At 72.1% G+C, this 42,840-nt stretch carries 44 protein-coding genes and 2 pseudogenes; 15 read left to right on the top strand and 31 right to left on the bottom strand.

Annotated elements, in window-relative coordinates:
- The 3 genes and pseudogenes from ACFV4G_RS12130 to ACFV4G_RS12120 form a co-directional block, all read left to right on the top strand.
- Positions 1-267, top strand: a pseudogene (locus ACFV4G_RS12130) (IMP dehydrogenase); the annotation flags it as partial.
- 175 nt (positions 268-442) lie between these two features.
- The gene (locus ACFV4G_RS12125; RefSeq protein WP_380439201.1) at positions 443-1,624 is read left to right on the top strand and encodes a CapA family protein; all 1,182 of its coding nucleotides are present in this window, start codon (positions 443-445) and stop codon (positions 1,622-1,624) included.
- Positions 1,625-1,758: 134 nt separating this feature from the next.
- Positions 1,759-3,582: a serine/threonine protein kinase gene (locus ACFV4G_RS12120; RefSeq protein ID WP_380439200.1), complete on the top strand. Its 1,824-nt coding sequence runs from the start codon at positions 1,759-1,761 to the stop codon at positions 3,580-3,582.
- Between the two features lie 31 nt (positions 3,583-3,613).
- Here the strand turns inward: ACFV4G_RS12120 and ACFV4G_RS12115 are convergent, their stop codons facing one another.
- Positions 3,614-4,798 carry a hypothetical protein gene (locus ACFV4G_RS12115; protein WP_380439198.1) on the bottom strand — a complete coding sequence of 395 codons (1,185 nt, stop codon included), beginning with the start codon at positions 4,796-4,798 and terminating at the stop codon, positions 3,614-3,616.
- 244 nt (positions 4,799-5,042) lie between these two features.
- On the opposite strand from ACFV4G_RS12115, the gene ACFV4G_RS12110 reads away from it, so the two are divergent.
- Positions 5,043-6,857, top strand: a complete 1,815-nt coding sequence (locus tag ACFV4G_RS12110) for an alkaline phosphatase family protein (RefSeq protein WP_380439196.1) — start codon at positions 5,043-5,045, stop codon at positions 6,855-6,857.
- 111 nt (positions 6,858-6,968) lie between these two features.
- Here ACFV4G_RS12110 and ACFV4G_RS12105 read toward each other — a convergent pair whose 3' ends face one another.
- From ACFV4G_RS12105 to ACFV4G_RS12085, 5 genes are all read right to left on the bottom strand, one after another.
- Positions 6,969-8,843, bottom strand: coding sequence for an SMI1/KNR4 family protein (locus ACFV4G_RS12105; protein ID WP_380439194.1), 1,875 nt, complete (start codon positions 8,841-8,843; stop codon positions 6,969-6,971).
- Between the two features lie 137 nt (positions 8,844-8,980).
- The gene (locus ACFV4G_RS12100) at positions 8,981-10,993 is read right to left on the bottom strand and encodes a trypsin-like serine protease (RefSeq protein WP_380439192.1); all 2,013 of its coding nucleotides are present in this window, start codon (positions 10,991-10,993) and stop codon (positions 8,981-8,983) included.
- Between the two features lie 215 nt (positions 10,994-11,208).
- Positions 11,209-12,231, bottom strand: coding sequence for a methyltransferase (locus tag ACFV4G_RS12095; protein WP_380439190.1), 1,023 nt, complete (start codon positions 12,229-12,231; stop codon positions 11,209-11,211).
- 79 nt (positions 12,232-12,310) lie between these two features.
- Positions 12,311-12,724, bottom strand: a complete 414-nt coding sequence (locus ACFV4G_RS12090; RefSeq protein WP_380439188.1) for a nuclear transport factor 2 family protein — start codon at positions 12,722-12,724, stop codon at positions 12,311-12,313.
- A gap of 78 nt (positions 12,725-12,802) precedes the next feature.
- On the bottom strand, positions 12,803-13,501 hold the full coding sequence (locus tag ACFV4G_RS12085; protein ID WP_380439186.1) for a hypothetical protein: 699 nt from the start codon (positions 13,499-13,501) through the stop codon (positions 12,803-12,805).
- Between the two features lie 225 nt (positions 13,502-13,726).
- On the opposite strand from ACFV4G_RS12085, the gene ACFV4G_RS12080 reads away from it, so the two are divergent.
- Positions 13,727-15,061, top strand: a complete 1,335-nt coding sequence (locus tag ACFV4G_RS12080) for an MFS transporter (RefSeq protein ID WP_380439184.1) — start codon at positions 13,727-13,729, stop codon at positions 15,059-15,061.
- On the opposite strand, the gene ACFV4G_RS12075 is transcribed toward ACFV4G_RS12080, so the two are convergent.
- Entirely contained in the window at positions 15,040-15,111 is a 72-nt protein-coding gene (locus tag ACFV4G_RS12075; protein WP_380439272.1) for a multicopper oxidase domain-containing protein, read from the bottom strand. The genes ACFV4G_RS12080 and ACFV4G_RS12075 overlap by 22 nt on opposite strands.
- 590 nt (positions 15,112-15,701) lie before the next feature.
- Here ACFV4G_RS12075 and tcmP point away from each other — a divergent pair.
- On the top strand, positions 15,702-16,853 hold the full coding sequence (gene tcmP / locus ACFV4G_RS12070) for a three-Cys-motif partner protein TcmP (RefSeq protein WP_380439182.1): 1,152 nt from the start codon (positions 15,702-15,704) through the stop codon (positions 16,851-16,853).
- On the opposite strand, the gene ACFV4G_RS12065 is transcribed toward tcmP, so the two are convergent.
- The 20 genes from ACFV4G_RS12065 to ACFV4G_RS11970 all read right to left on the bottom strand — a co-directional run bounded on the left by ACFV4G_RS12065 (position 16,843) and on the right by ACFV4G_RS11970 (position 31,240).
- Positions 16,843-17,589 (bottom strand): DUF5131 family protein, encoded by a 747-nt coding sequence (locus tag ACFV4G_RS12065; RefSeq protein WP_380439180.1) that lies wholly within the window; start codon positions 17,587-17,589, stop codon positions 16,843-16,845. The genes tcmP and ACFV4G_RS12065 overlap by 11 nt on opposite strands.
- A 211-nt stretch (positions 17,590-17,800) precedes the next feature.
- Complete coding sequence (locus ACFV4G_RS12060) at positions 17,801-18,682, bottom strand: FAD-binding protein (protein WP_380439178.1); 882 nt, start codon at positions 18,680-18,682, stop codon at positions 17,801-17,803.
- Positions 18,679-18,840 carry a hypothetical protein gene (locus tag ACFV4G_RS12055; protein WP_380439176.1) on the bottom strand — a complete coding sequence of 54 codons (162 nt, stop codon included), beginning with the start codon at positions 18,838-18,840 and terminating at the stop codon, positions 18,679-18,681. Before ACFV4G_RS12055 ends, ACFV4G_RS12060 begins: the two co-directional genes overlap by 4 nt.
- 14 nt (positions 18,841-18,854) lie before the next feature.
- The gene (locus ACFV4G_RS12050) at positions 18,855-19,088 is read right to left on the bottom strand and encodes a hypothetical protein (protein WP_380439174.1); all 234 of its coding nucleotides are present in this window, start codon (positions 19,086-19,088) and stop codon (positions 18,855-18,857) included.
- On the bottom strand, positions 19,085-19,870 hold the full coding sequence (locus ACFV4G_RS12045) for a serine hydrolase domain-containing protein (RefSeq protein WP_380439172.1): 786 nt from the start codon (positions 19,868-19,870) through the stop codon (positions 19,085-19,087). The genes ACFV4G_RS12050 and ACFV4G_RS12045 overlap by 4 nt, the downstream gene beginning before the upstream one ends.
- Positions 19,867-21,087 carry a UDP-N-acetylglucosamine 1-carboxyvinyltransferase gene (locus tag ACFV4G_RS12040; protein ID WP_380439170.1) on the bottom strand — a complete coding sequence of 407 codons (1,221 nt, stop codon included), beginning with the start codon at positions 21,085-21,087 and terminating at the stop codon, positions 19,867-19,869. The genes ACFV4G_RS12045 and ACFV4G_RS12040 overlap by 4 nt, the downstream gene beginning before the upstream one ends.
- Before the next feature lie 177 nt (positions 21,088-21,264).
- Positions 21,265-21,858 carry a GTP cyclohydrolase I gene (gene folE, locus ACFV4G_RS12035; RefSeq protein ID WP_380439169.1) on the bottom strand — a complete coding sequence of 198 codons (594 nt, stop codon included), beginning with the start codon at positions 21,856-21,858 and terminating at the stop codon, positions 21,265-21,267.
- A 48-nt stretch (positions 21,859-21,906) separates the two neighbouring features.
- Positions 21,907-22,524 (bottom strand): PIG-L deacetylase family protein, encoded by a 618-nt coding sequence (locus tag ACFV4G_RS12030; RefSeq protein ID WP_380439168.1) that lies wholly within the window; start codon positions 22,522-22,524, stop codon positions 21,907-21,909.
- Entirely contained in the window at positions 22,521-23,384 is an 864-nt protein-coding gene (locus ACFV4G_RS12025; RefSeq protein ID WP_380439166.1) for a 5'-3' exonuclease H3TH domain-containing protein, read from the bottom strand. The genes ACFV4G_RS12030 and ACFV4G_RS12025 overlap by 4 nt, the downstream gene beginning before the upstream one ends.
- Positions 23,384-24,517, bottom strand: coding sequence for a glycosyltransferase family 4 protein (locus ACFV4G_RS12020; protein ID WP_380439164.1), 1,134 nt, complete (start codon positions 24,515-24,517; stop codon positions 23,384-23,386). The genes ACFV4G_RS12025 and ACFV4G_RS12020 overlap by 1 nt, the downstream gene beginning before the upstream one ends.
- Positions 24,514-25,071, bottom strand: coding sequence for a phosphoribosyltransferase (locus ACFV4G_RS12015; protein WP_380439162.1), 558 nt, complete (start codon positions 25,069-25,071; stop codon positions 24,514-24,516). The genes ACFV4G_RS12020 and ACFV4G_RS12015 overlap by 4 nt, the downstream gene beginning before the upstream one ends.
- The gene (locus tag ACFV4G_RS12010) at positions 25,068-26,015 is read right to left on the bottom strand and encodes a radical SAM protein (protein WP_380439160.1); all 948 of its coding nucleotides are present in this window, start codon (positions 26,013-26,015) and stop codon (positions 25,068-25,070) included. Before ACFV4G_RS12010 ends, ACFV4G_RS12015 begins: the two co-directional genes overlap by 4 nt.
- Entirely contained in the window at positions 26,012-27,049 is a 1,038-nt protein-coding gene (locus ACFV4G_RS12005) for a glycosyltransferase family 2 protein (protein ID WP_380439270.1), read from the bottom strand. The genes ACFV4G_RS12010 and ACFV4G_RS12005 overlap by 4 nt, the downstream gene beginning before the upstream one ends.
- On the bottom strand, positions 27,049-27,492 hold the full coding sequence (locus ACFV4G_RS12000) for a hypothetical protein (protein ID WP_380439158.1): 444 nt from the start codon (positions 27,490-27,492) through the stop codon (positions 27,049-27,051). Before ACFV4G_RS12000 ends, ACFV4G_RS12005 begins: the two co-directional genes overlap by 1 nt.
- On the bottom strand, positions 27,489-28,052 hold the full coding sequence (locus tag ACFV4G_RS11995) for a formylglycine-generating enzyme family protein (RefSeq protein ID WP_380439156.1): 564 nt from the start codon (positions 28,050-28,052) through the stop codon (positions 27,489-27,491). The genes ACFV4G_RS12000 and ACFV4G_RS11995 overlap by 4 nt, the downstream gene beginning before the upstream one ends.
- Before the next feature lie 11 nt (positions 28,053-28,063).
- Positions 28,064-28,846 (bottom strand): reverse transcriptase domain-containing protein, encoded by a 783-nt coding sequence (locus ACFV4G_RS11990; RefSeq protein ID WP_380439154.1) that lies wholly within the window; start codon positions 28,844-28,846, stop codon positions 28,064-28,066.
- Between the two features lie 160 nt (positions 28,847-29,006).
- On the bottom strand, positions 29,007-29,720 hold the full coding sequence (locus ACFV4G_RS11985; RefSeq protein ID WP_380439152.1) for a 7-carboxy-7-deazaguanine synthase QueE: 714 nt from the start codon (positions 29,718-29,720) through the stop codon (positions 29,007-29,009).
- Positions 29,717-30,118, bottom strand: coding sequence for a 6-pyruvoyl tetrahydropterin synthase family protein (locus tag ACFV4G_RS11980; RefSeq protein ID WP_380439150.1), 402 nt, complete (start codon positions 30,116-30,118; stop codon positions 29,717-29,719). Before ACFV4G_RS11980 ends, ACFV4G_RS11985 begins: the two co-directional genes overlap by 4 nt.
- Positions 30,115-30,831 carry a 7-cyano-7-deazaguanine synthase QueC gene (gene queC, locus ACFV4G_RS11975; protein WP_380439148.1) on the bottom strand — a complete coding sequence of 239 codons (717 nt, stop codon included), beginning with the start codon at positions 30,829-30,831 and terminating at the stop codon, positions 30,115-30,117. Before queC ends, ACFV4G_RS11980 begins: the two co-directional genes overlap by 4 nt.
- A gap of 133 nt (positions 30,832-30,964) precedes the next feature.
- Positions 30,965-31,240, bottom strand: coding sequence for a hypothetical protein (locus ACFV4G_RS11970; protein WP_380439146.1), 276 nt, complete (start codon positions 31,238-31,240; stop codon positions 30,965-30,967).
- A gap of 256 nt (positions 31,241-31,496) precedes the next feature.
- Here ACFV4G_RS11970 and ACFV4G_RS11965 point away from each other — a divergent pair, with 256 nt between their 5' ends.
- Both ACFV4G_RS11965 and ACFV4G_RS11960 read left to right on the top strand, forming a co-directional pair.
- Positions 31,497-32,171: an XRE family transcriptional regulator gene (locus ACFV4G_RS11965; RefSeq protein ID WP_380439144.1), complete on the top strand. Its 675-nt coding sequence runs from the start codon at positions 31,497-31,499 to the stop codon at positions 32,169-32,171.
- Positions 32,168-32,638 (top strand): NUDIX domain-containing protein, encoded by a 471-nt coding sequence (locus ACFV4G_RS11960; RefSeq protein WP_380439142.1) that lies wholly within the window; start codon positions 32,168-32,170, stop codon positions 32,636-32,638. Before ACFV4G_RS11965 ends, ACFV4G_RS11960 begins: the two co-directional genes overlap by 4 nt.
- Here the strand turns inward: ACFV4G_RS11960 and ACFV4G_RS11955 are convergent, their stop codons facing one another.
- Together ACFV4G_RS11955 and ACFV4G_RS11950 are read right to left on the bottom strand one after the other, a co-directional pair.
- The gene (locus tag ACFV4G_RS11955; protein ID WP_380439276.1) at positions 32,639-32,776 is read right to left on the bottom strand and encodes a hypothetical protein; all 138 of its coding nucleotides are present in this window, start codon (positions 32,774-32,776) and stop codon (positions 32,639-32,641) included. It abuts the gene before it with no gap.
- A 182-nt stretch (positions 32,777-32,958) separates the two neighbouring features.
- Positions 32,959-33,183: pseudogene (locus ACFV4G_RS11950) on the bottom strand (HD domain-containing protein); the annotation flags it as partial.
- A gap of 433 nt (positions 33,184-33,616) precedes the next feature.
- Here ACFV4G_RS11950 and ACFV4G_RS11945 point away from each other — a divergent pair.
- Together ACFV4G_RS11945 and ACFV4G_RS11940 are read left to right on the top strand one after the other, a co-directional pair.
- Positions 33,617-34,696: a UDP-N-acetylmuramate dehydrogenase gene (locus tag ACFV4G_RS11945; protein WP_380439140.1), complete on the top strand. Its 1,080-nt coding sequence runs from the start codon at positions 33,617-33,619 to the stop codon at positions 34,694-34,696.
- Between the two features lie 281 nt (positions 34,697-34,977).
- Positions 34,978-36,174 carry a hypothetical protein gene (locus ACFV4G_RS11940; protein ID WP_380439138.1) on the top strand — a complete coding sequence of 399 codons (1,197 nt, stop codon included), beginning with the start codon at positions 34,978-34,980 and terminating at the stop codon, positions 36,172-36,174.
- Positions 36,175-36,344: 170 nt separating this feature from the next.
- Here ACFV4G_RS11940 and ACFV4G_RS11935 read toward each other — a convergent pair whose 3' ends face one another.
- Positions 36,345-37,199: an IclR family transcriptional regulator C-terminal domain-containing protein gene (locus tag ACFV4G_RS11935; protein ID WP_380439136.1), complete on the bottom strand. Its 855-nt coding sequence runs from the start codon at positions 37,197-37,199 to the stop codon at positions 36,345-36,347.
- A gap of 103 nt (positions 37,200-37,302) precedes the next feature.
- Positions 37,303-38,250: a zinc-binding alcohol dehydrogenase family protein gene (locus ACFV4G_RS11930; RefSeq protein ID WP_380439134.1), complete on the bottom strand. Its 948-nt coding sequence runs from the start codon at positions 38,248-38,250 to the stop codon at positions 37,303-37,305.
- A gap of 759 nt (positions 38,251-39,009) precedes the next feature.
- Here ACFV4G_RS11930 and ACFV4G_RS11925 point away from each other — a divergent pair.
- From ACFV4G_RS11925 to ACFV4G_RS11905, 5 genes are all read left to right on the top strand, one after another.
- Entirely contained in the window at positions 39,010-39,333 is a 324-nt protein-coding gene (locus ACFV4G_RS11925; RefSeq protein WP_380439132.1) for a transcriptional regulator, read from the top strand.
- Position 39,334: 1 nt separating this feature from the next.
- The gene (locus ACFV4G_RS11920) at positions 39,335-40,384 is read left to right on the top strand and encodes a hypothetical protein (RefSeq protein WP_380439130.1); all 1,050 of its coding nucleotides are present in this window, start codon (positions 39,335-39,337) and stop codon (positions 40,382-40,384) included.
- Positions 40,384-41,091 (top strand): ATP-binding protein, encoded by a 708-nt coding sequence (locus ACFV4G_RS11915; RefSeq protein ID WP_380439128.1) that lies wholly within the window; start codon positions 40,384-40,386, stop codon positions 41,089-41,091. The genes ACFV4G_RS11920 and ACFV4G_RS11915 overlap by 1 nt, the downstream gene beginning before the upstream one ends.
- A 108-nt stretch (positions 41,092-41,199) precedes the next feature.
- A complete protein-coding gene (locus ACFV4G_RS11910; protein WP_380439126.1) occupies positions 41,200-41,757 on the top strand; it encodes a WhiB family transcriptional regulator in 558 nt (185 codons plus the stop codon).
- Entirely contained in the window at positions 41,754-42,707 is a 954-nt protein-coding gene (locus ACFV4G_RS11905) for a DUF2637 domain-containing protein (protein ID WP_380439124.1), read from the top strand. The genes ACFV4G_RS11910 and ACFV4G_RS11905 overlap by 4 nt, the downstream gene beginning before the upstream one ends.
- Positions 42,708-42,840 lie beyond the last annotated feature (133 nt).

The following is a 42,840-nucleotide window of genomic DNA, read 5'->3' as shown; positions in this document are numbered from 1 at the left end:
GGCGCCGGCCGCGCGCTCGGCCAGGCCGGCGGCCCCCTCGGCGCCAGCGCGGGGGTCGACAGCGGCCCTCGTTTCGCCCGCAACGTGGCGGTCCTCGGCGGCGTCGCCCCCGCCCGCGCCTACATCCCCGAGCTGCTGCCCGACGTCCTCTCCGGCGCGATCGACCCGGGCCTCGTCTTCGACCGCACCGTCACCCTCGACGGCGTGTCGGACGGCTACCGCGCGATGGACGACCGCTCGGCGCTGAAGGTCCGGATCGCCTTCTGACGTCCCGCCGCTGCCGGGCCGCAGGCTCCCGCCGGGGCCGCACGGTCCCCGCGGCCCGGGCTCGCCTCGTCGGGTGAGGTCGGGGCGCGGTGGGGCGTGGGGGACGGGAGGGGCGGGGGTGGGCTCCCATAGTCGGAGGACGGGGGGTCATATCCGCCGACTGTGGGACGACACGATGATGAGATCACCGCGCCGTGAGGTGCTCCTGGCCGCTGCACTGCTCGCCCTCGCGGGGTGCGGCGGGCCGCCGGCGCCGGAGGCCGTTCCGTCGGCGGCCACGAGCCCGACGGCCGTGCCGACGCCCTCGGGGCCGCGGGCGTTCACGCTGGTGGCGACGGGGGACGTCCTGCCGCACACCGAGATCATCCAGCAGGCCAAGGAGGACGCCGGGGGCGCCGGGTACGACTTCACGCGGATGCTCGCCGGGGTCAAGCCCGTCATCGGGGCCGCCGACCTGGCCATCTGTCACATGGAGACGGTGTACGGCGCCGACGGCGGGCCGTTCACCGGGTACCCGTCGTTCAAGTCGCCCCCGCAGGTGGCCCGGGCGCTCAAGGACGCCGGGTACGCGTCCTGCGACACCGCCTCCAACCACACGCTCGACGACGGGCCGGCCGGGATCCGGCGCACGCTCGACGCCATGGACGCCGTCGGGCTGAAGCACACCGGGTCCGCGCGCGGCGAGGAGGAGGCGGGCGGGCCCGCGCTGCTCACGGCGGGCGGGGCGACGGTGGCCCAACTCGCCTACACGTACGGCACCAACGGCATCCCGTTGCCGAAGGGGCAGCCCTGGGCCGTCAACCTCATCGACCGCGACCGGATCCTCGCCGACGCGCGGGCCGCCCGGGAGGCGGGGGCGGACGTCGTCGTGGTCAGCGTCCACTGGGGCACCGAGTGGCAGGACGCCCCGAACGAGCAGCAGCTCGCGCTGGCCCGCGACCTCGCCGCCGAGCCGGAGCCCGGGCGGCCGGTGGTCGACCTGGTCCTCGGGACGCACGCCCACATCCCGCAGGCCTACGAGAAGATCAACGACACCTGGACGGTCTACGGCATGGGCGACCAGCTCGCGGGCCACATGTTCAACCCCACGGGCGCCGAGGACCCGCGCGGCAACTGGTCCTCGATCGCCCGGTTCACCTTCTCGCCGCCGGCCGCGCCCGGGCAGCGGTGGACCGTGACGAAGGCGGAGTTCGTCCCGCAGGTCACCGACCTCGGGCCGCCCTACCGCGTCCTCGACCTGCGGGAGGCCGCCCGCGCCGACCCCGGCCGGGCCGACTACGCCACGGCCCTCGACCACATCCGCTCCGTCGTGCTCAGCCGGGGTGCCGGACCGGCGGGGCTGACCATGGCGCCATGACGCGCCGAATCCCCGCACAGCGGGCGGTGTTCATCCGACGACAAGTCAGCTCTTATCGAGCGGCGCCATGATCTCCGGGGGCGCCCCGGTCGACGGCGTGCGCGCAACCGATGCGACTTGACTCAGGGAGAACCATGCGTGGCACCGTGCTCGCCGACCGCTACCGGCTGGTGGACTGGCTGGGCGGTGGGTCGATGGGCGACGTGTGGCTCGCCGAGGACGAGGTCCTCGGCCGCCGGGTGGCCGTCAAGGTCGTCAAGCCCGTCCTGCTGGACGAGCCGGGATTCGCCGAGCGCTTCCACGCCGAGGCGCGCGTCATGGCGCAGCTGCGGCACCCGGGCATCGTCGGGGTCTACGACTTCGGGCACGGCGAGGCCCCCGTGATCGGGAGGCAGGTCGCCTACCTGGTCATGGAGCTGATCGAGGGGGAGCCGCTGAGCGCCGTGCTGGCGCGCCGGGGCAGCCTGCCGGCCGAGGAGGCGCTGCGGATGGCGCTCCAGGTGCTGGAGGCGCTGGTGGCGGCGCACGGGACCGGGGTGGTCCACCGGGACGTCAAGCCGGCCAACCTGATGGTGTGCGGCGACCGGACGGTGATCGCGGACTTCGGGATCGCCCGCCCCGGCAGCGACGCCCGGCTGACCGTCCCCGGGATGGTCCTCGGCACCGCCGCGTACCAGGCGCCGGAGCAGGCCTCGACCGGGCCGGTCACCGGCTCGGCGGACCTCTACGCGCTCGGCGTCGTCCTCTACGAATGCCTGGCTGGGCGGCTGCCCTTCGACGGGGAGACCGCGCTGGAGGTGATCCTCCAGCACCTGACGGAGCCCGTGCCGCCGCTGCCGGACCCGATACCCGGGCCGGTGCGGGCGATCGTCGAGCGGGCGATGGCGAAGGACCCGGGCGAGCGCTGGCCGGACGCGGCGGCGATGGCGGAGGCCGTCCGGGAGGCGCTGGCGGCGGGTGCCGCGGAGGGCGTGCCCGCGGTTGCGGTCCACACCGGCCAACGACCCGTCGCCGGGCGCCGGTCGTGGACCGGCCTGCGGCGGCGGGCGGTGGTGTCGGTCGTGGCGATGGCCGTGCTGGGCGCGGTGGGCGCCACCGGGGCGGTGGTGAGCCGGCCGGGCGCGGGCGGCGTGCCGCACGGCGACGCCGTCGCCGCGGGGCCGACGGCCGGCGCCGGGCGGTCCGGGGACCCGGGCGGTGCGGTGCCGCCGGACCCGAACGTCCCGTCCGGCGGCCTTCCGACGCCCGACGCGCCGACGCCGACGCCCTCCGCCGGCCCGGGCGCGGGGGACGGGGGCGGCCCGGTGCCCGTGTCCGCCGCGACGTCGGGCCCCAGCGCCGGGCCCGTGCCGGCGGGCGCGCTCGCCCCGCCGGCCACGCTGCCCGTCACCGGCCAGGCCCCCACCGGGAAGGCCCAGCCGCCCTCCGCCGCGCCGACCACCGGGGCGCCGGCGCCGGCCCCCGCCCAGCCGACCGCCACCGTGCCGCCCGCGGTGCCGACGGCGGCCCCGCAGCCGCAGCCACAGCCGCAGCCCACGCAAGCGCCGAAGCCGGCGCCGCAACTGCCCCCGCTGGCGCAGCTCTCCCTCGGGAGCAACGCGTTGGACAACGCCTACTCCGTCGACAAGGACGGCAACCGCGTCGGCACCTATCCGGCCAACCGCTCCCCGGCTCAGCAGTGGCGCCTGGACTACTTCTCCGACGGGCGCTACCTCCTGCGCAACGGCTCGACGAACTACACCAAGGTCCTCGACCTCGAACTGACCACCGGCCGGATCCAGGTCTGGACGAACCCGCCGGGCGCGGAGAACCAGCTCTGGTCCTTCGTCCCGGTCCCCGGCGGCTACCAGGTCGTCAACTCCTCCACCAAGCAGTGCCTGACCTCCGACGGCATGGCCCAGTGGGTCAGGGTGCAGGCCTGCTCGGAGGCGGACAACCAGGTGTGGACGCTGTCCTGACGCGGACGCGGCCCTGCCGGTACGACCGCGCTCAGCGCCCGGGCAGCAGGGACGTCCACACGTCCTGCTCGGCGGTGGCCGACCACACGACGTCGCCGTGGCCGTAGCCGGGGACGACACGGTAGTCCACCCGGGCGCCGCCCGCGCGGATCAGGCGGGCGCCCGAGTCGTGGTCGCCACGCCCGAGTTCGGCGTTGATCCAGACCACGTCGGCCCGGATCGCGGCCCAGTCGATCCGGTGGACGTCCGTCCGCCCGGCCCACACGGCGGCCAGGTCGCGCAGCAGGGCGGTGGGCTGGAGGCCGCTGCCGAGGCGCTCGATCGCCTCCGCCCAGACGGCCAGCGGGGTGTGGGTCAGGGTGAAGCGGTCCTCGGCGGGGGTGGGGCCGAAGGCGTGGGTACCGCCGCTGTGGCCCCGGTGGTAGATCCAGTTGGCGGGGCCGGGCAGGTCACGGGTGTGGGTGAGCGCGTAGTGGAGCAGGCCGAGGTTGCTGAACCGCCCCGGCTCGCCCGCCTGTTGGGGCACCGGCCGGGGCATGCCGCTCGGCGCGTCCGGGGCGGTGGCCGCGCGGGCGAAGAGTCCCTTGAGGCCGGGGTCGAGGGTCCTGGCACCCGCGTCCAGCTGCTGCTGGAGGAGGTCGGTGAGCGCCTCCGCCTTCGCGACCAGCTCGGGCTCCGTCGCGGGATCGTACGGGCCGGTGGTGTCGAGGACGAGGACGCGCCGGGGACCGGCGCTGCCGGTGGTGCGTGCGGCGGTGGCGCGTGCGGCGGTGGTGCGTGCGGCGGTGTCCAGGGCGAGTGCGGCTCCGGCCGAGTGGCCGAGGAGCTCGTACGGCAGGGCGGTGACGGCCTCGGCGGCCGTGATGACGCGTTCGAGGTCCGCCCGGTGCGAGTCCAGGCCCCAGGCCGTGCAGTCGTCAGGGGCCTCCGGCGTGAGGGCGTCCTCGCGGGGCGTCGTCCCGATGACCAGGTAGCCGTGGTCGGCGAGGAAGCGGGCGAGGCTCCGGCCCCGCGCGGTGCAGTAGTTGGCGGCGACGTTGAGTCCGCCGCCGGGGAGGAGGTGGACCACCCGCCGCGCCGTGGCGTCGCCGATCACGTCGACCGCGAGCTCGCCGCCCGCGACGGGAACGGTCAGGCGGTGGTGGTCCGCCCCGAGGCGGACCGTGCCGGTGCGACCGAGTGCCGCCCCCAGCTCCTTGACGATGTCGCTGACCACTGCCGTTCCTCCCCGTGTCCTGCTGCGTCCTGCCGTCCCGCTACGCCGGACAGTCTGGCGTACGGAGCCGGCCAGGGGGACCGACGGCTCCGATCGTGCCCGTGCCACCTCGCCGCTCACGCAAAGTTGTCTGACCAAGTTCGGTCGCCGTTCTTCCCTCGGACAGCACCGGCCGGTACTTCTATGTCCGCTCATGGCGCGAAGCCATGGCGACCACCCTCACCAACGGGACGAGGTACCCCTGATGAGACTGCGCTGGAGCTCCCTCGGCGGGCTGCTCGCCGCACTCCCCCTCCTCGGCGCGACGGCCGTCGCCGCCCCCGCCACCGCCCACGCGGCGGCGGGCAGCGGCAACCTGATCGTCAACGGCGACGCGGAGGCCGGCGGCTACTGCACCAACGACTGGAGCGCCGCCACCACCGTCCCCGGCTGGACCGTCCAGGCCGGCGGCGTCAACGTGATGTGCCAGGGCGTCGGCTCCTTCGGCCTGCCGAACGACGGCAGGACGCCCGGCAAGGCCTTCTTCGGCCCGGGCAACTTCGGCGACGGCTCGATGTCGCAGACCGTCGACGTCTCCTCCGCCGCCACGGCCATCGACGGCGGCGGGGTGCACTACGACCTCGCCGGCTGGCTGGGCGGCTGGACCACGTACGGCGGCTACGTCGCCGTCAGCCTGCACTTCAAGGACGCCGGCGGCAACCCGGTCGGCACGACCGCCAAGCTGCCGACCGTCTCCGCGACCGACCGCGGCCTCGCCACCAAGTTCCTCTCCCGCACCGCCACCGGGGCCGTCCCGGCCGGCGCCCGGTCGATCCAGGTCGAGGTGCAGTTCCTCTCCACCACGAACGAGACCGGCTACCTGGACAACCTCTCGCTCACCCTCGACACCCCCGTCGCCGCCCCCGCCCCGGTCAGCCCGCCCGCGTCCGCCGTGCCCGGCTACGACCACGTGTTCACCGTCATGATGGAGAACACCGACTACGCCCAGATCATGAACGACCCGGCGGACACCCCGTTCATCCACGGCCTGATGGCCCAGGGCGCCACCCTCACCGACGCGCACGGCGTCTACCACCCGAGCGACGAGAACTACATGGCGATCGCCGGCGGCGACGCGTACACCAAGGGCGCCACCTACTGGCCCAACATCAACTCCCCGCAGCGCAACCTCGGCGACACCATCGAGGACGCCGGCAAGACCTGGAAGGCCTACGAGCAGGGCATGGGCACACCCTGCAACACCACCACCCAGTACGACGCCAAGTACATGCCCGACGACGCGCCGTTCATCAACTACACCGACATCAGCGGCAACCCGGCCCGCTGCGCCGCCCACCTCTTCGACACCACACAGCTGACCACCGACCTCCAGTCGGCCGCCACCACCCCGAACTTCTCCTGGATCGCGGCCGACGACTACTACGACGGCGAGGCCTCCGGCAACGGCAGCGCCACCAGCCTGCAGGTCCAGGACGGCTGGCTGAAGCAGACCCTCGCCCCGGTCCTTTCCTCGCCCGCGTGGACCCAGCAGCGCTCCCTGCTGCTCCTCACCTGGGACGAGAGCTCGGGCGAGGCCTACAACCACGTCGCCACCGTCGCGGTGGGCTCGCAGGGCACCGTCCCGGCCGGCACCAGCAGCCCGCTGCACTACGACCACTACTCCATCGGCCGCACCATCGAGTCCGCCCTCGGCCTGCCCGGGCTGACCGCGAACGACACCTACGCGACCCCGCTCAACGCCGCGTTCGCCCCGTCCGCGGCCACCGGCCCGACGCTCACCGGCGACCTGAACGAGGTCGCGGGCGGCGGCAACGTCACCCTCCGGTACGCGCTGCCGAACACCTCCCAGGTCGCGGTCAAGAACTGGGTCGGCGTCTACCCGGCGGGCGTCACCCCGGGCTCCCGCTCCTCGCTGACCTGGGCCTACACGCCCAACCAGAGCGGTGCGGTCACGCTGTCGACCGGCAAGATCGGCGGCGCGGGCGCGTACGACGCCTACTACCTCGCCAACGACGGCTACTCGGTGCTCGCCGGACCGTTCCGGCTGACCATCGGCTGACGCCGGCGGCACCCCCGCCGCGGCCCGGACGTCCGACCGGCGTCCGGGCCGCGGTCGTTCCGGCTTCCTCCGGGTGCTGCGCCGATCACCGGCCGCGATCACCGGCCGCGATCACCGGCCGCCGGAGCCGCCCAGGGAAATCCGGGCGTACGTCTCGCCGGGGCCCGGGGGACTGGTCCAGGAACGGGTGGTGACGTGGTGGAGGCGGCCTTCGGTGAGGGCGAAGCGCGGGAGGCCCACACCGAAGTGGACGGCGATCGCCGCCAGGGCCCGGCGCTCCGCTCGGCCCTCGCCCCCGGGCGCGAACAGGACGTCCGGGTCGAGGGCGGGCGGTATGTCCGTGCCGGTGCGGTGGATCTCGGAGCCCCGGACGGTGAAGGCGTAGAGCTCGGTGCCCTGTTCGGCGACGGAGAGGTGGAAGAAGCCCTGATCCGGTGCGGACCACACCACCACGGCGCGCGTGCCGTGCGAGGAGGCCGCTGCGGGGGAGACGTAGCGCTGTTCGTCGTGGCGGGCGGGGTGGGCGTCGAAGGCGAAGCTCCAGCCGGACTCGCCCGCGTGGCCGACGGCGGCGCGGGCTCGGTCGTCGTAGGTGTCGTAGGAGTTGTAGGAAACGAAGGAGTTGTAGGAGTTGTACGAGGAGCCGCCGCCCGCGCGGACGAGTGCGAGGTGGGTCTCGTCGGGCGTCGCCGGTGCGCCGAGGGCGGCGTCCTCGGCACCGAGGCGCGCGGGAAGGTCTGCCGGGTGCACTCCCTCCACGAGGACGAACCGGTAGGCCTCGCGGTGGTCGGCGAGCCAGGCGAGCTCGTCCGCGTCCCGCGGGCCGCCGGTCGGCGGCGGGGCCGGGCGGCCGTCCCTGGGGGTGGCGAGCAGGGCGAGGGCGCGCTCCGGGGTGACCAGGGGCCCGAGGACGGGGTCGGCGAGCAGGCCGACCGGGGCCAGGTGGTCGGGGCCGACCGGCGTCCACTGCGGGAGCGCGGCGAGCAGCGTGTGCCAGGCGGCGTCCGTGCGCCCCCAGCGGGCCTGCTCGCGGGCCTGCTCGACCGCCGCGCCGAAGGGGCCCTCCGCGGTGTACCGGAACGTCCGCTCCTCGACCTCGCGCAGCACCTCGTCGGCCAGCTCCCGGTGCCGGCCGGAGGAGATGCCCACCCGGTAGCCCCAGACCGTCGCGTCGTGGCGGTTCGCCACCTGCTCGACCGCGAGCAGCGGCACCACCTCGCGCAGGTAGCGCGGATCGGCGGGCAGCGAGCCGTAGTCCACCAGGTACGTCCGCCCCAGCAGGCGGCGCAGCTGGTGCAGCATGCCCTTGGCCCGGGGCCGGCCGTACCCGGCCGCGTCGGCGAGCGCGGCGGCCGCCCGCTCGTGGTCGCCGCGCAGCGCGTCGAGCCGGGCCGCCTCGACCTGGGCGTCCAGGCGGCGGGTGGTGTTGTTGGCGAACGGCCGCTCCGCGTGGTGGTCGGCGGCGAGGCGGTGGAACTCCCGGTACTGCGCGAGCATGAACTCGCGGAAGGAGTCGTGCCGGGTGGGCGGGGAGTGCGACCACACCTGATGGCAGTAGACGGCCCACTCGCCGTGTTCGTCGGCGGCCTGCGGATCCAGCAGGACGTACGTCATGTCGGATTCGACGTCCAGTTGGAGCGCGCGCGCCCACATGCCGTCGAGCTCGCCCTCGTCGAAGTGCTCGCCGAGGCCGTCGGCGTCCTCGTGCCAGCGGGCCTCCCCGGCGCCGGCCAGGTGGTCGATGAACCCGCCCGCGTGCCGCCACCCGTCGGAGACCGCGAGGAACTCCCGGTAGGACGGCGGCAGTCGGCGCCCCAGCCGCTCCTCCGCCGCCGCTATCCGCTCCTCGGCGGCGGGCCCGAAGCCCAGCCCGCGCGCCCGCGCGGCCTCGTCGGCGGGCTCGTCGGCGGGCTCGGTGCAGGTGTCGGCCCACTCCTCGCTCCAGCGGGTGAGGAAGGAACCCCAGTCGAACGTCTCCTCGGTCATGGCGGCGATCCTTGCACGCACCACTGACAATTCCGGGGCCCGACGGCCGCGGCCGCCCCGCCCGGTGGGGCGAGGCGGCGGCGGGAGCGATCGTCACGTGGCGCCGGCCGTCCGTGGGGACGGTCGGGTGACGGTCGTCAGAGGGTGCCGGTGATGGCGGTGCCGGTGTGGTTGCCGGGAACGGCCGTCAGGTCGGGGGTCTGGACGGGGGCCCAGGTGCCGTCGGCGTGGCGGGCGGTGGTCAGGACGCGGTTGTCCGTGGTGGTGACGGCGAACTGGGCGTCGCCGTCGACGGGGGCGGCGCTGACGGAGGCGGCGGTGATGTTGCCGAGGACGCCGGTCAGCGGCCGGAAGGGCTGCCAGGTGCGGTCCGCGAAGCGGATGGTGTGGAACTGGGCGCCGGTCGAGGTGACGGCGACGAGGTCCATGTCACCGCCCTGACGGGCCATGGCGACGGAGGCGACGGTGCCGATGGGGCCCGCGGCGTCGGCGACCGAGCCCCAGCCGCTCCAGGTCCCGTCCGCGGCACGGACGGTGTGCTGGACGGTGCCGCCCGCGACGGCCGCGACCTGCAGCTCGCTGCCGGTGCCGGCGGCGGCCACGGAGGTGACGCCGTTCAGCGGTCCGGCGGCGCCGAAGACGGCGCCGAAGCCGGTCCAGGTGCCGTCGGCGTGGCGCACGGTGTGGAAGACCTGGCCGCCGGCGAGGACCACGACGTGCAGGTCGGCGCCGATCGAGGAGGCCGAGACCTGGGTGATGTTCCCGAGCTCCCCGGCGGCCTGGTTGACGTCGCCGAAGGCGGACCAGGTGCCGTCGGGCTTGCGCAGGGAGTGGTGGAGGCGGCCGTCGCCGCCGAGGGCGAGGACGTGGGTGTCGCCGTTGATCCCGGCGGCGGCAACGGACTTGACGCCGCCGATGCTGCCCGCGGTGGCCTGGACGTCCTGGAACGCGGTCCAGCTGCCGTCGTAGAGGCGGGTGGCCTGGAACAGGCCGTTGTCGCCCTTGACCAGGGCCTGGGTCTTCCAGCCGGTCGCGGTCGCCCGCACCTGCTGCACCCACGCGCCGAGGTCGTCCACGCGCGAGGACGTCGCCCCGGTACGGGTCTCGGTGGCCGGGGTGCCCAGGCAGCCGCCCTGCCAGGAGCGGACGGCCACGGCGGCGATCTCGGGGGTGCCGTTGCGGTCGCGCAGCAGCGGGGCCCCGGCGTCGCCCTGGCACAGGGCGGCCGCGCCGGCGGCGGGCGCCGTGTCGATGCCGGTGGCGGCGACGGCGCCGACGGTGTGGGTGGTGGTGTGGACCTGGAACGGCGCCCACTCGGTGGCGGTCCGGCCGTGGCCGGGTACGCGCAGGCTGTCGCCGGCCGCGGGCGCGGTGGCGGAGACGGCGAGCGGGGTGAGGCCGTCCACCGGCGTGGCGAGGCGGGCCATGACGAGGTCGCGGTCGCCGCGGGTGGCGAGCTCGGCGATGCCGACGGTGTGGCCGGCGATCGTGGCGGTGCTCGCGGTCGCGGGCGCACCGGCGGCGGGGTTGTCGCCGAAGCAGGAGGCGGCGGTCAGGACCCAGTTGCGGTCGACCAGGGCGGCGGTGCACGCGCGCGAGCCCGGGTGGCCGGGCTGTCCGAAGGCGACGGTGCCGACGGCCTGGTAGTCGGTGCCCGCGGCCGGGGCGGCCGGCCCGTCGGTGGCGTTGAGCTCCAGCAGCGTGGTCGAGCTGGTGGCGTCGCCCTCGCCGACCGGGGTCCAGGCGTTCTTGTTGACGTCGAGGCTGCTGACGGTGCCCGCGGTGTTCAGCGTGGCCTTGATGGTGTGGTCGTCGCCCTTGATGTTGTAGACCTGCGGGATCTGCAGGGCGAGGTACCCGGTGGGCCCGGTGATCCGGAAGCACACCAGGCTCGGGTTGGCCGTGCGGCTGTACAGCTGCACCAGGCCGGGCCCCGAGGCGCAGTCGGCGAGCACGATGTGCCCGTCCCCGGCCGTGAGGGTGATGTTCCGGTCCGCGAGGACCTTGGCCGCATCGGGGTAGCCGAACCCTTCCGCCGCGACCGGCGCCGGCGCGGCCTCGGCGGCGGTCGCCGCCGGCACCGAACCGGCCATCACGGGTATCGCGAGGGCTGCGCCGAGGGGCCAGGCCAGTCTTCGAGCTGTACGCACCAGAATCTCCCGTAAGAGGACGTGCCCGGGAGGCACCAGCACCCCCCGAGCCGGCAAAGAAACGATCAATCGGACGCTATCGCCCGCATTCCTCGCCCGTCAAAGTCGCCGGCCGCCCCGGCGGATCCCTGGTGGGTCGTCATGTTCCGGGAGGTTTTGCGGCGGTATTCCTTCGGAATGGGGATTTCGCTCTTCGGGGGAATCCGGTCGAATTGTCAGGGGAGGCGGGTCGCCTCGATCACGCACATCGGGCCCTGGGTCGTGCGGATCCGGTCGAGGCGGAAGCCGGACGCGGCGAGGAGGTCGCGCCAGTCGGTGGCGGAGCGTTCGCGGCCGGTGAGCATGCCGAGCATGGTGAGGTCGAGGAGGGAGGCCACCTCGGGGGCGGCGCCCTGGTCGAGGACGGTCTCGACCAGGGTCAGGCGGGCGTCGGGCGCGGTGGCGGCGCGGTGGACGTTGGCGAGGATGTGCCCGGCCTTCTCGTCGGACCAGTCGTGCAGGATGAAGCAGGCCAAGTACTCCTCCGCGGGCGGTACTTCGACGAAGAAGTCGCCGCCCGCCGTCGTGATCCGGTCGTCGACCCCGTGGGCGCGCAGGACGTCCGGGGCGGCCGCCACCACGTGGGGCAGGTCGAAGACGGTGCCCCGCAGGTGCGGGTCGCGCTGGGCGAGGGCGGCCAGGACGGCGCCGTCCGCCCCGCCGATGTCGACGACGGTCCGTGCGCCGTCCAGCTCGACCGCGTCCAGGGCGTGGTGGCGGATGGCGCGGGCGAAGTCGGTCATCGCGGCGGTGAACGCGCCCACCCGGGCCGGGTCCTCGCCGACCCAGTCGAAGAAGGGTTCCCCGTAGGCGAGTTCGGCGGCGGGACGGCCGGTCTCGGCGGTGCCCCACAGCTCGCCGAAGGCGCGGTAGTGCGAGTCCATCCACATCAGGGCGATGTTGCGGACGGATTCGGGGACGCCGGAGGCGAGGGTGCGCCCGAGTGGGCCGAGCCGGACCAGCCCGGTGTCGGCGTCGAGCGCGAAGACGTCCTCGCCGGCGAGCGCGTGGACGATCCGGGCCAGCGGGTCGGGGCGCAGGCCGGTGGCGGCGGCGAGCTCGGCCAACGGGCGTGGTCCGTCGAGGAGTTGGTCGGAGAGGCCGGCTCTGGCGGCGACGAAGAGGGCCTGGGCGATCTGGTACCCGCCGAGCAGGCGCAGCATCGCGATGGCGGGCGTGGGGGAGGCGGGGGCGTTCATGCCGGTCAAGCTAGCGAGCCGGACCCGCCGGCGCGCCTGGGCGCGCGGGCGGGCCCACCCGGGCGGAGCAACGGCGTGCTCAGTCCACCAAGTCCGGTGCGAAGTAGTCGCGCAGACGGGCGATCCGGTCGTCGCGGATCCGGAAGATCTGGACGAGCGAGGCCGTGGTGTCGCCCTCGTCCCCCTCCCCGTCGAAGACCGTGTCGATCTCGGCGATGAACACGTCCGGATCGGTGGTGGTGTGCAGCACGTAGCTCGACTTGGCGAAGTTCGGCGTGCGGCCGACCTTCCCGCCGCGCCGGTACTGCTCGGCCATCGCGCTGCGGATCTGCTCGCGGCCGACCAGGCGCCGCGGGAAGTCGGCGTCGGCGGGCACGAACGGTGCCTCGAAGACGCCGTCCTCGGTGAAGGTCTCGGCGAGGGCGTCGGCGTCGCGGGACAGGGGTCCGGCGTGGACGTAGCTCTCGAAGATCTGCTGCGGCGTTCGGGGCATGTCGGCCTCCCTGGACGTGGGCACGGGAGGCCACATAATCACAGGGACGCTCCACTGGCGAAGGGGGATGACGGTGAGTCAGGAGGGCTTCCGCAGCGTCCGGCGCGCGGCGGCCAGGGTCAGCAGGCCCCAGAGCGCGCCCGCGCCCGCGACCGCGTAGATGCCGAGGCCGACGAAGGACAGGTCGTAGTCGGTGGCGACCGGCGGGACGTAACCGTCCGGGTCGGCCAGGACGACGGTGCTCCGGCCCGCGTCGGACGGGCCGCCGCAACCCGACCCGCTGTACTCGCCGTGCGGCAGCGGCGTCCCGTCCGCGTGGCGGATCCCGCACGTCCAACTGATGACGCCGCGCTTGTCCTTGGCCGAGTGGGCCCACGTGACCACGACGTCGGTCCGCACCCCGCGGTGCGCGATCACCTCGGCCTGGAAGGCCCTCATGGGCAGGACGAGCAGCGCGATCCCGAGCACGACGCCCGGCCACAGCACCCACCCGGTGGTCCGGAGGGCCATCAGGCCGCCGAGCCCCGCGATGAACACGATCACGGCGGCGACGGCGCAGGGCAGGCTGTAGTCCGGGTTCGCGCCGAGCACCATCAGGCCGACGACCAGCAGCGGCACGAGCAGCCCGGTCAGCAGCGCCGTGATGCGGACGGTCCGCGGCTTGAGCGGCCGGTCCTTGCGGGGCCGCCGCTTTCGGGCCTTCCCGGCGGCGGAATTCGGGCGGAACGTTCCGTCGCTCAGCGGTCTCTTCTGCTTCTTGTTCCTGCGGCGTGCCATGCCCGGGCCCCCGTCCGTTCGTGCGCTCCTGCGTTCCTGCGCTCCCGCGCTTCCGCTCTCCTGTGCTCTCGCGCCTCTGCTCTCCTGCGCTCGCGACAGTGTGGCGGCAGCACCGGTGCGAGCGGAACCCGGGCCCCCGGATCTCGCCAGAACTCTTGATGTGAAGTATCTTGATGTCGAGATTGATCCGGGGGTGAGCCCCGGGGAACGGGACGGGGGAGCACCATGGGGCGGAGCGCCAACGGAAGCGGCGGTGGGCTGATCGGACAGCTGCGGCGGCCACCGGGCGGACCGGACGCCCGCACGATGCTGCTCGCCCAGTTCGTCGACCGCACCGGCACCGGCGTCTGGGCCGCCGCCTCCGTCCTGTACTTCACCTTCGTCCGCGGACTCGACGCCGGCCGGCTCGGCCTCCTGCTCGGCGTCGCCGCCGTCGCCGGGATCGCCGGCTCGCCGCTGGCCGGGCGGGCGGCCGAGCGCTTCACCGTCCGCGGCCTCCTGACCGCGTGCCACCTGCTGCGCCTCGGGACGATGGCCCTGCTGCTCGTCGTCGACCAGTACGTCCTGATGCTGCTCCTCGTCGCGCTCACCTGCCTCGGCGAGCGCGGCGCCAAAACGCTGGAGATGCTCTTCGCGACCCGGGTCGCGGGCGAGCGGCGCGGCGAGTACCAGGCACTCTTCCGCAGCGTCGCCAACGCGGGCTACGCACTCGGCGCGGGCATCGCGGCGGCCGGGCTCGCGGTGGGCACGGTGACCGCCTACCGCGCGCTGATCCTGGCCAACGCGCTCTCCTTCGTCCTGGCCGCGGCCCTCGTCCGGCGGACGGTCGAACCGGCCGGGCACGGGCTCGTGGTGACGCGGAGCACCGCGCCGAGCAGGCCCGAGCCGGCCGCCGGCAGCCCCTGGCGGGACCGCGGCTACCTGCTCTTCGTCCTCCTCGACATGCCGCTCAACCTCGACGACTCCGTGCTCAACGTCGGCCTCCCGCTCTGGCTCGTCCACCACACCACCGCTCCGCACGCCCTCGTGCCCGCCTTCCTGGTGCTCAACACCGTGCTCGTGGTGGTGCTCCAACTGCGCGTCTCCGCCTGGGCGCAGGGGCCGAGCGGGGCGGTCAAGTCGCTGGCCTGGTACGGCGTGACGCTGCTCGCGAGCTGCCTGCTGCTGGCGGCCTCGACCGGGCGCGGGGCGTGGGCGGCCTCGGCGGCGCTGCTCGCGGCCGGGGCGCTGGTGACGTTCGCCGAACTGCTGCGCTCGGTCAGCTCCTGGGAGTTGGCGGTGAGCCTGGCCCCGCCGCAGGCGCGGGCGTCCTACCTGGGCGTCGCCGGGATGTCCCAGTCGGTGCAGAAGTCTGCCGGCCCGCTGCTGCTGACCGGCGTGGTGATGACGGCCGGCCCGGTCGGCTGGATCGGGCTCGGCGCGGTGGTGACGGCCCTGGGCGCGGTCCAGCGCCGAGCGGCCGCCCGCCGGCTGGCCGCCCTGGCGCGGCCCGAGGAGTCCGAGGCGCGCCAGGACGGTCGGCAGGTGGCCCGCGAGGTTCAGCGGACGACGTCGATGTAGCTCATCATGCCGTTGTCCTCGTGGGCCGCGATGTGGCAGTGGAACTTCATCGGCCGATCCGGTTTGGAGATCGTACAGGCACGAACCGACGGGGAGAAGAGCTCTCGCTGCGGAGAAGTTCAAGGCCGCGACGGTGCCCGACTGTGGGTGCCGAAGCCCCTCGTCGATCCCGTTGAATGCGCTGGAATGTGTGCGCTGACCTGGTGAAATGTGTCAGGGAGGCGTACGGGCGAGACTCTCCTCAGAGGATGGATCCGGACAGCGCAGCGTGTCGGGTTGAGGGGGAACGGGGCGCGCGGGTCGAGCGGAAAGGGGTCCTGTTTCGGCGCTCTGCCGAATCGCATGTTTGGGCTGGTGCGACAGCCTCTAATCGGATCGATGCTGACCTTTTGCTGACTTTTCTGACAGATAGTCAGACAACGTGCCGGGTCTTCCGTTAGTCCCGCCGTGCACACCGCCGGCTCTCGCCCGTTGCCACTTCCACTGCGTTGTGGTCTGTAACCCCTGCCAACGATGCCATCGACGTACGGGGGAATTGGGGAGATCAGTGTGGCCTGCATGCGCTCTTTACGTGTGGGCTGGTCCTCGCCACTCTGGAACGGTCGATGACTGGTGCGGGTGTCGGGCCGGGAGGGGACGGATGTCGAAGGGCACCTCGGGGGAGTACTGGGACGAGCCGGCGCTGCCGAGCGTCTTCAAGCACGACCTGCTGAGTCGGTACATACCGAAGTTCGGTGGCATGACCGGCTCGCAGGGCGGCGAGGTGGTCTATCTGGACGGGTACGCGGGGGAGGGGCGCTACCTCAACGGCGAGTCGGGTTCGGCCGACCGGGTGCTCAAGGTGGCGGCCGACCATCAAGTGAAGGGGCTGGTCCGCTGGACGTGCTTCTTCGCCGAGAAGTCCGCCGAGTCGTTCACCCAACTCGAAGCGCTGGTCGCGGAATATCGGTCCCGCGGCGTAGATGCCCGCGCCTTCCGCGGCGACGTGCTCGGCTTGTTCGATGAGGTGCTCGCCGCTGCGGTAGGCCGTCCGCTGTTCCTGTTCCTCGACCCGTGCGGTCTCGCGCTGCCCTTCGACCGTCTGGTGGACGTCCTCGCCTGCCGACGGACCACCGCAGCATGGCCGCCCACCGAACTGCTGCTCAACTTCAGCATGATGGCGGTGCGCCGGATCGGCGGCAACTCGCACTCCCCGAAGGGCAACGAACGCACCAACGAACGTCTGGATGCGGTCTGCGGCGGAACCTGGTGGCGGCGGTACTTCGCCGACGGATACACGCACGACGCCGACGAGAAGGTCGCCGCCGAGTACAGCTTGCGCTTGGGCAAGGAGACCGGCATGCGCATGGTGTCGGTTCCGGTCACCAAGGGGCCCGGGCAGAAGGCCGTCTACAACCTGGTGTTCGGGACCCGGAGCAACCACGGCCTGTGGGTTTTTGGCGACGCGCACGCTCGCGCCCGCGACACCTGGTGGAAGGAGGTCGAACTGAAGGAAGAGGCCAACGACAACGCCTTGTTCACCGTGACGACGATGCAACGGCCGGACCCGGCGAAGGTGCAGCAGGAGGCAGTCCCGGCCATCGCCGAGAACATTCGGACGCTCCTGCAACGCGGACGACCGTTCAAGCTGGTCGACCACGCCGTCCAGGTGTTCGGCGACTACTACGGCCAGGTGCCGGAAACTGTGGTGGGCAAGGCGATCCGGCAGTTGTATGAGGCCGGACTCCTCGCGAACGACGGCAAGGTGTCGAGGATCAAGAACCTGGAGGTGCGCCCGTCGGTCAGACGCTGACGGGCAGGGGCAGCTGGTCCCAGGTTCGGCCGTCGAGAAGACGGCCGCCAGCCTTGGGAGTGTGCCCGCCCCACTGCTTGAAGAAGAACGCCACCTCCTCCCGGAGGCAGGCGTCGCGGACGTCCCGGGCCCAGGCCGCCTCCATGGGGCGGAAGCCGGGCCCGGACTCGCCGCCCGCGATGACCCAGTGGATGCCGTCCAGCTCCAGTCCGTCCAGCGGGCCCAACAACGGCTCGCAGGACAGGAACCGGACAGCGGCCGGAACCGTACGGAGGTCGTCCACCCGGCCGAGTTCCTCCGCGCTCTCCACGGACACGCCCATCCACACATTGGGCGGCCACTCCAGCCGGTCCGCCGCGCGCCGCAGCCTGCGGGCCCGCTTGGTGAGCACCTGGTATGTGTGCTGCGGGGTATCGGCCATCACTGCGAAGACGCGGCGTACGAAGTCGAGCGGAACACGGGCGTGGAAGAGGTCGGACATCGAGTCGACGAAGACCGTCCGCGGGCTGCGCCAGCTGTACGGCGCTCGCAGCACGTCCGGATGGAGCGTGAGGCCGAAACCGGGTCCCGACGTCCGTGGCTCACCGTCGTTCTGGTACTTCGCGGCGCCCATCGCCTTCAACCGCTTGGCCAGGGTGAGTGCGTAGCAGTTGTCGCACCCGGCCGACACGCGGTCACACCCCGTTGTGGGGTTCCATGTCGCCTCCGTCCACTCGATCCCGCTGCGCTCGCCCACTGCCGCTCCCGATCTCCGTCGTGCCCTGCGGCCCCCGGCCCCGCAGCCGCCCGCGTCCCATGTTCGGGACCACATTCCTCCGTTGAGCTGTGACCTGTCGAACCCGGCAGGTCACAGCACCACCCTCGCCACCGATGCAGACCTTCGACAGGCGGCCCGAGTCGGCGGCACTGGGCTGTCCCGCCGTTCGGCGGGTGCCGGTGCCACCCGATCAGGGGCTGCCAGCCCACCGCCCGACCCGCGTCGGCTCGGGCTGGAGGGAGATCCCAGTCGCGCTCCTCACCTGGGTGGAGAGGCTGGCGAGTGCCCGGTCGAACCCTGCGGCTGTGGCCTCCCCGTGGGCGGTGATCGTGAGGGCTCGGCGGTCGGAACAGCGCACGCCGTCGGCGATCGTCCGGCCGGCGCGGCAGCCGACGAGCTCAAGGAGCCACCCTGCGCTGGCCCGGAGTTCGCCGTCGCTATCGCGGCGGACCGGGCAGCCGAGGTCTGACCAGCGCCTGGCCTGGGCGGTGTTGACCCGTGGGTTGAGGAAGACCGATCCGACCTGCCGAGCGTCCGGGCCGGTCCGGTCGAGGAGGAGTCCGCGACGGTTCCGGTTGGCGAGTACGGCTTCGGTGACCTCCGACACGGTCGGTCGGGCGCCGACGGGGATGCCGAGTTCGTCGGCGAGTGGGTGGTAGGTGATCGCCGCCGGGGTGCGGGTCAGGTGGAGCGTGGCGGTGAGGATGGTCCAGCGGCCAGCGGTCTCCTTGAAGCGGCTGTCGCGGTAGCGCAGGCGGCAGGCTTGGGCCAGGAGGGTCTTTCGGCAGCCCGTGCTCCAGTCCCAGGCCGTGACGCTGTGAAGCGTGTCGGAAGTCTGCTGGCCGTACGCGCCGGCGTTTTGGACCGGTGCGGCGCCTACGGTGCCGGGGATGTTGGCCAGGCACTCGATTCCGGCGAGCCGTTCGGTGGCTGCCCACTGGACGAGGTCGGCGAGCGGGTGGCCGGTCTGGACGGTGACGGCCACCGTGGTGTCGTCGATCTTCTTCGTGGTGATGCCGCGGGTGTTCATGACTACGACGGTGCCGGGGTGGCCGGCGTCCGCCGCGATCACGTTTCTGCCGTGCCCCAGGACGACGGGGTCGTTCTCCTCGCTGTGGCTGATCGTGCGGGGGCGTCGTGCCAGTGGGCGGGGTCGGAGATGGTCAGGACGGTCCCGGCGGGCCCGCCGAGCCGGAGGGTGGTCAGCGACGCGAGCGTGTCCTGGGGCACGGCAGGTGGTCCTCTCAGTCGGCGGTGATGGCCTTGAGTGCGAGGGTGCGGAGCGGGGCGAGGCGGGTGCGGTTGTCCTGGTGGTGGTAGACGGCGTTGGTGCAGATGGCCAGGTAGCGGCCGGTGTGCGGGGTGAGGTAGAGGCTGGTGCCGGTGAAGCCGTGGTGGTAGGCGATCCGGCCGTCGTCGGCGAGGATCCAGGCCAGGCCGCGGTGGAGGCCGGGTTCGATCTCGGCCTTCGGCGTCATGCTGGTGCGCAGCCACGTGCCGAGGCCCGTGTCGAGGGCGTGCGCGGTGAGGATCCGGGCCCGAACGTGGCCAGGTCGGCCGGGGTGGTGAAGACCCCGGCGTGGCCGGCGACGCCGCCGAGCAGGGTGGCGTTGTCGTCGTGCGGGATGCCCCACAGACGCGGGCCACCGGCAAGGCGCTGCTCGGTCGGGGCGACCTCGGGGGAGCGGCCGACGGGCCCGTAGGTGGTGCGGGTCATGCCGAGGGACTGCCAGAGGTCGGTGGCGAGTTCGTCCAGGCGGCGGCCGTGGACGTGGGCGAGGGCGAGTCCGAGGAGGATGAAGCCGCGGTTGATGTACCGGTGCCCGGCTCCGGGTTCGGAGATGAGGGGTTCGCCGCAGATCAGGGCGGCGAGCGGTTCGGTGCGGCCCCGGTACTGGTCGAGGCGGGTGTCGGCTCGCAGGCCGGAGGTGTGGGCGAGGATTTGCCCGACGGTGACCCGTCCGCCGGGCGCCCCGTTCGGGACGTCGGGCAGCAGCTCGCGCACCGGGGTGTCCACGGTGAGGCCGTCGGCGAGGCCGATCAGCGGCCAGGTGGCGAGCACCTTGGTCAGCGACGCGGCGTCGTAGAGCGTGTCCGGGCCGGGGCGGGCGCCCCCGCACTCGGGGGCGACGACACCGGAGGCGGCGAACTCGGGCCGGCTGTCCCGGGTGCCGTAGGCGATGACGCCGCCGGGCAGGGCGCCGTCGTCGACCAGCATGTCGAGGCACTGGTGCAGTGCGGCGATGGAGTCGGGGTTCACGGTGCCTCCTGGTTGATCGTCAGCTCGGCACCGAGCGAGGCGAGTTTGGGCAGCAGGTCGCCGTAGCCGCGCTGGAGGTGGTAGATGCCACGGATCGTAGAGGTGCCCTCGGCCGTCAGGGCGGCGAGCACGAGCGTGGTCACGGCGCGGATGTCCTCGCCGGCCACCTCGGCGGCGACGAGCCGGGACGGGCCCTCGACGGTGATCACCGAGCCTTCCGCGTTGACGACGGCGCCGAACTTGCGCAGGGCGCCGAGGTGGCTGTCGCGTCGGGTGTAGACGCGGTCGTCGATCCGGGACGTTCCGGCGGCCTGGGTGAGGGCGGCGGTGAGCTGGGGTTGGACGTCGGTCGGGTAGCCGGGGTGCGGGCCGGTGGCCGTTTCCACCGCGCGCAGCCCGTCGGGCGCGGCGACCGTGGTCCCGCCGCGCTCGGCGGTGAGGAGGATCCCGGCGTCGGCGAAGACCGACACCAAGCCCGCCGGGAAGCCGCTGGGCGGGAAGGTGCCGCCGGTGATGTGGTCGGTGCCGGTGACGTTCAGGGCTTCGGTGCCCTGCCAGATTACGCCGACTCCGGAGCGGGCGAGCAGGTCGGCGGTGGCCGTGACCTCGGGCTCGATGCTCGGGGAGAGGATCGAGGAGGTGCCGGGGGTGCGGGCGGCCAGCAGCACCGCGGTGACTGTCGCGCCCAGGCTCGGGCCCCACTTCCTGGAGCTGGCGGTGGTGATGAACGGCCGCCGCTTCGCGCCGGTGAAGCGGGCACGGACGCGAGCCCGGTCGACGCGCACCTTGGCGCCGGGGGCTTCCATGGCGGCCAGGTGCAGGTCGATGTATCGGGCGCAGAACGCGTCGCCGCCGGGCAGCGGGAGGGCGACCTTGCCGGTGCGGGTCAGCAGGGCGGCGGCCATGACCGCGGTGGTGCGGATGCGCCGGCCGAGGTCGTCCGGGATGACGGGGAAGTAGGAGTCGGCGGGCCGGGTCTCGAACTCGTCCCCGGTGATTGTGGCTCGGGTGCCGGTGCGGTGGAGGATCTCGGCGCACACGCCGGTGTCGAGGATCGCGGGGGAGCCGGTGAGGGTGAGCGGCTGGTCGGCGAGGATCGTGGCGGCGTACAGGTGCAGCGCGATGTTCTTACTGCCCTGGATGGTCGTGCTGCCGTGCAGCGGGTGCCCGCCGGTGATCCGCAGGGCGAGCCGGCCGGTGGTCGTGGTGGTGGTCATGGTCACCTTCCCTGGCTTCCGGCGGGGAAGAACCCGCCGATCTGCGTTGGGGGGAGAGGAGCGGCTTCCAATTGCTGCCAGAGTTCGGCCGTCGCCGCGTCGGTGCCCAGCGAGCTCGTGATGGTGAAGTGGTGGACGGACAAGGCCGGTTCCTGGTGTGTCGAGGGCCGGAGGTAGCTACCGGCGAGCGGGGAGCGCGAGGCGTTCGATGCGGGCAGCCAGGGCGAGGTCGGTTTCGGTGCGGCCGAGGCGGCACATGGTGGTGGTGCGCACCGTGGTGGCCTTGACGCCGCGCATGCTCATGCACAGGTGCTCGCCGACGGTGAAGACGGCGACGTCGTCGGTGCCGGCGGCCTTGGCGAGGTCGTGGGCGACGTCGTGGGTGATGCGTTCCTGGAGCTGGAGGGCGTGGGTGTGGGCCTCCAAGTGCCGCACGAGCTTGGACAGGCCGAGGACGGCAGCGTCGGGGACGTAGGCGATGGAGACGTCGAGGCGGAAGGGGAGCAGGTGGTGCTCGCAGACGCTCCATGCCTCGATGCCGGTCAGCAGGACGAAGTCGCCGTACTGGCCTTCCTGGGCGAAGGCGGTGTCGAGCCTGCCGGGGTCGTGGTCGAGGAACTCGCCCCACCAGTCGGCGACTCGGCGGGGTGTGTCCTTGAGGCCGCTGCGGTCGGGGTCCTCGCCGAGGGCGAGCAGCAGTTCGCGGGTCAGCTCCGCGACACGCGCGCGGTCGACAGGGCGGCGCTGGGCTTGGGTGGGTATGGACGTCACTGATCGTCCCCCTTGGGGTGGGTTGACGGGGTCGCGAAGTGCGGTGTGTCAGAGGTGGGTGGCGCCGGGCAGGCAGCCGAGGATCGGCACGGCGGTGAACGCCTCCGCGTACCGGGTGCCGATGCGGGCGCCCCAGAGCCGGCCGAGGGTCTCGGCCATCGGGCCGAAGTGCTGCTCGATCGGCTGGCTCGCGTGCTCGTGCAGCGCGGCCAGCTTGGTGTCGAACGTCGCGGTCGCATCCACGATCACGTCGGCGCGCACCGGGCCGTCGAGGGTCAGCGAGTTGTAGGTGTCGCAGGTGTAAAAGCGGCTCGGGTACCCGGTGGAGATCCGGGGCTCGGGGACGGCCGCGAGCACGGCGGAGGCGACCGCCCGGTGCTCGGGGTGGACGTCGTCGACCGGGTGGGTGATGACGATCTCCGGCCGCATGTCCAGCAGTAGTTGCTGCACGGTGGCGTGGTCGAGGCGGGGGACCTGGTGCAGGTCGGCGCCGAGGACGGCGGCGCCCTTTCGGGCCTCGGCGTCGCGGACGTCGTCGTGGTGCGGGACGGTGATGGTGACGCCGGCGTGCCTGGCGTGGTGGGCGAGGGTGGCGCCGGCCCACAGTTCGGCGTCGTCGGGGTGGGCGAAGACGGCCAGCACCGATCCGGGAAGGGAGGCGGTCACCAGAGTCCCAGCTTTTCGACGACGTCGGCGGGCTTGGGGAGCTGAGGGCTCGCCTGGCCGCTGAGGACGATGGGAACGTCCAGATCGCGGCACACCGTGATCATTGCTTCCCAGCGGAGGACGTTCGCCCAGGCGGTGGTGATCGCGGCGCCCTTGGTGCCGGTCAGGCGTCCGGAGCCGGGAAGGTCGCGCAGCGGAAGACCGTCGCGCAGGAGGGCGGCGGCGAGCTTCGGGCCGATTCCCCGGACGCCGGGGATGTTGTCGGACTTGTCACCGGTCAGGGCACGGAACGCCGGCCACTGAACCGGCGTGACGCCGTAGCGGGCGAGCACCTCTTCGGCGGTGATGATGCGCTGGGACGACTTCCGGGAGCGGTTGAGGATCCGCACGTGGTTGGTCAGGAGCTGGTAGAAGTCCATGTCCCGCGACATGACCAGGACCGGCCGGGACGCGGCGGCCCGGGTGGCGAGGGTGGCGATGACGTCGTCGGCTTCGGCGTCGTCGACCTCGACCCACCGGATCCCGTACGCGTCCAGGCCGTCCTTCACCGGGGCGAGGAACTGCAGCGGCTTGAGTGCCTCCGGCGTCGCCTCCCGGTTGGCCTTGTAGTCCTGGTCGGTGGCGACGCGGTCGGCGGCGCCGTGTTCGCCGTCGAAGACGACCAGGACCTCGGGCGGTGCAACGTCGAGGTCGTCGCGGATCGTGGCGCGCAGCAGGGCGAAGAAGGCGAACAGGCCGGTCAGTTCACGGGATTTGTCGCGGGAGAAGATCGGTGCGGGAAAGCCGAAGGTGCCCGCCCATAGAAGGTTGAAGCCGTCGACGAGCAGCAACGGCGCAGGGGTGACAGGGGTTTTGGGCATCACGACACCGCCTCTAGGAAGAGTTCAGCGATTCGGCGCGGCTGGAATGCTGCCGCTCTCCGATACACGGTCTGTGTAGTCGCGGCGTACAGTATGTCATCTTCCAAGAGGGTCTGTGCCGTCTTGTGGAGGGCGGCGGGGCCGTCGACGCGGTCGACGAGCAGGTGGTCGCCGTGGCCGGCCGGCTCGATCAGGGCGGGCAGGTTCCCGATCCGGTAGGCGACCACTGGGGTGCCGACGCTCATTGCTTCCAGGGCCACCAGGCCGAAGGTCTCCTTCAGGCTGGGGACGATCACCACCGCTGCCCCGGCGAGCCAGGGCAGCACCTCGTCCCAGGCCAGCCCGCCGCGCAGCCGGATGCCCCGAGTACGGGCCGCCGCTCGGCGGCAGCGTTCGAGGAGCTCGGATTGGGAGCCCGTGCTGTCCTCGAACCCGGCTTCGGCGAGGGCCACCTCGACCGGCCGGTTCCAGCCGGAGGCGGCCTCCAGGAGGTCGAGTACGCCTTTTTCCGGTCCGAGCCGTGCGAGGACGCGCACTGGGCCTCGGCGTCGCAGCTGCTCGCGGCGGGACGGCGTGGGTGGGGCTGCCGAGGCGTCGGTCATGAGTGCGTTAGGGACGACGCGCAGGTTCCGCGGGCCCCAGCCGGCCAGTTCGTTGCGGACGACGGCGGAGGGCACGAGAACACGGGTCGCGCGGGCGAGCGCGGGCCCGGCGTCGAGGACGTGCGGCTTGACGTGGGCGGCGAGCGCACGGCGGACGTGACCGGGGATGTCGCTGCGCAGGCGGCCGAGCCCCCACAGCGCGTCGCAGAACAGGACGGTGTCGATGCGGTACTCGGTGATCAGGTCCCGGATCTGCCGGGTCAGCCTGCTGTCCTGGTAGGTGATGGCGCGCCGCAGAACGTCGTCGTCGCAGGGGAAGCGCACGTCGTCGAGGCGCAGGTGCGCGATGGCGACGCCGGGAAGGCCGGGGCTCTCGGGCTGGGGCGCGGCGGTGGCGATGACGGGCCGGTGGCCGCCTTGGGCGAGGCCGAGGGCCAGGGCGGCCGTCGCGCGTTCGATGCCGGCCGGGGAGTCTGGGGTCCAGGAGGCGAGGACCAGCAGGACGCCCTTGGAGGAGGTGGCGGTGGTCACCTGGAGTTCACCCGCCGCAGGGCCGGGACGGGCTGGGTCTGGCCCTGCGGAGGGTTCTCCCAGGGGAAGACGACCCAGTCGTTGACGGTCCAGGCCCACCGGTCGGGGTTCTGCGGGCAGCCGCGGTTGCGGAACAGCGCCGCCGTCATGATCGCGGCGGCGGCGTCGAGCCGGCTGGCCAACGCGTTGGTGACGGCGGCGAACGTCGCTCCGGTGCCGGCGATGTCGTCGACGAGGAGCACCGTCCCGCTGAAGCGGGCGGGCAACGTGTCCGAGAGGAGGACCCGGACGTCGCCGGTGGCCTGCTGGAACAAGGCGTCGCTCATGTTGTGCCGGGCGGTGACGGCGTGAAAGGGCACCTTCAGGTAGTCGGCCATGAGGCGGGCCGGCTCGATACCGCCGGAGGCGATGCCGATCACGCAGCCGACCGCAGGGTCGGTGCCGACGACGGACTCGGCGAGCAACCGGGCAGCGTCGAAGCACTGGTAGCGCGTCGGCGTGAACGGAATCCGCTGGGCGAAGACCCGGCTTGCGGCGTAAGGGGTGCTGGTCATGAACTGCTCCCGGAGGTGGGCAGGCGAAGGTCGGCCGGGCCGGTGACGGGGATGAACGTGGAGATGCCGGTGGCGCCCCGGGTGTTGCGCCAGGCGAAGCCGTCGGCGCGCAGGACCGTGAAGCCGCCCGCACTCTGCCGTGTGCGCAGCCGGGCCCGGACACCGGCTGGGACGGTGAGCGGGCCGACGGTCTCCTGGGCCTGGTCGTCCGTGAGCATCTGCTCGGCGGCGAGGGCGGCGCCGTCGCCGATGGGGAGCATCTGCAGGAAGGTCACCCCGCCGGCGCCGAGCTGAGCGGCGAGGTCCAGCAGCTCTTGGGCCTCGTGCATGTTGGACTGCATGAGGACCATCTGGAGCTGGACGAACAGGCCTTCGGCCACGGCGGCGCGGATGCCCGTGATGGCGCGCCGGTAGCTGTCTGGGCCGCGCCAGGTGTCGTGGGTAGCCGCGGTGGCGCCGTCGAGGGAGACCCGGATCGCGTCGAGGGCGCCGGCGAGTGCCCGGGCTCGGCGGGCGAGGTGCCAGCCGTTGGTGGTGCAGCTGACCACGCTGGTTCCCCGGCTGCGGATCGCCCGTGCGAGGTCGGGCAGTTCGCGCAGCAGCAGCGGTTCGCCGCCGGAGATGTCGACGCCCAGAACGCCCGAGGCGGCGATGTGGCGCACGAGGGTGCGTCGTTCGGCCGGGGTGGACTCGCGCACGGTCTTATCGTCGAGGCACTGGGGGCACGCCAGGTTGCAGCGCACGATCGGGGACCAGCACATGCTCAGCGGGTAGTCGAGTGTGAGGGCGGCCGGGTCGGCCATGGGCCAGGCGGTGACCTGCTGGTCGTCCAGGGCGACGCAGCCGGCCGGGAGCGGCTGGGGCGGAAGGTGGTTGGTGCCGACCGCCGGGTCATGCACGACGGTGGTGGCGCCGAACGTGGCGGCGGCGAAGGTACGGATCATCGGGTGATCACCTCAGCGTCGGTCAGGTGCTTGTCGGCAGTGGCGGCGAAGGCGCGGACCTGTCCGGCGGGTGCGGGCAGAGTCAGCAGGTGGCGGTAGCGGGCGAGCGTCGCGGGCCAGGTGGCGAGCTTGGCCTGCCACTGGGCGGCGGCGTCCGGCGGGTCGAGATGGAAGCCGACGGCCTGGCGCAGCGGGATGACGAGGCAGCCGGCGGCGATGAGGGCCGCGCCGAGGTGGGTGTCCTCCATGCCCCAGCCCAGCACACCGAACCCCTCGTCGAAACCGCCGACGTACACGAGCTGCTCGCGCGGCACGGCCAGCAGCGCGGTGACGGCCATCCTCGGCAGGTCCCAGTCGAAGTAGAACCGCCCGTAGCCGAGGGCCTGGAAGTCGTCGGTGGCGTCCAGCGGTCGCCCGTCCAGCTCCTCGGTGAGCGTGATGCCGGAGTACGGCAGGACCTTGCCCACGGGAGGCGTCCAGACGACGCGGTGGTCGGCCGCCAGGAGCGGAGGCCCATCGGGCAGCCGCACCCCGTTGCACGGCGCCGCCTGGCAGGGGACGTTGTGCCGGAACCCCGTCAGCACGGTGTCGTCCGCGGCCCGTGCGGCCACGTCGGCGATCACGTGCGAGGGCAGCACCATGTCCGCGTCGACGAACAGCACGGTCCGCGCCTGGGCGAGGCGGGCCCCGGTGTTGCGCGCCGCGGCCGAGCCGCGTCGCTCGGCCAGGCGCACCGCGGTGGTGACCGCCGGGTGCCGGCGGGCGATGTCGAACGTCTCGTCCGTGGACGCGTCGTCGACCAGGATCACCTCCACCTCGGCCGCGTGCTGCTGGGCACCGAGGGCGTCCAGGACCGTGGGGAGGGCGTAGGCGGTGTTGCGGGCGGGGATCACGACCGACAGGTACCGGCCGGCGCTGGCGCCCGCGGGGGTGGGCTGGTGCCAGCCCACCCCGGTTCGCGCGGTGAAGTCCGTCGTGAAGTACCGGTGGCTGTTGGCCTGGGTCCTGAGCGTGTCCGCGAGGCTGGCGTGCATCACGGCCACCTCCATTCGTCGAGCACGGCGGCGGCCTGCGGCCAGCCGCGAGGGTCGGAGATCCAGTGCAGTGCCGGGCGCTGCGGCAGGGCCAAGAGGTCGGCGAGCAGGATCAGGTAGTCGGGTTCGAGGACCAGCAGCACCCGCCGCGGGACGCCGTTGGCCGTGAAGTCGCGCCGGATCTGCTCGGCCACCACCGGGCGCAGCTGCCGGGCCAGACCGGCGTCGAGCCGCTGGTCATAGCGGGCGAGAAGGTCGTCCGCCCGGACCAGGCCGTAGGCGGCGGACAGGAAGCGGATCCGGCCGCGGGCCTCCCGGTGCCCGGCGAATCGGGCGCACAGTTGCGGGGCGATGCCGCCGGTGTACCGCTCCAAGGCGGGCAGCGGCCGGGAATCCGGCGCCTTGCGGTGCGAACAGCCCGCGATCACGAGGTCGCCGATCACGCAGCCCTCACCACCCGGAAGCCGATACCGGGTGAGGCGAGCTCGGCGGGCGCGGCGTTCAGGAACGTGCACCGGGCGTACAGCGGCAGCGAGTTGAAGGAGCCGCCGCGGATCACGAAGCCGTCGCCGATCGTGGCCGACGACGTCCACTCCCAGCAGTTGCCCGCCATGTCCCACAGCCCGTCCGGGGTCCGACCGCGCGGGTGGGATGTGACGGGGGTGAGCCGTCCGCAGGTGCCGCGCAGGTTCGCCCGCGTCTCGTTTGGCTCATCGTCGCCCCACGGGAACAGACGGCGCTCAGCCGCGGAGGCCGCCCACTCCCACTCCTTCGACAGCGGCAGCCGGCCACCCAGGTCGGCCGCGATCCGGGCCGCCTGCGCATGGGCCACCCCGACCAGCGGCCGGTGGTCCGACCCGAGCCCGAGCTGGAAGGGTGTCAGCGGTGTCGCCGTCCACTCCAGGTCGGCCACCTTCACCGGCTTCCGCCGGTCACCGAACAGGCACGTCCCGCCCGTCACCGGCACCCAGGCGAGCGCTTGCCCGGCCAGGTTCGTCGTCATCGCTCCCGCCTTCATCCGGCGATCAGAAACAGGTCTTCGGCGTTCGCCCCGGCCCAGACCTTTGACTTGGCGAGGTTGGGCCGCAGTCCGCAGCAGACCAGCGCCTTGGTGACGGCTTCGAGGGCCTCGCCGGCCTGCTCGGCACCGTCGCAGAAGACGCAGTAGTTGTCCGCGAACCGCACGACGCGGTGCCCGGCCAGCCGGGCGTCGGCCCGGGACAGACGCAGGTTGATCAGCAGCGGCGCCAACGCCGTCCCCGGCACGATCGGGCACGGAAGCGGCTCCAGCACCCGCTCGAACAGGCGCAGGAACGAGCCGTCCGTGACGTGCTCGGCCAGCCAGTCGGTGACCTCGGCGGCGCTCGACCCCTCCGACACCCTGCGCACGTCCACGTCCGCGACCCACCGGCAGCCCTCACGGAGGTGCCGGTCGGCGTCGCGTAGCGCGGAGATCCGGTTGCGCCCGGCCCGATAGCCCGAGACCCAGTCGGCGAACGCCCGCTGCTCCAGCACCGGCTCGATCGCGTTGCGCATCGCCCGCTGCACGACCCGGTCCGCCACCGTCGGGATCACGGACAGGAACGTCTTGCCGGTGTACGAGGTGATCTCCACCTCGCGCACCGGCCCCGGCGTCCACGAGCCTGTCCGCAGTTCCTCGGCCAGAACCTTCAGCCGGCCGCCGAGGCCCTGCCGGAACTGGGCCCAGCTCATCCCGTCGGCCCCAGGGGCGCCGGCCCGGCGCATGCAGGAGCGTGCCGCGGTCTTCAGGTGCGGGACGTCAACGAGGAACGGCATCAGCGAATGGGCGCGTGGTGCACGGGAGTTGTCTATAGTGGGTCGTGCCTGAGCGGCCTGCAGGATCCCGCTCCCCTCCGCACCGAAAGCCTGGCCGCTACCCAACACGCGCGGCCTAGGGGAGCCGGAACGACCGCGCCGCTCAGGCGTCTTGCTGCCCTCAGCGACCACGCTCGCCCTCCCAGATCAGCGTGTGCAGCCGCGGCGTGAGGTTCCAGCCCCGGGCCAGGGCCTCGTCCGCCAGCGCCCGCATCCCGCCGAGAACCGCCCCGCTGCTCGTGCCCTCCGGCATGATCCACACCTCGGGGAGCGAGAACTCATCCACCAGGGAGGCGACTTCATCAAGCTGACCGGCTTCGCGCACGACGAACTTGAACCGGGCCCGGTCGCAGGCGGCGAACGCCCGCAGCGCCTGCGGGTTGATCCGCCGGTCGCCGGGCGCGGCGAAGGCCGCCAGCTTCGGCGAGACGTTGAACCCGGCCACCGTCTCGACCAGTTCGGGTCGCGGGACGACGGCCCCGTTGGTCTCCACCTCCACTCGCCGCCCGGGCAACAGTCGCACCAGGTCGATGACCGCGTCCTGCTGGAGCAGTGGCTCGCCCCCGGTGACCACCACCAGCCGCGACGACCAGGACATCACCCAGGCTGCGAGGTCCTCGACACCGATGCGGGTGGAAACCTCGCGCGGGTCGAACCGGGACCAGTCCCACGTCTCCGGGGTGTCGCACCCCGGACAGCGCAGGTTGCACCGCGACAGCCGTACGAACAGAGCCTGCTGCCCGCAGCTCGGGCCCTCACCCTGGAGCGTCGGCCCGAAGCACTCCGCCACCAGCAGCCCCCTGCCGCCGGCGAGCTTGCCTTCGGACAGGCTCACCGCTCCTCCAACACGAACTCGGCCCAACTGGTCCGTGTCTCCGACACCCGAACCGACACCAGCCGACCCGGCAGCCCCGGTTCCAGCTGCTCCACGAACCAGCCGGCCAGCCACGCGGCGAGGTTCTCCGACGTCGGCGCGATCGGCAGGACGTCGTTCAGCACCCGGTGATCGAGCGTGCCGTCGATCATCTTCTTCACCAGGCCGAGGTCGCCGAAGTCCGTGACGAAGCCCGGCTCCGTCAACCGGTCGGCTGCGAGCACGAACGCGGCCTCGTAGGAATGGCCGTGCATCCGGGCGCACTGGTGCCCTTCTGGCAGGCCGGGCAGGAAGTGCGCGGCCTCGAACCGGAACGTCTTCGCGATCCGGTACCGGCCGGGCAGGACGAGCCCGCTCATCGGGCCACTCCCGACGACGCGGCGCCGTACACGGTCGGATCATCGACGCCGGCCAGCTCGAACGCCTCAATCCGCTCGGTGCACGTCCCACACGTCCCGCAGTGCAGCGCGCCGCCGCGGTAGCAGGACCACGTCTCCGCGAACGGCACACCGACCTGCTCGCCTACCCTCACGATGTCGGCCTTCGACTGATTGATGAACGGAGCAAGCAACCGGAAGTCCTCAGTGACGAACCCCTCGTTCCCGACCCGAGCCAACACGGCGAACAGGTCGAAGAACTCGCTGCGGCAGTCGGGATAGACGGCGTGATCGCCCGCATGGGCACCGAACGCCACGGCATCCGCACCCGAGGCGACCGCCACACCCACCGCTACCGACAACATGATCGTGTTCCGGTTCGGCACCACCGTGCTGCGCATGCTCTTGGCGGTGTAGTGGCCGTCCGGCACCGCGACGGCGGAGTCGGTCAGCGCCGAGCCCGACAACAGGCGGCCGAGCCCGCCCAGGTCCACCACCTCGTGGCGAGCGCCGAGACGGTCGGCGATCAGCACCGCGAAGTCGAGCTCCTTCCGGTGTCGCTGCCCGTAGTCGAAGGAGAGCATCGTGAGCCTGCTGCCGTTTCCGGCGAGCCAGTAGGCGACGGTGGTGCTGTCCAGCCCACCAGAGGCGATCACCACCGCGTGACGCGGGGACACGTGTTCAGTCATCTCCATACATCTTTCTCGTAGTCCTCCAGCACGGAGGGCGGAGTGAGTCCGGGCGGCTTGCCCAGGGGGTCAGCCGGACTTCTCGAACGGCCGGCGGATCTGACAAGGCGCGAGGATGTGTACGGGCGTGGTCGCTCGGCTACGTGGTCGTTCCGGTGAACGAGGTGTCGGGGGCGCTCGGAGCGAGGACCACGGTGGGTTCCTCGGACCTGTTCAGCTGGTGGTCGACGAGCAGGCCCAGCAGCGTCAGGCCCAGGAGATTCCCGGCGAGCCACCCAGCTTCGAGAGCGGCCTCCAGACGCTTGGAGGCGCGCGCTCCGAGACGCTGCGAACCACTTCCCGACTGCCGGTAGCCGACCCCCGCACGCGCTTTGCGCCGCGCGGCGGCGGTGCCATTGAGAGAGAGCGAATTCATGGTCAGTCTCCGCAGATGAGCAGCTGAATTCCGCTCGCCCGATAGAGCCAGGCGACTGGACGGACGCTCAGAATGCCTTGCAGGAAAGGGACATGATCAGATCTGAGCTGGACGTCTCGGGACGTCCTCGGTATCGTCGTGAGGCCTCAGTACGTCCCAAGACGTCCCACTCGGGAGCGCAATGGCGAACGAACGTCTCCGATCGGCTCTCGTTATCCGAGGCGTTACGGAGGGGGAGCTGGCGAAGCACTGCGGCGTGGATGCCAAGACGGTGGAGCGCTGGATCCTCAAGAGCCGCGAACCGTATCGGCGTCATCGACAGGCGGCAGCGGCCAGACTGCAGATCGACGAGGACTATCTCTGGCCGGACGCGAAGTCCGACACGCAACGCCTGGACGAGGCCGACGCCGAGATCGTCCACCTCTACCCGCACCGCTCCTCCGTGCCACCAGAGCTGTGGCTCCAGTTCGCCCAACGGGCAACTACCGAGATCGGCGTCCTTGTGCATGCCGGCGTCCATCTCGCGGAGAACCCACGGTGGCACCGAACGCTCGTTGAACGGGCGCGAGCGGGGGTTCGCGTTCGTCTGCTGCTGGGCGACCCGGACAGTGCTGAGATCGCCCGCCGAGGCGAGGAAGAGGAGATCGGCGAGGGCGTCGCGTACAAGGTACGCGAGGTCATCAAGCTCTACCGTCCGCTCTACGGTACGCCCGGCATCGAGTTCCGATCCCACTGCTCCACGCTGCACAACTCCCTGTACAGGTTCGACGACGAGATGCTCGTCAACACCCAGATCTACGGCGTGAGCGCCCCGTTGACCCCGGTGCTTCACCTGAGGCGTGTCGCCGGCGCCCAGCTGGTCTTGACCTACCAGCACAGCTTCGAAAAGGTCTGGGCGAGTGCTGTTCCCCTACCGAGGCAGGCATCGTGAGCCGTACCGACTACTTCGACGACCCCGGTGCCCCGAAGGCCCAGCGCATCGTCCCCGCCGTTACCGCCTTCGTGGTGAACGAGCGCGGCGAACTGCTTCTTGAACGGCGCTCCGACAATGGCCGGTGGGGGATGCCGGGCGGGGTCCTAGAGATCGGTGAGAACCTCCCGGGTGCCGTCGTCCGCGAGGTACTTGAGGAGACGGGCATCGAGGTCGAGGTCACCGGCCTCGTCGGCACCTACAGCGACCCCGGGCACGTGATCGAGTTCTCGGACGGGGAAGTCCGCCAGGAGTTCTCCCTGTGCTTCCGGGCAAGGCCGGTTGGCGGCGAACTGCGCGCCAGCTCCGAGTCCTTCGAGGTCCGGTGGGTGCCGCTTGAGGAGCTGGACACGCTGGACATCGCCCCGACAACCAGGCTCCGCCTCACCCACGGTTTCCGGGAGGAAGCGGCCCCCTACCTCGGCTGATCAGATGCGGCCGGCTTCGGCCAGCCGCTTTGTCACGCGGTCGACCATGGCCAGGAGCGCCGGCCGGGCCGCTGACACCGCGCGGTGGACGACGTGGTCCGCGTCATACCGCCGAAGCACTTCGTCGAGCCTGGACACGGGTTCGACGACGGTGCCGTCGGGGCCGCTGGTGAGATCGGAGTAGGTGATCGCGTCCAGGAGCTCCGACGGCGGTCGACGGAAGACCGCCAGCTCGGCCGAAAAGCCCAGTTCGGCCGCTTCCCATTCCGACGAGGAGTGGTAGGCGACGAGCGAGTAGACCGTCGGATCGATCCGAGGCGGCTCAGATAGCGTGCGCCGTCGATCATGTGCTGGCCGGTGTCGACGACGGAGGCGGCATAGCCGACGTCGTGGAGGATCGCGGCGCCGGCGACCAGCTCGGCGTCTGTGCCGAGCACCGGAGCGAGAAGCCGGGCCTGCTCAAGGACCCGGCAGGAGTGCGCCCAACGCGACGGAATGCTGGAGAGCAGCGACTCGGCGGTCCGGTACGCGAGGCTCGGATGCATCGCGCCAGGCTAGGCCACGTTGAGATTCGGTGGCAGCGCCCTCTTCGAAGTCACGGCCTCCCGGGTCGTAGGGTTCGTGCCGGGGCGATCGCCAAGAGCATCCTGCTGACGGTAGCGCCGTGTACGAACACAGCGCTCACCGGGCACGCCAGTTCCCGCACAGCGCGACCGGAAGGCGTCCCAATGGGAGTCGGCGTTCGCGGCTGCTGAGGAGTCCATCGGATGGTGACCGTCCGTGACGCGAGCCTGGCCAGGGAGAGGCCGGCTCGAAGGCGCAGCCGACGCCGCTCACCAGGCCCTCGACCTCGGCGCCTACCTCGACTCGGACCGGGCGCGCCGACAGCCCCGTCGCCCGATAGGTCAACGACCGGATCCACGTGTTCCTGACCGCATAGCCTGAGCCTGAGCCCCAGCCCCCACCCCGAGGAACGGCATGCACGTCCGCACCAATGCTCCCCTGGCCCCGCTCACCACACTCGGCATCGGCGGCAACGCCGCCCACCTCGCCGAGTTGACCGACCTCGACGACTTCGGCGATGTCGTCGAGCTCGCCAGACGCGAGCAGGTCCCGCTGATCCTCGGGAGCGGCAGCAACGTGCTCGTCGCCGACGCGGGGTGTGCGGTGCCCGTCGTCCGGATGGCCACTCACGGAGCCGTCTTCGAACGTGCGCCGGACGGAAGCGTCGTCGTCACGGTCCAGGCCGGACACCCGCTACAGGAGCTCGTCGAGGAGACCATCGGCAACGGACTCACCGGGATGGAGACACTGATCGGCATCCCGGGGACCGTTGGCGCCACCCCGGTCCAGAACGTCGGCGCCTACGGGCAGGAAGTCGCGGACATCCTCGTTGACGTCACCGCCTGGGACTGGACGGCAGGACGCGAGGTGACGCTCTCGGCCGCGGACTGCCGGCTCGGCCACCGCACCAGCATCTTCAAGCGCTCCAACCGCTGGACCCTGCTCACCGTCACCTTCCGACTTCGTCCCGCCCAGCTGAGCACTCCCATCACCTACGGGATGGTCGCCAAGCTCCTGGGCATCGCCAAGGGCGAGTCCGTCCCGCTCGACGAGGCCGCCGCCGCGGTTCTAGCGGTCCGACGCAGCAAGGGCATGGTGCTCGACGCCAGCGACCCCGACAACCGCAACGTCGGCAGCGTCTTTCTCAGCCCCGTGGTCAACGGCGGACAGGCCGAGGAACTTCGAGCCGAAGAGGCGCCCGTGAACGACTTCCCCGACGGCCTGACCAGGGTCAGTGCCAGCTGGCTGATCAAGGCGGCCGGGTTCACCCTCGGCCAGACGATCGCCCCGGGCGTCCGCATGTCGACCAAGCACTTCACGCTCGTCGCCGGCGGTCAGGCCACAGCCGCCGCGTTCGCCGAGGCAGCCCGGACCGTCGCCGATGCCGTGCAGAAGGCCACGGGGATCCGGTTGACCCCCGAGCCCGACCTCTTCGGCGACGAGCCGGCTTACCTCCGCCTCAAGCAGGATGCGCTCGCCTCTGCAGCCCCCTGACGGACAAGGCGCCGAACGTCAGGTGGCGGTCTCGTTGGCAGGGCCATGGGGCTCGGAGGCGAAGGCGTACTCGGAGAACGCCGCACTTGCAGCCGTCGAAGAGCCTTGCCAGCGGTGATCCTCCCGCAGTGCGGAGCATGATCACTTTGGCAACCGCGTGGAGGGGTGCCTTCGGGGGTGCCTTGCTGCCTGGCGGGGAGCCGGTGGGGTGCCTAGGCTCTTATGGCGTGGCGGGATCAGATCTTCCCGACTGTGATTCCGATAGTTCCGAGGCAGTGCCCATGGTCCATCCGCTGATGTTGTTGCGTACGGGGATGGGCCTCTCGCACCCCGAGTACGCCCGCCTTGTGGCCGAACGGCATGCCGGGCTCGGGTTCGGGCGGATGGCGGCCCGGCGGGAGAAGGTGTCGCGGTGGGAGTCGGGGCGCATCGTGCCGGAGTACACCGCGCAGCTGGCGATGGCGGAGATCCATGACGTGCCGGCCGTCGAGGTCGACCGGTTGGGCTGGCCGCACTGGCTGTATCTGGCCGTCGGTGATGCGCTTCTGCACGACGGGCAGCACACTCCCGAGAGCGCGGTCGCGGCTCTGCGGGGCTCCAGCCACCTCGCGGAGGCTCCGTGCCCGCCGTCGCTGGTCCTGCGGGGACACGCGCTCGCGGACCAGCTGACGGCCGTGAGCGCACGGGTCGCCGACCCGGTGGGCGGGCATTCCCGGGACGGACCGCCGCCGGCGGTGGAGCAACTGGACTGGCTTGAGCTCCGCGTCGCGTCCCTTGAGCAGCAGTTCAACCGTTCGCATGTCACGCCGGATGCCCTGTACGTAGCCGCTCTGGCCGAACACCGGCTGGCGGTGCGGCTGCTGACCACTGCGGGCTACGACCGGCGAACGGGCCGGCGGCTGCTCGTGCTCGCGGCGAGCAGCGGGCTGCAGCTGGGCTGGATCTGCAACACGCTGGGTGAGTACGCCCGGGGTGAGCGCCAGACCCTGGCCGCGATGCGGGCGGCTGCCGTGGCGGGGGACGCGGGGCTGGTGTCCGCGGCGATGATGCTGTTGGCTCTCCGCTACCTGGACGCCGACGATCCCGCTGATGCCCGCCTGCTCGTCCGTGCCGCCCGTGTCGTTTTCCCGCATTACTCGCCGGACTTCGCGATCGTGCTGCACGAGGAGGACGCCCTGGCCCTTGCCCGCCAAGGCGAAGCCGGCGGTGCCGCCCGCTCGTTGGACAGGGCGGCGCAGACCCTCGCCGCCCACAGCGGTACCACGGACGACGCCGCGCACCACCTCGTGCTCACGCTTGCCAGGGCTCGGGTCGCTCTCAACCTCGGTGACGTCCGAGAGGCTGACCGGTACATCGACACCGTGACGCCGTACTTGACCACGCCGCGTGACGGCGCGAGGTCTCCGCACGCCAGCGGCTGGCTGCTCCAGGTCCTGGAGACCCGGATCGCTGCTGGTGAGCTGGACCGTGCGGCGTAGGTCGTCCGTCACGCCGTCGCGGCCGCCGGGATCCTGCCACCGGCGCTCTCCACCCGCTATCGCGAGCACCTCGTGCCATACCGGCACGAGCCGCTCGTGCAACGTGCCCTCGACGAATTGAGCGAGGCACGCCCTCCTGAGCCTTGCTGTCGGCCGTCTCGCGATTAGGGTCAGGCGGGCGTTGCCAGCGGGCTCGTGGTCAGATCGCTGATGCTCTCGGCCGCCTTGAGGGTGTGGTAGATCAACGGGCGCAGGTCGCTGGGCATTTCGGCGGAGCGCTTGAGCAGGAGGACGGCGCCCATGACGGAGTCGTGCCACAGGACCGGAGCCGCGACGGAGTCCCATCCGGCCATGCACTCCTGGCGGCCGACGCCGAACCCGAGGCGGCGGACCTCGTCGAGTGACGCGGCGAGGTCGTCGTTGTCGCGGATGACGCCGGGGCCGGCGGTGGGCGGGACTTCCTCGGCGAGGACGAGTTCGCGAATGGGCTGGGGCAGGTAGGCGAGGATGACGCGTCCTGAGGCCCCGGTGCGCAGGGAGCGGGAGACGGAGACGACGTCTTCGGCGGTCATGCCGACTTCGGCCGGGTCCATGTCGCCGATGACGTAGTCGGTGCAGAGCCGTTTCGCGCCGCCGAAGGGGGAGAGGACGTAGAGCAGGGCGAGGCCGCCGGTGGCGTGGTGGAGGCGTTCGAGGATTCCGTGGGTCGAGGCGGCGCCGGGGGAGTGGGCCATGGCCTGGACGCCGGCGCGGGCGGTGCCCGTGCCGAGACGGTAGCGGCCGCGGCCGACCTGTTCGAAGATGCCGTCGGTGACGCCGGTCTGCAGGATGCGGTGGGTGGTGGCGTCGTCGAGGCCGGCGGCGGTGGCGATGGCGCGCAGCGCGTGCACTTTGCCGGGGAGCTTGGTGAAGGCCTGCTGGACGGCGAAGGCGCGGGCCGCGAGCGAAGTGGGTGGCTTGCGCGGTGCGTCGCTCCGGAGTTGCCCTGGGACGGTGTCGACCGCGGACGCGCTGGTGATCTTCATGTGGGTTCCGAGTGGATGGTTCGCGCCGGCCGGCGGCGCGATGAGGGTGTACCGCGAATGCACGTGAGGGACGAGCGATCGTGGAAGTCGGATGCGACGTTCGTCAGCGGTCGAGGTCGAGGACGATCTTGCCGGTGGTGAGGCGGGCGGCGAGGTCGTGGTGGGCCTGACGGGCTTGGCCGAGCTTGTAGACCGGCCCGTTGAGGGGCTTGAGCCAGCCCTCGGCGACCGCGGTGAACAGCGCGGACATCGAGTCGTTGAGGTGTGTGCGCGACGGGTAGAGGTTCGGGAGCCAGAAGCCGCTGACGGCCTTCGACCCGGCGAGCAGGCTGGTGATCGGCACGAGGCCGTCGACACCGGTGACAGCACCGAAGACGGCCATCCTGCCGCGGGGGGTGAGGGCGGCGAGGGTGGCGTGGAAGACATCGCCACCCGTCATCTCCAGCGCAGCCGAGACGGGGCCGCCTGCCGCGTCGAGGATCCGCTCAGTGAGGCTTTCGGCCATGGAGGAATCGACGACGGCGTCTGCCCCCAACTCGCGGGCGGTGATGCGCTTTTCCTCGCTGGAGGCCATGGCGACGACGCTCGCCCCGGCGTGCTTGGCGAGCTGGACGGCGAGGGAGCCGACGCCGCCGGCGGCGGCCGGGATCAGGACGGTGTCGTCGGCCGTAACCCGCAGGTCGGTGAAGAGCAGGTGCCACGCGGTGTTGCCCTGGAGCATCAGCGAGATCGCGTCGTGGTCGGCGATGCCCTCCGGCACCTCGAAGGCGAGCTTGCGGTGGACGACGGTGGTCTCGGCATAGCCGCCTCCCCGGCTGAGCGCGACGAAGCGCCGGCCGTCCTCGCTGCTCCCGAGCACCTCGTTGCCCGGGATGAACGGGCAGGGCATCGGTGCCGGGTAGGTGCCTTCCCGAAGGTGGATGTCCGCGTAGTTGACGCCGGCCAGGCGGGTGCGGAGCTTCAGGTGGCCGGGACGAACCGAGGGCTCGGGGAGCTCGCAGGGTTCCAGCACTTCGGGGCCGCCGAACTGTCTTACGGCAATAGCTCGCATGTTGTTCAGTCCTGAATCTTGAATGTTGGCTTCAATGTTCGTAGTGGCATGTGGCGCCACTCGGGGAAATATACCTGCCGAGCGGGTGATCAATTCCGAGCTTTGCATATAGGGGAAGGCGTCCCGAAGTTCCAGGGCTGTCGCCCGAGTGGCATTGATCACGTTGCCGATTCAAGTGCCGACTTGACCTCCCGTCAAACAATCAAGGGGGTGCCTGTGGGGGTGCTTCTGTCCTTGGGGGTGGCCGGAGCGGTGGTATGGAGATCGTTTCTCAGTCTCTGAGAAACGGGCAGAGCTACGCGCGTAGATATCGGGCATTTTTTGACCCGCTCCTTTTAGGAAACCTAATGTCGTCCCGAGGGTTTCGCGTGGAGGTTCTTCAAGGGGGATTCTGCGGGAGACCGTCCGGCCGCACGCGGACTCACTCCGGGCGACCGGTGGGGCGGAACAGTGGCGCCGGGCTCGTCGGTCGGCTTGCGTCATCGCTGCTCGGCCGAGGGGGAGTCAATGAGCTGGATCTGTGCAGCCGGTCGCCCTATGGTCGTGCTCCCGCCGCCGCAGAAGGCGGGGCCAACGACCGATGGCCAGCGCTCCGTTCCGTCCCACGTGGGTCGGAAAAAGCGAACGGCGCCCGGGAGTTACCAGCTCCTGGACGCCGGGCCCGACGCCGTGGAAGGCGTCGATTTCACTACCACGCGCGCAGCGGGACTTCTTCGCACGAGACCGCCGCGCGCGCTCCTACGAAGCACGGAGTATCGCATGCACACCCTGCCCGGTGAAACCCCGGCATGCCCGGACACCGGCCGCCGACGCCGACTCGCCCTCCAGCTCGCCCACATGATCCCCGGGGCCGTAGCCGTGGCCGTCAGCTTCAAGGACCCGGCGACGCAGTGGCCCCGCGCGTATGCCCGCGCGACCGATGCCGCCGGCCGCCCGCTCCGGTTGAGCCTTGTCGTCAGAAGGGTCGCCGCGCAGTGGATCGTCCGGGCTCACCCGAACGCCGACTGGTCGCGTCCGCACACCCTCGACCTCACGACCGGCCAACTCGCCGTCGCCGCATGTCCTGCAGTTCGGGGCCGCTGACATGGCGCGTATTCGAGCGATCAAGCCCGAGACCTGGGTGAGCGAGACGCTCGCCGAGGTGTCCATACCCGCGATGGTCACCTTCCTAGGCATGACCAACCACGCCGACGACCACGGCCGCCACCGCGACAACGCCGCGATCGTCTACGGCCTCATCTGGCCGATGCGCGACGAGATCGGCCGGGCGGACGTCGAGCAGCACCTCCAGCAGCTCGCCTCTGCCGGCGCCATCTGCCGGTACACCGGCTGCGACGGCCGGAAGTACTTCCACTACCCGACCTGGAACAACCACCAGAAGATCGACAAGCCGAGCCTGTCCCGGCTGCCCGTGTGCCCGCACTGCGAGCCGCAGCGGTGCGGCGTCTGCAAGGGCCCCTGCATCCAGCGGGCCGCCCTCGCCGACACCTCGGGAACCGTGGCCGAGACCTCTTCGAGCGCTCGGCGAGAGTTCGCCGAAACCTCGGCGAGGACTCCGGCCGGGCTCGACCCACGATCCGAGCCCCTCCCGACCGCACCCGCACCGGCCGCTTCGGCTGGTGCGGGCGGGGCGGACCCGACGGTCGCCGCCGATCGTGCGCCGGTGCCGGAACCTCGAAAAGCCGCAGGTCAAACGGCATTCGCCGAGGACTCCCCGAAGCCTCGTCGAATCCTCCCGGAGCCCTCGGCGCCTGGATCTAGGATCTTGGATCCTGGATCTTCTTTCCCTACGGGGCACCAGGCGCCCGACGCGGACACCGTCTCGGCCAGCCAGCTGATCGGCGAGTACGTCGCCGCATGCAGCCGGCGCCCGCCGGGCAGCGTGCTGGGCCACCTCGGCAAGGTCGTCAAGACCCTGCTGGACGAAGGCATTGCGGCCGAGCACGTCCGGTCCGGGCTGCGGCGGTTTGCCGAGATCCAGGGCCATCCGTCCCGGCTGCCGAGCCTGGTCAACGACGCCATGAACGCCCAGGGCGCCGGTTTGGCGCGGCCGGGCTCGCGGCCTAACGTGCCCGCTCACCAGGCGTGGACCAACCCGGTCGACGCTGCCGCCGCCTACGCCGAGGAGCTGTGATGCGTACCCGCCGCGACCCGCAGACCCTCGCCGACGGCCCGTCGGTGCTCGACCGGATGGCCAAGATCCTCGCCACCCGGGGCATCGACTGGGCCACGGTCGACGAACTCGCGGACGAGCCGGAGCCGTTCTCGCCGGAGGACGCGCTGTCCGCCGGGATGCCGCCGCGCTACCGCGATGCGGTCGCCGAGCACCCGCAGGTCCTGGCCTGGGTGCGGCAGGTTGCCGCCCAGGCCGTCGCTCCCAGCCTCGGTGCCCGCCGTCAGGTCGCCACCGGCCCGAGTCTGCTGATGGCCGGGGTCGTCGGCGCGGGCAAGACCCACGAGGCGTACGGCGCTGTCCGGGGGCTGGTGCAGGCCGGCATCGGCGTGCGCTGGCGGGCGACCACTGCCGCTGACCTCTACGCAGAGCTGCGGCCGAGCTCGGACACCGACGCCGAGCGGGTCCTCGCCGCCTACAGCCGGGTGCCGCTGCTGATCCTCGACGACCTCGGAGCCGCCAAGAGCTCCGAGTTCGTCGAAGAGCAGACCTACCGGCTGATCAACCGCCGCTACAACCACATGCTCCCGACCCTGATCACCAGCAACCTGCCGATCAAGGACCTCCGCACCTGCCTCGGTGACCGCGTCACCTCCCGGCTCGCCCAGATGACCACCCGGGTCGCCTTCGAGCCGGTCGACCGCAGACGCCTCCAGCGCGCCGCCTGACCGCCGCCGCACCCGGCCGCCCCGGCGAGCCGCCCACAACTCACCGACCCAGCGCACCTCTCCGCCGACGCCGCCCTGCGCGCGGAGAGCGATCGGAGCACACCCCGCATGACCACACCTGCCCGCCACCGCGGCCTCGGCGACCACACCTGGCAGGACCAGGCCGCCTGCAACCCGACCGAGCACAACCCCGTCGACCCGGAGGCCTTCTTCCCGGGACCAGAGGACGCGGGCAAGATCACCACCGCCAAGGCGCTGTGCGCCCAGTGCCCCGTCGCCCGCGCCTGCCTGGACGCCGCCCTGGAGACGGGCGACACCCACGGGATCCGGGGCGGCCTCACCGAGGAGGAGCGCGAGCCCCTGCACAGGAAGATCGCCGACCGCCTCGACTACAGCCGGGTCAACGCCACCCTGTCCGGGCGCGACGTCCACCTCACCAAGGCCGAGCGCCGGGCGATCGTCCTCGCCGGGTACCGCCAGGGCGTCCCGGTCGACCGACTCGCCTGGCTCCTCAAGATCACCGACGAGCACGCCCTCAGGCTCTACCGTGAGACCCGCCGGGCGATCCGCCACCGGGAGATCGCCGAGGAAGCCGCCCGCGCCGCCTCGGCCGGCACCAGCACCGCCGACCAGCTCGGCCGCCACGGCTTCGGGACGGCCGCGTGACCACCAGCACGCCGACCACCGCCCCCGTCACGGGCTGGGACCGGGCCGTCGTCATCGCCCTCGGCGCCGCCGGCTGCGCGCTCTCCTACGACGCCCTCCAACAGATGGCCATCGCCATCCACGTCCGAGGCTTCCTCACCTACCTGTTCCCGCTTGTGATCGACGGGTTCATCTCCTACGGCGTGCGCGCCCTGCTGGTGCTGCGTGATGCCCCGCTGCGGGCCCGGATCTACGTCTGGACGCTCTTCGGCGCGGCCACCGGGGCGAGCCTGTGGGCCAACGCCCTGCACGCAGTCCGGATGAACGAGCAGAGCGCCGCAACCGGACTGCGGCTAGGCGACACGGTTGTCGCTGTGCTGTCCACCATCGCCCCGCTCGCCCTGGCCGGTGCCGTCCACCTCTACATCCTCATCGCCCGCGGACAGGTCAACCCGACTGACCCCGACAACCGTGGTGATCGAGCGACCGAAGCCGACCTCGGTCAGGTGGCCGTCGAGGCTGACCTGACCGAGCGACCGGCCGCGCTGACCGGCCGTCAGGACAGCGCCGGTCACTGGGGCGCGGGTCAGCCGGTCGGTCGTCCGGTCACCGTGTCGGAGAACCCGCCGCAGCCGACCCCGGTCAGCGCGGTCAGCCTGACCACGCCCGCTGACCTGGGCGGTCACCCCGGTGGCGCCGAGCCGGTCACCAGCCGACCGACCGTCGTTGGTCAGGTCACCGCCCCACAGGTCACTGACCAGGAGGTCTCCGACCGCCGCACTGACCTGGACACCGAGGAACTGCTGGCCATTGCCCGCGAGGCGGTCGAGGCGGAGGACAAGCTGACCCGCCGGGTGGTCGCCCAGGCGATCCGCGGTCAGCAGATCCCGCTGTCCAGCGCGACCCTGACGCAGCTGATGGCCCAGCTGCGCGACCAGCACGGTCAGCCGGTCACCGCCAGTCGGTCCTGACCGACACCCTGCCGCCGGGGGGGGGGGGCCCGGGGGCCCCCCCCCCGCCGCGCCCCCCCCCCCCCCCCAACAGATCCGCCCCCCAGAGCCCCCACCCCCCCCCCCCGGGCGAGGCGGGCGGCCCGTCGCGGTA

This window comes from Kitasatospora sp. NPDC059747 (assembly GCF_042732955.1).
In the GTDB taxonomy this organism is placed as follows: domain Bacteria; phylum Actinomycetota; class Actinomycetes; order Streptomycetales; family Streptomycetaceae; genus Kitasatospora.
The sequence above is the reverse complement of the archived record's forward strand: the minus strand, read 5'-3'. Positions and strand labels throughout refer to the sequence as shown.

Bases quoted from the DNA above. Each gene is read 5' to 3' on its own strand.
- ACFV4G_RS12095 (WP_380439190.1), bottom strand. From the start codon at position 12,231: ATGAACGCCCCCGCCTCCCCCACGCCCGCCATCGCGATGCTGCGCCTG.
- ACFV4G_RS12015 (WP_380439162.1), bottom strand. From the start codon at position 25,071: ATGACCAGCACCCCTTACGCCGCAAGCCGGGTCTTCGCCCAGCGGATT.
- ACFV4G_RS11980 (WP_380439150.1), bottom strand. From the start codon at position 30,118: ATGAGCGGGCTCGTCCTGCCCGGCCGGTACCGGATCGCGAAGACGTTC.
- ACFV4G_RS12025 (WP_380439166.1), bottom strand. From the start codon at position 23,384: ATGCCCAAAACCCCTGTCACCCCTGCGCCGTTGCTGCTCGTCGACGGC.
- ACFV4G_RS12085 (WP_380439186.1), bottom strand. From the start codon at position 13,501: ATGGCACGCCGCAGGAACAAGAAGCAGAAGAGACCGCTGAGCGACGGA.
- ACFV4G_RS12090 (WP_380439188.1), bottom strand. From the start codon at position 12,724: ATGCCCCGAACGCCGCAGCAGATCTTCGAGAGCTACGTCCACGCCGGA.
- ACFV4G_RS11915 (WP_380439128.1), top strand. From the start codon at position 40,384: ATGCGTACCCGCCGCGACCCGCAGACCCTCGCCGACGGCCCGTCGGTG.
- ACFV4G_RS11945 (WP_380439140.1), top strand. From the start codon at position 33,617: ATGCACGTCCGCACCAATGCTCCCCTGGCCCCGCTCACCACACTCGGC.
- ACFV4G_RS11935 (WP_380439136.1), bottom strand. From the start codon at position 37,199: ATGAAGATCACCAGCGCGTCCGCGGTCGACACCGTCCCAGGGCAACTC.
- ACFV4G_RS11930 (WP_380439134.1), bottom strand. From the start codon at position 38,250: ATGCGAGCTATTGCCGTAAGACAGTTCGGCGGCCCCGAAGTGCTGGAA.
- ACFV4G_RS11940 (WP_380439138.1), top strand. From the start codon at position 34,978: ATGGTCCATCCGCTGATGTTGTTGCGTACGGGGATGGGCCTCTCGCAC.
- ACFV4G_RS11925 (WP_380439132.1), top strand. From the start codon at position 39,010: ATGCACACCCTGCCCGGTGAAACCCCGGCATGCCCGGACACCGGCCGC.
- ACFV4G_RS11920 (WP_380439130.1), top strand. From the start codon at position 39,335: ATGGCGCGTATTCGAGCGATCAAGCCCGAGACCTGGGTGAGCGAGACG.
- ACFV4G_RS12050 (WP_380439174.1), bottom strand. From the start codon at position 19,088: ATGACGCCGAAGGCCGAGATCGAACCCGGCCTCCACCGCGGCCTGGCC.
- ACFV4G_RS12010 (WP_380439160.1), bottom strand. From the start codon at position 26,015: ATGATCCGTACCTTCGCCGCCGCCACGTTCGGCGCCACCACCGTCGTG.
- queC (WP_380439148.1), bottom strand. From the start codon at position 30,831: ATGGAGATGACTGAACACGTGTCCCCGCGTCACGCGGTGGTGATCGCC.
- ACFV4G_RS12005 (WP_380439270.1), bottom strand. From the start codon at position 27,049: ATGCACGCCAGCCTCGCGGACACGCTCAGGACCCAGGCCAACAGCCAC.
- ACFV4G_RS11990 (WP_380439154.1), bottom strand. From the start codon at position 28,846: ATGCCGTTCCTCGTTGACGTCCCGCACCTGAAGACCGCGGCACGCTCC.
- ACFV4G_RS12125 (WP_380439201.1), top strand. From the start codon at position 443: ATGATGAGATCACCGCGCCGTGAGGTGCTCCTGGCCGCTGCACTGCTC.
- ACFV4G_RS12120 (WP_380439200.1), top strand. From the start codon at position 1,759: ATGCGTGGCACCGTGCTCGCCGACCGCTACCGGCTGGTGGACTGGCTG.
- ACFV4G_RS12105 (WP_380439194.1), bottom strand. From the start codon at position 8,843: ATGACCGAGGAGACGTTCGACTGGGGTTCCTTCCTCACCCGCTGGAGC.
- tcmP (WP_380439182.1), top strand. From the start codon at position 15,702: ATGTCGAAGGGCACCTCGGGGGAGTACTGGGACGAGCCGGCGCTGCCG.
- ACFV4G_RS11970 (WP_380439146.1), bottom strand. From the start codon at position 31,240: ATGAATTCGCTCTCTCTCAATGGCACCGCCGCCGCGCGGCGCAAAGCG.
- ACFV4G_RS11910 (WP_380439126.1), top strand. From the start codon at position 41,200: ATGACCACACCTGCCCGCCACCGCGGCCTCGGCGACCACACCTGGCAG.
- ACFV4G_RS12040 (WP_380439170.1), bottom strand. From the start codon at position 21,087: ATGACCACCACCACGACCACCGGCCGGCTCGCCCTGCGGATCACCGGC.
- ACFV4G_RS11995 (WP_380439156.1), bottom strand. From the start codon at position 28,052: ATGACGACGAACCTGGCCGGGCAAGCGCTCGCCTGGGTGCCGGTGACG.
- ACFV4G_RS12080 (WP_380439184.1), top strand. From the start codon at position 13,727: ATGGGGCGGAGCGCCAACGGAAGCGGCGGTGGGCTGATCGGACAGCTG.
- ACFV4G_RS12110 (WP_380439196.1), top strand. From the start codon at position 5,043: ATGAGACTGCGCTGGAGCTCCCTCGGCGGGCTGCTCGCCGCACTCCCC.